This is a genomic window from Roseiconus nitratireducens (assembly GCF_008629675.1).
Taxonomy (GTDB): domain Bacteria; phylum Planctomycetota; class Planctomycetia; order Pirellulales; family Pirellulaceae; genus Stieleria; species Stieleria nitratireducens.
Genome location: NZ_VWOX01000028.1, coordinates 1 through 51521, shown reverse-complemented (window position 1 = coordinate 51521; position 51521 = coordinate 1). Strand labels below are relative to the sequence as shown.

Annotated in this window: 41 protein-coding genes and 29 tRNA genes; 30 read left to right on the top strand and 40 right to left on the bottom strand. The window is 55.0% G+C overall.

The genetic code is table 11. The annotated features are described in order from the left end of the window. Nucleotides 1-518: 518 nt before the first annotated feature. Nucleotides 519-1589 carry an ADP-ribosylglycohydrolase family protein gene (locus FYK55_RS27195; RefSeq protein WP_150079764.1) on the bottom strand — a complete coding sequence of 357 codons (1071 nt, stop codon included), beginning with the start codon at nucleotides 1587-1589 and terminating at the stop codon, nucleotides 519-521. A gap of 229 nt (nucleotides 1590-1818) precedes the next feature. Here FYK55_RS27195 and FYK55_RS27190 point away from each other — a divergent pair, with 229 nt between their 5' ends. After that, nucleotides 1819-2439 carry a YdeI/OmpD-associated family protein gene (locus FYK55_RS27190; protein ID WP_150079763.1) on the top strand — a complete coding sequence of 207 codons (621 nt, stop codon included), beginning with the start codon at nucleotides 1819-1821 and terminating at the stop codon, nucleotides 2437-2439. A 144-nt stretch (nucleotides 2440-2583) separates the two neighbouring features. Here the strand turns inward: FYK55_RS27190 and glgX are convergent, their stop codons facing one another. Beyond that, on the bottom strand, nucleotides 2584-5034 hold the full coding sequence (gene glgX / locus FYK55_RS27180; RefSeq protein WP_150079762.1) for a glycogen debranching protein GlgX: 2451 nt from the start codon (nucleotides 5032-5034) through the stop codon (nucleotides 2584-2586). 145 nt (nucleotides 5035-5179) lie between these two features. On the opposite strand from glgX, the gene FYK55_RS27175 reads away from it, so the two are divergent. Next, nucleotides 5180-6397, top strand: coding sequence for a cation:proton antiporter (locus FYK55_RS27175; RefSeq protein WP_150079761.1), 1218 nt, complete (start codon nucleotides 5180-5182; stop codon nucleotides 6395-6397). A gap of 223 nt (nucleotides 6398-6620) precedes the next feature. Here the strand turns inward: FYK55_RS27175 and FYK55_RS27170 are convergent, their stop codons facing one another. Next, nucleotides 6621-7781, bottom strand: coding sequence for a hypothetical protein (locus FYK55_RS27170; RefSeq protein ID WP_161604784.1), 1161 nt, complete (start codon nucleotides 7779-7781; stop codon nucleotides 6621-6623). Between the two features lie 585 nt (nucleotides 7782-8366). Here FYK55_RS27170 and FYK55_RS27165 point away from each other — a divergent pair. Then, nucleotides 8367-8924: a hypothetical protein gene (locus FYK55_RS27165; RefSeq protein ID WP_150079759.1), complete on the top strand. Its 558-nt coding sequence runs from the start codon at nucleotides 8367-8369 to the stop codon at nucleotides 8922-8924. A 123-nt stretch (nucleotides 8925-9047) separates the two neighbouring features. Then, nucleotides 9048-9563 carry a hypothetical protein gene (locus FYK55_RS27160; RefSeq protein WP_150079758.1) on the top strand — a complete coding sequence of 172 codons (516 nt, stop codon included), beginning with the start codon at nucleotides 9048-9050 and terminating at the stop codon, nucleotides 9561-9563. Nucleotides 9564-9900: 337 nt separating this feature from the next. On the opposite strand, the gene FYK55_RS27155 is transcribed toward FYK55_RS27160, so the two are convergent. Both FYK55_RS27155 and FYK55_RS27150 read right to left on the bottom strand, forming a co-directional pair. Further along, a complete protein-coding gene (locus FYK55_RS27155) occupies nucleotides 9901-13413 on the bottom strand; it encodes a M56 family metallopeptidase (RefSeq protein ID WP_150079757.1) in 3513 nt (1170 codons plus the stop codon). Further along, nucleotides 13410-13796, bottom strand: coding sequence for a BlaI/MecI/CopY family transcriptional regulator (locus tag FYK55_RS27150; RefSeq protein WP_150079756.1), 387 nt, complete (start codon nucleotides 13794-13796; stop codon nucleotides 13410-13412). Before FYK55_RS27150 ends, FYK55_RS27155 begins: the two co-directional genes overlap by 4 nt. Nucleotides 13797-14084: 288 nt before the next feature. Here FYK55_RS27150 and FYK55_RS27145 point away from each other — a divergent pair, with 288 nt between their 5' ends. After that, nucleotides 14085-14573, top strand: a complete 489-nt coding sequence (locus FYK55_RS27145) for a DinB family protein (RefSeq protein ID WP_150079755.1) — start codon at nucleotides 14085-14087, stop codon at nucleotides 14571-14573. 120 nt (nucleotides 14574-14693) lie between these two features. Here FYK55_RS27145 and FYK55_RS27140 read toward each other — a convergent pair whose 3' ends face one another. Beyond that, nucleotides 14694-15995, bottom strand: a complete 1302-nt coding sequence (locus tag FYK55_RS27140; RefSeq protein WP_161604783.1) for an ankyrin repeat domain-containing protein — start codon at nucleotides 15993-15995, stop codon at nucleotides 14694-14696. Nucleotides 15996-16482: 487 nt separating this feature from the next. On the opposite strand from FYK55_RS27140, the gene FYK55_RS27135 reads away from it, so the two are divergent. The 10 genes from FYK55_RS27135 to FYK55_RS27090 all read left to right on the top strand — a co-directional run bounded on the left by FYK55_RS27135 (nucleotide 16483) and on the right by FYK55_RS27090 (nucleotide 29682). Continuing rightward, nucleotides 16483-17298: an ankyrin repeat domain-containing protein gene (locus tag FYK55_RS27135; RefSeq protein ID WP_150079753.1), complete on the top strand. Its 816-nt coding sequence runs from the start codon at nucleotides 16483-16485 to the stop codon at nucleotides 17296-17298. Nucleotides 17299-17535: 237 nt separating this feature from the next. Then, nucleotides 17536-18903: a hypothetical protein gene (locus FYK55_RS27130; RefSeq protein ID WP_150079752.1), complete on the top strand. Its 1368-nt coding sequence runs from the start codon at nucleotides 17536-17538 to the stop codon at nucleotides 18901-18903. Nucleotides 18904-19741: 838 nt separating this feature from the next. Continuing rightward, the gene (locus FYK55_RS27125) at nucleotides 19742-20284 is read left to right on the top strand and encodes a DUF3592 domain-containing protein (RefSeq protein WP_150079751.1); all 543 of its coding nucleotides are present in this window, start codon (nucleotides 19742-19744) and stop codon (nucleotides 20282-20284) included. Between the two features lie 98 nt (nucleotides 20285-20382). Further along, nucleotides 20383-21249 carry a hypothetical protein gene (locus FYK55_RS27120; RefSeq protein ID WP_150079750.1) on the top strand — a complete coding sequence of 289 codons (867 nt, stop codon included), beginning with the start codon at nucleotides 20383-20385 and terminating at the stop codon, nucleotides 21247-21249. 254 nt (nucleotides 21250-21503) lie between these two features. Next, nucleotides 21504-22406: a DMT family transporter gene (locus tag FYK55_RS27115; protein WP_150079749.1), complete on the top strand. Its 903-nt coding sequence runs from the start codon at nucleotides 21504-21506 to the stop codon at nucleotides 22404-22406. Between the two features lie 397 nt (nucleotides 22407-22803). After that, nucleotides 22804-26277 (top strand): endo-1,4-beta-xylanase, encoded by a 3474-nt coding sequence (locus FYK55_RS27110; RefSeq protein ID WP_150079748.1) that lies wholly within the window; start codon nucleotides 22804-22806, stop codon nucleotides 26275-26277. A gap of 300 nt (nucleotides 26278-26577) precedes the next feature. Further along, nucleotides 26578-27588, top strand: a complete 1011-nt coding sequence (locus FYK55_RS27105) for a hypothetical protein (RefSeq protein ID WP_150079747.1) — start codon at nucleotides 26578-26580, stop codon at nucleotides 27586-27588. A 287-nt stretch (nucleotides 27589-27875) separates the two neighbouring features. Then, nucleotides 27876-28229: a helix-turn-helix domain-containing protein gene (locus FYK55_RS27100; protein WP_150079746.1), complete on the top strand. Its 354-nt coding sequence runs from the start codon at nucleotides 27876-27878 to the stop codon at nucleotides 28227-28229. Nucleotides 28230-28480: 251 nt separating this feature from the next. Next, complete coding sequence (locus tag FYK55_RS27095; protein ID WP_201743823.1) at nucleotides 28481-29305, top strand: hypothetical protein; 825 nt, start codon at nucleotides 28481-28483, stop codon at nucleotides 29303-29305. A 17-nt stretch (nucleotides 29306-29322) separates the two neighbouring features. Further along, nucleotides 29323-29682 (top strand): four helix bundle protein, encoded by a 360-nt coding sequence (locus FYK55_RS27090; RefSeq protein WP_150079744.1) that lies wholly within the window; start codon nucleotides 29323-29325, stop codon nucleotides 29680-29682. 183 nt (nucleotides 29683-29865) lie between these two features. Here FYK55_RS27090 and FYK55_RS27085 read toward each other — a convergent pair whose 3' ends face one another. From FYK55_RS27085 to FYK55_RS26920, 34 genes are all read right to left on the bottom strand, one after another. Next, nucleotides 29866-30714, bottom strand: coding sequence for a slipin family protein (locus FYK55_RS27085; RefSeq protein WP_201743822.1), 849 nt, complete (start codon nucleotides 30712-30714; stop codon nucleotides 29866-29868). A 176-nt stretch (nucleotides 30715-30890) separates the two neighbouring features. Then, nucleotides 30891-30962, bottom strand: a tRNA-Arg gene (locus tag FYK55_RS27080). Nucleotides 30963-30976: 14 nt separating this feature from the next. Then, nucleotides 30977-31050, bottom strand: a tRNA-Thr gene (locus FYK55_RS27075). Between the two features lie 81 nt (nucleotides 31051-31131). After that, nucleotides 31132-31208: transfer RNA gene (locus FYK55_RS27070), tRNA-His, on the bottom strand. A gap of 38 nt (nucleotides 31209-31246) precedes the next feature. After that, nucleotides 31247-32053: a hypothetical protein gene (locus FYK55_RS27065; RefSeq protein ID WP_150079743.1), complete on the bottom strand. Its 807-nt coding sequence runs from the start codon at nucleotides 32051-32053 to the stop codon at nucleotides 31247-31249. Between the two features lie 70 nt (nucleotides 32054-32123). Next, a tRNA-Arg gene (locus FYK55_RS27060) sits at nucleotides 32124-32195 on the bottom strand. Between the two features lie 95 nt (nucleotides 32196-32290). Next, nucleotides 32291-32377: transfer RNA gene (locus tag FYK55_RS27055), tRNA-Ser, on the bottom strand. After that, nucleotides 32369-32614, bottom strand: a complete 246-nt coding sequence (locus tag FYK55_RS27050) for a hypothetical protein (RefSeq protein ID WP_150079742.1) — start codon at nucleotides 32612-32614, stop codon at nucleotides 32369-32371. Before FYK55_RS27050 ends, FYK55_RS27055 begins: the two co-directional genes overlap by 9 nt. A 194-nt stretch (nucleotides 32615-32808) precedes the next feature. Continuing rightward, a tRNA-Val gene (locus FYK55_RS27045) sits at nucleotides 32809-32881 on the bottom strand. A gap of 12 nt (nucleotides 32882-32893) precedes the next feature. Next, nucleotides 32894-32969, bottom strand: a tRNA-Leu gene (locus FYK55_RS27040). A 182-nt stretch (nucleotides 32970-33151) separates the two neighbouring features. Beyond that, a tRNA-Leu gene (locus FYK55_RS27035) sits at nucleotides 33152-33235 on the bottom strand. 19 nt (nucleotides 33236-33254) lie between these two features. Further along, nucleotides 33255-33332 (bottom strand) — tRNA-Leu (locus FYK55_RS27030). A gap of 15 nt (nucleotides 33333-33347) precedes the next feature. After that, nucleotides 33348-33420, bottom strand: a tRNA-Asp gene (locus tag FYK55_RS27025). A gap of 17 nt (nucleotides 33421-33437) precedes the next feature. Continuing rightward, nucleotides 33438-33511 (bottom strand) — tRNA-Gly (locus tag FYK55_RS27020). Nucleotides 33512-33523: 12 nt separating this feature from the next. Further along, nucleotides 33524-33597, bottom strand: a tRNA-Leu gene (locus FYK55_RS27015). Between the two features lie 14 nt (nucleotides 33598-33611). Then, nucleotides 33612-33682: transfer RNA gene (locus FYK55_RS27010), tRNA-Ala, on the bottom strand. A 66-nt stretch (nucleotides 33683-33748) separates the two neighbouring features. Next, a tRNA-Leu gene (locus FYK55_RS27005) sits at nucleotides 33749-33822 on the bottom strand. 57 nt (nucleotides 33823-33879) lie between these two features. Beyond that, entirely contained in the window at nucleotides 33880-34146 is a 267-nt protein-coding gene (locus FYK55_RS27000) for a hypothetical protein (protein ID WP_235909016.1), read from the bottom strand. A 48-nt stretch (nucleotides 34147-34194) separates the two neighbouring features. Continuing rightward, nucleotides 34195-34266: transfer RNA gene (locus tag FYK55_RS26995), tRNA-Val, on the bottom strand. A gap of 23 nt (nucleotides 34267-34289) precedes the next feature. Then, nucleotides 34290-34360: transfer RNA gene (locus FYK55_RS26990), tRNA-Trp, on the bottom strand. Nucleotides 34361-34466: 106 nt separating this feature from the next. Then, nucleotides 34467-34549, bottom strand: a tRNA-Ser gene (locus FYK55_RS26985). A gap of 21 nt (nucleotides 34550-34570) precedes the next feature. Then, a tRNA-Glu gene (locus FYK55_RS26980) sits at nucleotides 34571-34645 on the bottom strand. Nucleotides 34646-34759: 114 nt separating this feature from the next. Continuing rightward, nucleotides 34760-34832 (bottom strand) — tRNA-Asp (locus FYK55_RS26975). Between the two features lie 12 nt (nucleotides 34833-34844). Continuing rightward, nucleotides 34845-34920 (bottom strand) — tRNA-His (locus FYK55_RS26970). Nucleotides 34921-35106: 186 nt separating this feature from the next. Next, nucleotides 35107-35179 (bottom strand) — tRNA-Asn (locus tag FYK55_RS26965). Between the two features lie 16 nt (nucleotides 35180-35195). Beyond that, a tRNA-Pro gene (locus FYK55_RS26960) sits at nucleotides 35196-35269 on the bottom strand. Nucleotides 35270-35277: 8 nt separating this feature from the next. Beyond that, nucleotides 35278-35348 (bottom strand) — tRNA-Gly (locus tag FYK55_RS26955). A 54-nt stretch (nucleotides 35349-35402) separates the two neighbouring features. Beyond that, nucleotides 35403-35473 (bottom strand) — tRNA-Thr (locus FYK55_RS26950). Nucleotides 35474-35480: 7 nt separating this feature from the next. After that, nucleotides 35481-35553, bottom strand: a tRNA-Lys gene (locus FYK55_RS26945). A gap of 31 nt (nucleotides 35554-35584) precedes the next feature. Continuing rightward, nucleotides 35585-35657 (bottom strand) — tRNA-Ile (locus tag FYK55_RS26940). 12 nt (nucleotides 35658-35669) lie between these two features. After that, nucleotides 35670-35742: transfer RNA gene (locus FYK55_RS26935), tRNA-Lys, on the bottom strand. 160 nt (nucleotides 35743-35902) lie between these two features. After that, nucleotides 35903-35975: transfer RNA gene (locus tag FYK55_RS26930), tRNA-Pro, on the bottom strand. A 687-nt stretch (nucleotides 35976-36662) separates the two neighbouring features. Then, nucleotides 36663-36734, bottom strand: a tRNA-Phe gene (locus tag FYK55_RS26925). 507 nt (nucleotides 36735-37241) lie between these two features. Beyond that, nucleotides 37242-37709 (bottom strand): DUF1569 domain-containing protein, encoded by a 468-nt coding sequence (locus FYK55_RS26920; protein WP_150079741.1) that lies wholly within the window; start codon nucleotides 37707-37709, stop codon nucleotides 37242-37244. Between the two features lie 87 nt (nucleotides 37710-37796). Between FYK55_RS26920 and FYK55_RS26915 the strand changes: the two genes are divergently transcribed. From FYK55_RS26915 to FYK55_RS26845, 15 genes are all read left to right on the top strand, one after another. After that, nucleotides 37797-38075 (top strand): hypothetical protein, encoded by a 279-nt coding sequence (locus FYK55_RS26915; RefSeq protein WP_161604782.1) that lies wholly within the window; start codon nucleotides 37797-37799, stop codon nucleotides 38073-38075. Between the two features lie 216 nt (nucleotides 38076-38291). Further along, on the top strand, nucleotides 38292-38681 hold the full coding sequence (locus FYK55_RS26910) for a hypothetical protein (protein WP_150079739.1): 390 nt from the start codon (nucleotides 38292-38294) through the stop codon (nucleotides 38679-38681). Continuing rightward, nucleotides 38678-39634, top strand: coding sequence for an H-X9-DG-CTERM domain-containing protein (locus tag FYK55_RS26905; RefSeq protein WP_150079738.1), 957 nt, complete (start codon nucleotides 38678-38680; stop codon nucleotides 39632-39634). The genes FYK55_RS26910 and FYK55_RS26905 overlap by 4 nt, the downstream gene beginning before the upstream one ends. A gap of 283 nt (nucleotides 39635-39917) precedes the next feature. Next, on the top strand, nucleotides 39918-41399 hold the full coding sequence (locus FYK55_RS26900) for a hypothetical protein (protein ID WP_150079737.1): 1482 nt from the start codon (nucleotides 39918-39920) through the stop codon (nucleotides 41397-41399). Nucleotides 41400-42162: 763 nt separating this feature from the next. Next, nucleotides 42163-42690 (top strand): hypothetical protein, encoded by a 528-nt coding sequence (locus tag FYK55_RS26895; protein WP_150079736.1) that lies wholly within the window; start codon nucleotides 42163-42165, stop codon nucleotides 42688-42690. A gap of 51 nt (nucleotides 42691-42741) precedes the next feature. Continuing rightward, complete coding sequence (locus FYK55_RS26890; protein ID WP_235909015.1) at nucleotides 42742-43218, top strand: hypothetical protein; 477 nt, start codon at nucleotides 42742-42744, stop codon at nucleotides 43216-43218. A gap of 350 nt (nucleotides 43219-43568) precedes the next feature. Beyond that, entirely contained in the window at nucleotides 43569-45248 is a 1680-nt protein-coding gene (locus tag FYK55_RS26885; protein WP_150079735.1) for a hypothetical protein, read from the top strand. A 156-nt stretch (nucleotides 45249-45404) separates the two neighbouring features. Next, the gene (locus tag FYK55_RS26880; RefSeq protein ID WP_150079734.1) at nucleotides 45405-45881 is read left to right on the top strand and encodes a hypothetical protein; all 477 of its coding nucleotides are present in this window, start codon (nucleotides 45405-45407) and stop codon (nucleotides 45879-45881) included. A gap of 124 nt (nucleotides 45882-46005) precedes the next feature. Then, nucleotides 46006-47004, top strand: coding sequence for a formylglycine-generating enzyme family protein (locus FYK55_RS26875; protein ID WP_150079733.1), 999 nt, complete (start codon nucleotides 46006-46008; stop codon nucleotides 47002-47004). Continuing rightward, the gene (locus tag FYK55_RS26870) at nucleotides 47001-47513 is read left to right on the top strand and encodes a hypothetical protein (RefSeq protein WP_150079732.1); all 513 of its coding nucleotides are present in this window, start codon (nucleotides 47001-47003) and stop codon (nucleotides 47511-47513) included. The genes FYK55_RS26875 and FYK55_RS26870 overlap by 4 nt, the downstream gene beginning before the upstream one ends. Then, nucleotides 47506-48030 carry a TIGR03067 domain-containing protein gene (locus tag FYK55_RS26865; protein ID WP_150079731.1) on the top strand — a complete coding sequence of 175 codons (525 nt, stop codon included), beginning with the start codon at nucleotides 47506-47508 and terminating at the stop codon, nucleotides 48028-48030. Before FYK55_RS26870 ends, FYK55_RS26865 begins: the two co-directional genes overlap by 8 nt. 1009 nt (nucleotides 48031-49039) lie before the next feature. Further along, nucleotides 49040-49471: a hypothetical protein gene (locus FYK55_RS26860; protein WP_150079730.1), complete on the top strand. Its 432-nt coding sequence runs from the start codon at nucleotides 49040-49042 to the stop codon at nucleotides 49469-49471. Between the two features lie 135 nt (nucleotides 49472-49606). Next, a complete protein-coding gene (locus tag FYK55_RS26855; protein ID WP_150079729.1) occupies nucleotides 49607-50071 on the top strand; it encodes a hypothetical protein in 465 nt (154 codons plus the stop codon). Nucleotides 50072-50150: 79 nt separating this feature from the next. After that, entirely contained in the window at nucleotides 50151-50651 is a 501-nt protein-coding gene (locus FYK55_RS26850; protein WP_150079728.1) for a hypothetical protein, read from the top strand. Between the two features lie 346 nt (nucleotides 50652-50997). Continuing rightward, nucleotides 50998-51521, top strand: a 524-nt coding sequence (locus FYK55_RS26845) for a class I SAM-dependent methyltransferase (protein WP_235909014.1), incomplete at its 3' end; no start/stop codon positions are given.

Genomic DNA, 51521 nt, shown 5'->3' with positions numbered 1-51521 from the left:
AAGCCTGCGATGCACGAAGATCGCGGCACCAATGATTGCATCGGTCAACTCATTTTCCGTCACTCGCCTATTGACCTATCACCTTCATACAAACCAAACCGCCCATTCTCCGCGATGCTCCGCACCTCCGCCACTCCGCGTTCAAACCTCCCAGCGAGCCGCTCGGCATATCGTCGATAGCAGCGCTGACGGTTTGTCTTCTCAGGACTTTCCCCGGCTCCAATAAACCCGGCCCGAGCCTGCAATGCACGAAAATCGCGGCACCAATGATTGCATTGGTCAACTCATTTTCCGTCACTCGCCTATCGACCTACCACCTTCATGCAAACCAAACCGCCCATTCTCCGCGATACTCCGCACCTCCGCCACTCCGCGTTTAAACCTCCCAGCGAGTCGCTCGGCAAATCGTCGAAACCTATCGGAGAGATCCTCTGGTTTCATCAGCCGTTCCCTAGGTCGCCGCACGCTCCAATTGCCCGTCAATGAAACCTTTAAGATGTTGATTTTGCAATTTGCAATCAAACGTAAGGTGGAGCAAGTCGGCGGAAGCCGTGAAAGAGGACGATGAATAGGAACAGCAGATTGCGGAGAAGCACCGCGATTGGATTGACGGTCGGCGATTTCATCGAACGATCGCCCTCGAGCGAATCGGCCAGAGCTTCACCGAGGCGCTGCATCCAGGGCACGCTACGTGGCCATTCCCAAATGCCGTCGAGCCATTCGTGTGGGATGCCTTCTGTCCCAACACCTGCACCCACAATGCCACCGACGATTGCGGCTGTCGTGTCTGCGTCGCCGCCGCTTTCGATGATGCTCGTGACGGCCTTGCGAAAATCGTTGGGGCTGGACAGCCATGTGTGGATGGCGACCGGGACGGTGTGGTAGGTGTAACCCGTCACGCCACGCTCCAGGCCAAGTGAGTTGGCAAAGGTCCGGGTTGTTTCGCCAGCGTCTACGCTGCGAATGGCTTGGCGGAGCAAATCGATCAATTCCGCTCCACCTTCTCCCACCGCATCGACAACCTCGTCAAGCCAAAGGTTCGCATCCACGGCTGCATGGTCGCGTGAGTGTTTGGCTGCCAGCGCGACGGCGAATGCACCGTAATCGGCTTTGGGATCACTGTGGGTCAGCCGAGAAGACGCCCGAACAAAGTTCAGTATTGACGGAACATCGTCTAAGGAGGCGCCGAAGATCGCTGCGCGCATGGCGGGACCATTTCCGGCTGAAAACACACCTGCCTTCTCGGGACTTGCCCCGAACCACAATTTGATTCCCGACCTCGCTGTCGCTTTGCCAACCCCCGCCGGTAAAGCCAGAATCCACCACCGCAAGCGCCTCGCAAACGCGCGTGTGAACTTTGGAACGTCGCCACCCGCGTCAATCAACGATTGAGCGACCATGCACGTGTGTTCGGTGTCGTCGGAGACCATGCCGCGACGAAAGAAAAATCGGTACCGATCCGGTGGACCAAGCAGCCTGGCAGATCGCTTCGGCGATAATCCTTCGTACGGCAGACCCAGCGCATCACCCACCGCTGTCCCCAGAATGCAACCAACAATCGCCTCGCGTCTGCTCTGTCTACGATCCATCAATTTCCCTTTTGCCATGTTCAATTTGCAATTTGCAGTTGCGGCACATCGCCAACTTTGATCTGAGGAATTGATCTATTTCTGCCTGATTCAATATTGCTGAAAGTGAACTCGATCGAAGAAGATCTTGGATCTGCTCACAACGGCTGTATTGTTCGTACCCGAAGACGTCTATCATACGCGACGGCTGAGTTTTGCTAGAATCGCCGCGCTTTCCAAGTTGATCTGAATGGCAAAAAAGAGCTCAAAACCAGCGAAGCCGGCGGCCGCCATTGCATCCCCGGACGGTAAGCCCGTCATCGCGTTTTCTACGACCGGCAAGCTTGAAAGATGGCTTATCAAGCATCATGCCGAGCATGGCGGTGTTTGGATCCAGTTCTTCAAAAAGGACAGTGGGCACAAGAGCATCACTTATGCGGAGGCACTCGACGTGGCTTTGTGTTACGGCTGGATCGATGGCCCCGTAAGAAAAGGTGATGAAGTCTCTTGGATTCACAAATTCACGCCGCGTGGCAAACGAAGCGTTTGGTCTCAAGTAAACAAGAAGCACATTGAGCGACTCATTCGTGATGATCGCATGAAGCCTGCAGGCCACGCGGCGGTTGAGTTGGCAAAGGCGGACGGACGTTGGGATGGCGCCTATGCATCAAGTTCGACTTTCAAAGAATCGGCCGAGTTTCTCGCCGCTTTGAAGAAGTCCAAGAAGGCAAGTGACTTCTACGCGACGCTTTCAAAATCCAAAAAGTACGCCTTCTATTATCGACTCCACAACGCAAAGAAGCCCGAAACGAAAGCGCGCAAACTGGTAGAATTCATTGCCATGCTCGAACGCGGAGAGACGTTCGGTTGAACACGGGGCCTTGGTCGCGGTTTCTTCATCAGGCGAAAGATGGGCGTGGTGGCGCGATCGTTTTTGCAGGCCAGCAGCTCGAATGCTATCGAGAAAGGCGACGCAGGTCATCGGTGAAGACCATCTCGCTACGGCCGCTGGAACCTACCGGGCAACGAGGATGACGACAGACCGGCCGGCGACTTGAATTTGATTCGGGTTGTCCAAGGCGCGCTCGTCTCCCGGTGAGCTGATGTCATCGGGAGCTCGCAGCCGGGTGTTCGCGAAGACCCGCCACTCCCCAGCATCCCCAACGCGAGGTAAATCGAAGTCCAGCGTTTCCCAATAGTTGTTGAAAGCGGCGTAGATCAAATCGTCCGATTCTTCACGTCGCAGGCGGGCATGAAAGGCGAGTACTCGACTGGCATCAGAGAGATCCGACTGCCAAGGCCGTGTACCGTGCCAGCAGATCTCAAGTCGGTTCGATTTCCCATGCTTCGTTTCGGAGTACCGCGGGTGCCGCAGGACCGGATGAGCTTTCCGAAATGCGATCATTGACTGGCAAAACCGGAACAGTTCCTGGTTCCGGTGCTTCAGACTCCAATCCAGCCAATTGAGCTCATTGTCCTGGCAGTAGGCGTTGTTATTGCCGTTCTGCGAGCGGCCCATTTCGTCACCCATCAACAACATCGGGATACCCTGGCTGAGAAAGAGCATCGCCAAAGCGTTTTTCATCAGCCGAGTTCGCAACGACAGAATCTCAGGATCCTCGGTCGGTCCCTCGACGCCGCAGTTCCAAGAGTGATTGTCGTTTGCACCGTCACGGTTCTGCTCTCCATTGGCTTCATTGTGCTTGTCGTTGTAGCTGACCACGTCCGCGAGCGTGAATCCATCGTGACAAGTGACAAAGTTGATCGATGCAGTCGGACCGCGATGAAAATACAGATCCGGCGACCCGGAGAGTCGTTGCGTCATTTCCCCGACTTGGCCCATGTCACCCTTAAGAAACTTTCGGACGCAATCTCGGTACTTTCCATTCCATTCGGCCCAGCGACCGTAGGCAGGGAAATGACCGACCTGGTACAGCCCTCCCGCATCCCACGCTTCGGCGATCAACTTGGTGCGGCCCAGTATCGGATCGAGGGCCAGCGATTCGAGTAGCGGAGGATTGGCTAGCGGTGTGCCATTCGGGGCTCGACCCAGGATGCTGGCCAGGTCGAAGCGAAAGCCATCGACGTGGTACTCCGCGACCCAGTGCCGCAAACAATTCAACACAAACTCGCGGACGACCGGGTGATTGCAGTTGAAGGTGTTGCCGCAGCCACTGAAATTGTAGTAGTAGCCTTCTGGCGTCAACATGTAGTAGGTCGCGTTGTCCAACCCTTTGAATGAAAGCGTCGGGCCGTTTTCATTGCCTTCGGCCGTGTGATTGAATACGACATCCAAAACCACTTCGATGCCGTGGCGATGCAGCTCTTTCACCAACGTCTTGAATTCATCCGCTTGCAGATGACATGAACCGCTCGCTGCGTAAGCGGCTTTCGGAGCACAGAAGGCCAGCGTGTTGTAGCCCCAGTAATTAAGCAACGGTTTGCCCGTTGCCGGGTCCACGCGATCCACCTCGGTCTCGTCAAACTCAAAAATCGGCAGCAGCTCGACACAGTTCACGCCGAGTTCAACGAGGTGAGGAATCTTCTCTCGCAAGCCCGCGTAGCTTCCCGGGAAACGCGTCTTGGACGTGGGGTGCCGCGTGAATCCTCGCACGTGCATCTCATAGATCACCAGATCTTCCAGCGGCAGACCAAGAGGGCGATCACCTTCCCAGTCGAAATCCTGCGAAATCAGACGCGCTCGTGGTGTCGTGATGCGCGTGTCCTTCTGGCCCCAACTCGGTCGCCAGGCAACGGCTTGCGCTGTCGGGTCGAGCAGCTCACGCTCGCCGTCAAAGCGATGACCCTCGCGTGGCGAGAAAGGCCCGTTCACGCGGAAAGCGTACTCGATGGCTTCGGGGTCGAGATCGAAAACCATCATCGCGCGAACGTCGCCGACGCGAAATTCGGGTGGAAACGGGATTTCAGCGAATGGCTTGGCGGCTCCATGCTCAAACAGCACGAGCGTGCACGTCGTCCCGTGCCGCGAATAAACCGCGAAATTGACCCCCTTGGAACGAGCGGTCGCACCGAGCGGCTGAGGGTTGCCGGAACGCAGTGCAAATTTTCCGTACGAGTGCGTCGGATAGAGGTCGATGCGTTCTCGCGGCTTCTGCCCGGTGTCCGGGATGGGAAGCGGAACCGACCGACGGAACAGATCGCCAAAACCCGACGCTTCCGCGATTGCACGCAGTTCTTCGGAAGCCCCGCGAACCGCGATCACGCCTCCCAAACCGCGAATGTGCCGGCTGACCAGAAGCAACCGCCGAAGGCCGGCCCCTGAAATGTTTGGAACCTCCGTGAAGTCCAAAGCAAGTTGAACCCCCGGCTGGATCGTTGCCTGAATCCGATCGCGATCGGCTGGGGCCAAAACGCCGCCGACATCGCCCGCCAAGGCGATCACCGTGGTCGGCCCTTCCGATCGGATCTTGATCTTCAGCTCTGGCTCTGGGGTTCTCGACGGCATCGGATCCTGTCTCCCTTTCCTTTGCGTGGTCCTCTTCGGAGCGGAGTTGTGGTGTCTGCATGATCTGCTACCGGAATCGCCTGTGACTCCCGTCGACGCAGCAGATGGAGTAGCATTTTGACAATCCATCTTTGCACGGCGAAACATGTCCGAGTACCAGATTCTAACCGTTTTTGCCGGCTTCGCTTTTGCGTACAGCTTGGCGGCGTCGCGTTTGGCCACCACGCCGGTCAATGGCGCATTGGTCTACGTCGCCGCGGGGATGCTATTCGGACCGGAACTGCTTGGCATTGTGGACTTACGGGTGGATGGGGAAACGATCCGCCAACTTGCCGAACTCGCGTTGGCGATTTGTCTGTTTACCGACTCGTCCAACGCCAATCTGAAAGTCCTCCGCAGCGTCGAGGACATCCCTGCGCGATTGCTGCTGATTGGCTTGCCCCTAACGATTGCATTCGGGCTTCTGATGGCGTGGTTGATCTTCCCGGAGCTTGGGTTCTTTGAAATTGCACTGATCGGCACGATGCTTGCGCCCACCGATGCGGCGTTGGGAAAGGCTGTGGTGACCAATCCGGTGGTCCCTGACAAGGTGCGCGAAAGCCTGAACGTGGAAAGCGGTCTGAACGATGGCATTTGCGTGCCTATCATCTTGTTTTTCATTGCGCTCGCCATCGGTGCCAGTGAAGCTCAGGAACCCATTTCTCTGGTGCTCGAACTCTTCTTAAAGGTCATTGGGATCGGATTTGTGACCGGTCTTGTTCTTGCCGTAGCGGGTGGATTCGCACTTCGGGCCGCTGCGGCAAATGGCTGGGTTGCCGGCACTTGGCTGCAATTGCCGATCACGACTCTCGCCCTGCTTTGTTTTGCGACGGCCCAATGGCTGGAGGGTAGCGGGTTCATCGCCGCATTCGTCGGGGGGCTTACCTTTGGCGCGTTAACCAAACAGCACAAGCATCAGTTTCTCGCTGCAGCCGAAGGCACCGCCGACGCGGTGGCTCTGGTGACCTGGTTCAGCTTCGGCACCGTCATGCTGCCGATCCTGGTGTCGAGGGTTAGCTGGCAGGTACTGTTGTATGCCGTTCTCAGCCTGACCGTCATTCGGATGTTGCCGGTATTTATTTGCTTGATCGGTAAAGGACTCAGGCGAGACACGCAGCTGTTCATCGGTTGGTTCGGTCCACGCGGCTTGGCCAGTGTCGTGTTCCTGGTGATGGTGATCGGTCACCGGTTGCCAGGGAACGAGACGATGGTTGCTGTCGTTTCATGGACCATCGTGATGAGCATCCTGCTCCACGGACTGTCGGCCAATCCGCTTGCGTCACTCTATGGTGGCCGAGTCCGACGACGCGCAGATGAGATTTAGGAGCCTGCGGCTTTCCCCATCGCGGTCCCAAATCGACAACGCTTCAGATTCCAATCTTGTTGGCGAACGTCATGACCGCTGGCGCTCCATCCGCTCGCGAGTCGCATCGGAAAGAGCTCGGGTCGCGATCGCTCCCGCTATCCCGACAAGGAGCATCTGCACGTGGCGGAAGACCAAAGCCGACTCCTTGTTCGGGTCACTGGTATCAATCTTCTATTGATTTTCAATCAAAGTGCCAAAGCAATGTTGACTCTGGAATCTTCTTTCCAGCGGACGTCACCAGATGCTTACCATCGTGAGAAACCGCGAGCACATGAACAAACCGTGCGGGCCCGGTGGCCAGTGTCCCGATGCGTTGACCCGATCGAGTATAGACGCTGACTCCTGTCAGGCTTGGGTTCGGCGAGTAATCCGCCCAACCGATAAAGAGTCGTTCACTGTCACCGCTCCATCGCGCACTCAACTTCCCTCCGTGTCGTTCTTTGAAATGGATCTGCTGAATCGGCTTTGGTGGCAAAATTTCCTGAAAAGGGACGCTAGAATTCCATTGTAAGCTTCCGATAGTTGAGACCAGCCAGCCAGAGTTCAAAGTCTGCAACCTTCCAGTCTGAGCCGTGTACTCTTTTAAGTCAGGTGAAATGGAGACGGGAGCATCTGGTAGGTGCCCTTCCGCTTTCACCGTCACGCTTCCGTATCCATGGTCATTCCAATGGATTTCCAGCCTCTCAATCTTGTTAGGATCTGGTTGCCACAATGGTCGACCCGGTTTGCCGATCAGCGACATTCGGACCGCAGAAACCGTTTCCTCATCCGGATCGATCGATAAAGCAGCTTGGCCTCCTAACTCAACAGGTGCCCCAATGAAGGCGTTAGCCTCTCGATCATAGAGCATTAGCTTTGTGCATTTACGTACTTGCGTACTGCCACGGGTGAAAACAAGTCGACCATCGGAAAGGTTTCCGTAAAAACTCGTGTCGAAGGTGGAACTGGGAAACGAAGTGCTGGCCGGGTCTCTTGGCACCTCGATGACCTCCCATTGATCGTCTGGCTGATCCGGACCCGCTTTAAGATTCAAGATGAGAAAGCAGCTGTCTGGGCGAACCAAAATTAGCTCGCGTTCATCAGCGGTCAGTCCAAACGTTCCCCAGCGATTAACTTTCTGAGTCGGCGTTTGATCCGCGCCGGGAACCACAAATTCACGCAAAACTTCTCCATCACTTGTGCGAATTTGCTGGATCCGATCAGCCAGCAATGCAAACAAGTGATCCCCCGCACGGTCGAATTGGGCTGCCAAGATTGACCTCTCTATTGAGATGCAGCGCTGGGCTGACCCAACGGAAGCACCGCTGAGAATCAGCAAGAATACCCACAGCCATCTCATCATCTCACCTCCGACTCGTTACGTTTATTTGCTCGTGCGTGAACGAGATTTGGATGTCGCGCGAAATCTCGAAAGTCGAACGCAGCCCCCAGAGTAAAGTCGCCCAAGTCTACCGCAACCGGTTGATTTGGATCAGGCATTTCGTCTTCCGGCCAATGGCTCTCGAGAATCGAGTTTCGATTTTGTCTGAGCACACGAGATGGCAGTTTGAGGCCACGTGGTGCATGTTCCCGGCAGGGGTGTGCGGCATGACGCCCAAAACTTGACCCGGTGCTTCCCACCAGCGAGAATGCCCGCGAAAGCAACCCGGCCTGCCGTGGAGGCCTCGCTGCCAGGGTGAAATCCGTGAGAGCGTGGCGCAAATGCCCCGACGCTTCCGAGATGAAAAAATTGCCCGACGGGTAAAGTGCCGGCTGAATCGATCCGCATGGGCGATGAGGGTATCGCCAAGCTCTTCCACGCAATCGAGGTGCCATACCTCCGTGCAGTGCCAGGCTTGATCGATGATCCTTGTCTTGAAGTTGGCCGCCAGCCGCAGCAATCGCCGTCCTGCGTGACCCGATTCGATTCTTTTTCGAGCAAACCAGAATGAACCGCATCCTGACATTTTCGTTTCTGGCGCTGTTCTCACCTCAATGGTTGCCGGCCGATGGTACCGACAAGCCGAAGAGTAACGACGCAACAGCGACCGTCTTGCCTGGCAAATGCGTGTTCACCTTTCCGGTTGACGAGATCGAGCGAGAATGGAAATGGGGCGTGAGTCCCGCCAACCACTGCGAGTATTCCTGGATGGTTACGGTCAAAGGCGGCGACTCAACGTATCAATTTGGTTTTTCGTACTTCAATCCGGTCGCGCGTCCGCAATCTGGAACTTTCGATGAACTGCTTGCGGCAGGTCAAGCCAATGTGTGGAAACTCAAAGCGGACGGTCGCGGTGCGTCCTACGTTGACGGTGTAGCGGTGACATGCGATTCCGAAGGTGATGCATTACGCATCACAATTGATAGCGATGACTGGGTGGAAAAGTTGTTTGGTCAGACGCCAAAGTCTGTGAAGTTTGAGACAAGCGGGACGCAGTTGAAAGCTGGCAAGATCGACGTCGATGTCAGGTACAAGAAAGAGACACAAGCCGCCAGCGGGGAATAACGCGATCGGGCGAGGGTGCCGTCTTCGACAGCGGGCGGCGACTGAGGGATCTCTTGAAACCGATCAAGCCAATCAAACGTTGCGGCGACCACGTGATTCGTATCGTGATCGATTTGCATGCCAATGAATCCATTCCGTCCTGCCGATCTTACGGCCGAAGACATGGCGATGCTTCCGCCTTCCAGGAGGCCGTTGAGCGTTGTGCTTCTCGCGATGGCTTCAATTGCTTTAGGCATCGTCGTGTTCGCAGCCCCATTCTCAAATGGCATTCAGACGTTCTTTCGCCCTCGGTTCGGAACGGAATTGCCATTCTTGTTGGCGCTTCCTGGCCTCTGCATGGCGTTATGGCTGTGCAAACCCACGATTCGACTGCTTGTACTTGCCGCCTTATTGTTTCTTTTGCTGGGCTCCATTTACTACTTTCGCACGTCAGCCCACATGACTCTTTGGGGTTCCGTTGATACCGTTCTGAATCCTGCCGGAGGCCGCCTGAGTTCGTCCTTGCTCTGGTGCGCGGCTCCGTTCTTTGTGTGTGGCGTGTTCTTGTTGTCAATGGCAGGTCGGCTGAAGCATTTGACCACGAAGTGGGCTGTTTCCAAAAAACAGAGAATTCGCCAATCAGAGTGGCCTGAAGAATGAAACTCCAGCGACTTCGTCGATTCTCAACGCGGACAATGATTGCAGGCGTTACGCTGTTCGGAATCGCTTTTGCCGTGTTTGGTTATCGACATCGTCTTCTTCGGAAACATCGTGCCGCCATCGTGGAGCTGGAACGGCTCGGGGCGCACTGGATATCAACCAATCTTCGGTGTTCGATCGGGTAGACGCAGTCCAACAAACACCTAGCTGGACAGTCCCACTTTGCGTGAGCCGCGTGGCGCTAGCCGCGGGTCTTCTCGCCTCGACCGGCGGCTAGCGACTTGCCGCTCATTGCACTGCATATCACGGTGTTTGTATTGAAATTGGCAGGCGGGTTCTAACGCCGCCGTTCTATCACGTTCGTCAGCGAACCAACGGCTTCAATGTTGCCTTCTTTGTCGATCAGGACGCAGCAGGGAAACATTGCCACCGGGTAGCCGGTGATTGTGTCGGGTTGGATGCCGGTTCCCGAGTTTCCATCGCCGCGCATGACGGGATAGTTGATGCCCTCCTCCTCGACTGCAGCGTCAATGGCTTCGAGGTCTGTTCCCGGAGCGTGAACCCCGATCACGTTCCAACCGTTTTTTGACATCCGATTCAGCAATGGAATGTCGTTCTTGCAGGGGCCGCACCAGACGGCCCAAAAATGCAGTAGCGTTGGTTTGTCAGGGTTCATTACGGGGAGTTCTTCGCCCGGCATTGGCTGCCCGGACAACTTTGGTGCCCGTTGTCCCCTCATATCGGTCAACGGCTTGAGCATCCGGTCGAGCATCTCCTGGTTTGCCACCCGCTTCTGCATCGCTTCATCAACCAACGCGTGGATGTCCGACTCAGGCATGTCCGGATCGAATTCGTAATTCACATGTGTCGAAAACCGCCAATCGTTGATCGTGTCGCCTTTCTTCGGCAACGACTCTGCCCGCAAACGTTCAAGATCGATGTCCGTCTTCGCTTCTTTGACTGTTGTGTGATGCACATGGTATTTCCATTTCGTGCCGTACTCATAAGGATCGCCCGCATGGAATGAAGAGGAATGCCACTCGGTCATTGGGATTCGGATACCGGGGATCACTTCTTGGTAATCTGAAAACTCGATCAGGTCATCGGGATGCTGGTTGTCTCGGTGGAGATAGGACCATTCAACGGTCAATTGAGCACGTTGTTCAGGTGAGGCGGTCCCGTTGAACCATCGCCGGAATTCTTCATCGGAATCGAAGGAACGCCCGGCCATCTCGCGAGTCGCCTCCATCTCGTGCATCCGCGTGAATCTTCCTTGGCTCAAAAAAGTCAGGCAACCACGCAAGTCCCCTGTCCGTTTGCTAACCCAGAGCTGCTCTTCGCGTGGAATCGAACGAATCACGCTGCACATTTCCCCCGCGAACATCTCGTCGGGCAGGCTCTGGTAGTTGGCTCGCTCCACGGGAATCGAAGAATTCACGAAGAACGATGGGTATTCCTCCCGGTCTGCCCAGGAGAAATGATGGTCGCCAAGATAGAGAAACTGACTTGGCCGGAAGTAATGGTGAAGGAAACTTCTTTCAAAGCTGATGTAACGCCCAAACCTCTGGTCCGAGTCACGAAACCAGCCCTGCGAACCGTTCCACGTCCGTGCCGTCGCTTGGTCATAGGGTTCGCCTTCGTAGATGTATTGATGACGCCGCGTCGAGACCACTTCATTGTCTTTCCACGCCCACGTTAGATCGGTCGTTGAAAGACTGCGATCGAAGTCGCGCTCGTTGAGGGCCAGCTTCAAGTTTTCGAGCGAGCGTTCGTTCTTCAATTCAATCACGCCCTCAGCTTCGCCGTAGTAGGAAGTGAAGGACTGCGTCTGCACTTGGAACGACGAAAGTCGGTCGATGGCAGTCAGCTTTTGATGAACGGCCTGGCCAAGTTGCTGGGCATCCACATCCGCCGGCGGCGCATGTGAAGATTGAAGAGTTTGTGCGTCGGTGGCGGGAATCGCCACGGGTTGAACACCGATCAGAACACGGGTCGTTCGATTGGGTTTCAACGCGACGTTCTTGAATGTCACCCAATGTCGAATCGGCTTGAGGCGGTATTCAATCTGGTCGATCTGGTCCATGGAAAGGTCAAACAGATCGGCGTCGCGTGCCACGTCTTGTTCGTCATCCCAAAGCGTGGATCCGTTGGGTTTGTGGCGTTTGCCCACTTGGTCAACCGCGACGACTTCGATGTGAGCCAAACGGTTGTCATGACGATCGTGTGCCCAACGCAGTAGTGACTCTGTGCCACGCGACTGGACGTCGACCGGCCAGATCGTCGCGTAGGATTCCCGGAAACGTGGCTCAATGACCTTCGGTTCGGTCGCGTTGCCGATGAGATCCAACTTCTTCCATGGGCCAAAGTCAGGATCGGAGATGCCAATCGTGAGAGATTCCTTCTCAGTGTCCTCATCTGGAACGACAATGATCGACGCGACTCCGTTTTCGTCCGGATGCCACATCGTTTTGACGCCCTTCATCTCATAGGTCGGCTGCTGAGAATCACTCAACCCACGGTATCGCAAGAACAAATCGATCCCCGAAAGTTCGCGAGTCGTCGAATTGCCGGGAGCTGGCGGCAGCTCTGGCGGCTCGGTGAACGCACTTCCATCCGGCCTCCATGCCTGCTCGGAAGTTCCGTTGTGGGGCATGACGGCGATCAGTTCCACTGACAGATCGCCGCTGACGGTCACCTGAAATTTTGGATCGCTTGCTTTCTCTTCATCAGCTTCATCCGCTCGCAACGAAGCAACGCCGATCAACAAACCCACTGCCAAAGAACCGACAACGCCAGCGGTAAGTGCTCCACCGGTTGCGACCGTATCATGCCGCGAAGGCTGCCCAATCAATCGACGAACGCGCGAAAGCAATGATCCGTCATTGATTCCCAGCGCTGGCGATAAACTGTTCCCGCGCAGCTCTTCCAACGCCAGCAACGCCTGGCTGTAGGCGATCGGGCTCGCGGACGTGGCGGCGGCCAAATCATCGCAGCAGTTTTCTCGTTCGATGCGAATGCGGTGTGAAATCCACCAAACGGCTGGATGGTAGAAAAAGAGGGTTTCGACAAACGATTGAAGCAGATTGACCAGATAGTCGTAGCGACGAACGTGAGCCAACTCGTGCGCCAGAATCGCTTCGATGTGGTTCGCCTGAACGTGACTCAGAAAGCTTGCCGGTACCAAAACGAAACTTTTCAACACGCCAACGACTACCGGCGAGTCGATTTCATCGCAAACCAGTAGGCTCACCGTTCGTTGAACGTTCAGCTTTCGTGCCGCCTTCTTCAATGGCTCCAACAGCCGTGGGTCGTTCAAAGGCCTGGCACCGCGCCGCACCGCTTCGATCCGCCACCATCCGAGCAGAAGACGCAGCGCGAGGAGACAAACGCCGATGCTCCAACCGATCGCGATTGGACTCAGCCACGGATCGACGGCTGTTTTGAATCGCTCGGCCACGGATCGGGTAGGCGCTGCCGACGACGGGACGAGTGCCGTCGTCGATGAGTTGCTCGCCGGCTGGTTCATCGAGGGCGTCGAATCGACGGGGGCAATCACCCGCGGAAATGGTGGCGATGCTGCTTTATCAGCAAGTGTGTCTTCACCGTCTGCGTCGATCCTCTGATCAGAAAGCGACGCGATTCCTTCTGATTGCGCGAAGAAACAGGCAGTCACGACCGGGCAAGCCACGAAGGCTGCCAACGCAAAACACAGCATGGCATACCGTGTCGACGCTCGGCCATGGCGGAAGCCGAGATCGGCGAGCAACCAGCCAAGCAAACCCACCAGCGTTCCTTGCCACAACGAGTGAACGACGAGCCATCCGATGATTTCGAGAATTGCGGTGTTCATTGCTTCTCTTCTATCGCTTCAAGCAAGGGTCGGATCTCGGCGATCTCTTGGGGAATCGCTTTCTTGGACGACAGTGCGCGTACCATCAACTGCGCCGCCGACCCGTCGTCGAAGTTTTCGATCAGGTTTCCCAGCATTTGCCGCTGAGTTCGCGGTTGCGGACCCGATGGATAATCGATCTGCGGGAGCACCGCGTCGTCCCGCCTAAAAAGTCCATTGTCCAGCATGACCGACAGCATCTTAACGGTCGTCGAATAGGTCGTTTCTTTAAATTCCTGCAGCGAGTCGTGAAGATGTCGAGCGATGCCCGGCCCGTCCTGCCAGAGAATCTTCAGCATTTGCAGTTCCACTTCGGTCGGCTGCGACGATGTTTGCCTGGCCATGCCTGCCCTCCGCAACAGTTTCCACCGTGTCTAAGTGGCGAACGAATTCGCCATGTGCGTCCACGTTAGCGAAAGAATTCGGCAATTGCAAGGATTTGGCGGGAAATAACGACCGCTTGTGTGAAGGACGTCGCGCGGCGGACTCGGCAGCTCGAATCATCGAGGCTGCTGCAAGCTGTGCCGAAAGGCTTCCACCGAGGCGTGCGAACCTTGTCAGTCAAGGTCCATCCGTACATCCATTCGCTAGAATGGTCAGAACACGACACGTCAAAGGACCAGGAGCGGCAAATGCTGATTTCTGAATTGATGAGCGACGAATTGCCGGGCGAATTCGCGATGACTCGCAAGCTGATGGAACGAATTCCTGACGACAAACTGAATTGGAAGCCTGGAGACTCGCTACACACGATCGGATGGAACGCGAATCACCTTGCCGAAATTGTGGGTTGGCTACCTGGAATTGTAGGCCAGCGCGAATGGGACATTGCGCCCGTCGGTGAGGAACCCTACGTTGCACCTGAAGTCACGCAGGTGAGCCAGATTTTGGACTCGTTTGATCAACACTGCAAAGCGGCAATTGAAACTCTTCAAGGTGTACCCGATTCTGTGATGGAAGATGATTGGTCCCTGAAGATGGGAGGCCAAACACTTTTCACGATGGAAAAAGGAGCTTGCATTCGGAAATGGGTTTTCACCCACTCCGCTCATCATCGCGGAATTTTATCGGTGTACCTGAGGATGGCCGGACTGGAGTTTCCGTCGATCTACGAAGAGTGAATGCGATTTTCTGATTTGCTCCGCAAAACGGATGGCTCAAATTGTCAGCGGGTCGTCGTTGTTGAAAATCAAAGGATCGAGGAATGATCTAGCACTGCTCGGCTGCTCGATGCAGTGTCTCTATGCAGTGTCGCGTAGGATCAAATCGAACTCTTCGACGCCACAGGGATAGAATCCGGTGGGTACCGAGATGTTCTCAGCCAGCAGCCTCGCTAGACAGGCCGGCTGATCTCGCTTTTCCCAGCGACAATGCACCACCGTGTGCAATGGTGTTTGAAAGTATGGACCGGCCGGTGCGAGGGAGGCACCTCGGCTGAGAAGAAAATCAACCATTTCGGCGTTCCCGAAACACAGCGCCCAAGTCAATGGGCGAGCTTCCATCCACCCGACGGCGTCAATAGGCCACTCCAGTTCGATCATCAGTCGAACACCGGACCAATTCTGCATCTGAGCCACATGTGCGACAAGGTTCCGATCGAACGCATCGAGCTGTCTCTTCAAGTCTGGATTGTCAGCAAGCATCGCGTGCGCAAGCTTCTGATCGCCGGCAGCAGCAGTCGCGATCCAGGCCTCCTTTGGTGGACGCGGCGAATCAATGCCGCCATTTGCCCGCAGAAGAGTCGCGGTTTCCGTGGAGCCAAGTCCCAACGCATAGTCGAGCGGCGTGTTGCCCTTCAGGCCGATGAATGCGGAGTGACCGGCTTGTGTCCGCGCGTTGGGATCGGCCCCCGCATCAAGGAGCCTCTGAATGACGGCAAGCGGAGCACCACGTTTGACCGCCCAATGCAAAGACGTTTCCTGAGCCGCTGGGTGGACCGCGTTGGGATCGGCACCCTGATCCAGGAACCAATGCACCGCCTCGGGCCATCGCATATCCAACGCATGTTTCAAACAGTACGAGACATCCTTTGCGTTGAGACCGTATTCCCCCAAGGCGACGAGCAGGTCCAGATTCCATTTCTCACACGCGTGATAGAGCGACTCGTTATCGTTGGGATCGGCACCCGCCTCCAGCAACAACCGTGCACCAGCGACCGAATTCGCTTCGACCGTGCCATACAAGGCCGACTCTGCCTGATCATATTGCGAATTGTGCCAACTCGAATTTGGGTCTGCTCCGTGATCCAACAACAGACGAATGACGTTCAGTAGGCCCTCGCTGCGAGTGGGCCAGAAGCATGACCAAGCGGCGTATAGCAGGGGAGGCCAGTTCTTGCGGCCGCCCTTTGCAACAACGCGCCCTGGATCCTGTTTTAGCAACTCGGCGACCAACCCGTCCTCGCCATAAGCAGCGGCGGCGTAAATCGAACTTCGAGCAATCGCGGGCTCCTCAGTCACCAGTGCCTCCGCGCGAGCTCGGTCACCCCAATGCCAAGCAGACTCCACAAACTGATCCGCCTTTTCCGCAAGTGTCTTGCTCATTGATTCGACTCCAACTTCAAAGAGCTCCCTCTTCGACGTCGCTGGTTGCGTCAAATTTTTCCAGCATGCAGCGAAACCAACCGCGCAGCTCACCATCGCGAGGCCATTTCGACTGCCATTTCGGGGCCGGCGAAATCTTCTTAGCGTTCATGCTGACTCTTCTCCGAGTCTTGGAAGCGAAGTCTTGTGACATTGATTGCGAACCGCACACAATCAAACTTAGGGACCTATTCGAGGTCATGGTAGTCGATTGCCGACCAATGAATCGCAACCCACGGATCCTTCGGGCACTCAATCGGTTGATCTGACATGGGATTTGGCAACTGCTAGAATCTCTTGTCGCGATAGGGCGTCACGATGGTTGGCAATAGAGACTTGTGTTTGAAATTGCGGACCGAAGCCTTCGTTTCTTCTCGTCGTACAAACGCAAATCGCCTTTCTTGCTTGACAAGATGAATTGAGACAATCCTTGCGAATCGGTAGATCAATGACAACTCTACATGCAGCTGCACAACAAGCGGATGTCGATACTCTTCGCCGGCTTCTTGATGAAGGGGCTGACGTCAACGGAAAAGACGACAATGGATTTACGCCTCTGCAACGTGCGGCAACCGCGGGAAGTGAGATCGAAGATCACCAACGAGTTGTCGATGCGATCGAGCTACTGATTGCCAGTGGTGCAAACCTTGATGACACGATACCCGGCGGTCGAACTGCATTGTATCTGGCAATTGAATTCTCGCAGACTGTTCATCCGGTCCAAGCACTGCTCGATGCCGGAGCTTCTCTGGAATTCGAAGGACGACTCGACGAGTATCTGATCGAGAACGCGAATTGCGATGAGACTCAACAGTTGTTGATGAAGTTGACAGGCCGGCCGGCACCAATCGTTTTACCTGATCCGCCTTCCGCGCGATTGCGGAAGAAGGACTGGGCAAAAGCTCAAGTGGTACTTGATCAACTATTCGAGCGGCTCAATACGTTGGGAATCGTTGCCGAACAAAAATGCGGAACGACCCAGGAAGATGCATGGAGCGACTGCGCGGAGATCTTTCAAGAGAGAAAAGATCGAGGAGAGCAACTGACGGGGATCTGCTTTTACACCGAACAGGATCAAAAACGAGCGGTACGGTATGCTCAGCTCAATCTCGGGATCTGGGGTGCAGATGAGGGAGGCTATCGAGAGACCGTCGCGGTCGGCAACCAAGTGAAGGAGGCCGCCGAGTCATTGGATCTTCCTGTGCATTGGAATGGTCAGTCAGAATATCGGCCAATGCTCTTGCTGAACCGTTTTCGCGAATAGCGTCACGCAAGCACCTGCGGGTAGGTTGGCCCAATGGGTCAAAGAGAGATCCGGCGATAACCCGGTTGGGCTTGTGATTCAGAGAGAGTGAGATGTTTTGGCGGTCTCTGCGGGGGTTCGAACGCGATCTTCGGTTTCAAGCTCGTCATCAGAGATGGCAGCCGACCTCGCGAAGTTGAGCCGGAAATTGTTGTTCTTCTTGGATGGAAATTGTATGCTGCTCGAATGAACCGCGTCATGCTACTCGTCTTCTTGTCAATCTTGTCGCACGTGCAAGCATGGGCGACGGAGTCCGCGCCCTCGCTTGATGATTTGCTGCGGCAGTTCGAAGAGTACTCTGGTGCTCGCATCGTCTTTCATCGCGATGATCTGCCCGAAGGCAAGTATCACGATGTCCTGCGTCCGCTCAGTGATGGTGCTCGAATCCGTTCCGTCCGGATTTGCTTGGATGAAGTCAAGCTTTATCCGCCGCGCTACTTTGGTGACATGGGGCTGACGACAATCGGTGTGTTCGACGCATGTGTTTCGAGAACCACCAGTGACGCCGGTCGAGAATACGATCACGAACTTGGCGGCTATCGTTACTTCGGTGTTTACAACGGGGCCGACGCAATCGCCGCGGCGCACTATTCCGATGGACAACTTGCGCTCACATTTCACCATGAAGTGTTTCATCACGTCGACTCGACGCACCTGGGCGAGACGGGCCTTTGGAATTTGGGTACCGACGACTTGTTTTACCGGATGGCGATCGCGGGTGAGCGACCGTACACGGCGGCGGCGATCACTCCCACAGACTTACGTCTGCTAAAAGATCGACGTATTGGCACTACGCTAGAGTCTTTTGTGAGCGCCTACGCGAAAAAGAACCCGCGAGAGGACCAAGCCGAATCAGCGCGACACTTCATGTCGATGATGGCGGCAAGTCTAATCCAGGCCGCCGAACAACCCGACCTGCCGGGCAGTCAGCGGATTCTGCATATCTTGCGTGAATACGAATATGCCGTTCCAAGCGGTCCGTCGATCGACTGGTTTGTCAACGTTGCATTGCAGCGAAGCGACGCTTCGATGCGTGAACAACAAACACTCGAAGTCACGTTGGAAAGACTGAGTGATTTAGCGTCGGCGGCAAGTACCCAGCCGCGTCAATTCTTCCGGGCAGCCGAAGAATCGCGGCGTCTTCTCGATAGGCTTGTGCGAATGGATTGGACCGAGGTCTCGACGGACCGACGCGTCGAGATTGCTCACGATGCAACCACGATTGCGGAAGCGATCATGGTGGCCCGCATTCACCCAGATCGGGCCGAAACACGGTTCGACATCTGGGGATACGAGGATTCGGATGGCGTCAATCGGACGCTTCGAAGCGATGTCTTTGGGTTCGGCAAGGACTGCGAGCGAATTGGTTGGATCGGAGGGTCGCTGGAACTTGACCCGGCGAAGCATGATGAAATTGTCGCGTCGACACAGCGCCGCATGACGAAGCGACTTCGCAACTACCTTCGTTTCATTGAAGCTCACTGGTCGGTCTCGAAACAGACGAGGCAAATCTTTGACGTCGTGGACCGTCGAATGACGGATTCAATTGCTACGCCGGTTCGCTGAAGATGACTCGACGGCGTAACCGACGCTGAAACTGGTTTGCGTGTTGCGTGCCGCAATCATGAGACAAATGAATCGCTTGACGTGATGTCACCAAGGGTTCATCTGAATCAGCTTAGCTTCACAACTCGTTCTGCAGACCGCTCCCTTTTTCATTGTCTGGACCTGGAATCTGGGGACAAGTTCAATCACCGCATCACACGCTGCCAGATTGCACGCCGTACTGATGGCACGGCGTAACAAAACGCCAAAGCAGGCAAAATTACCACGAAGCGTCTTGCGCAATAGTTACGCTACTACTTGCGTTTGCATACGTTCACCGTATCGCTTGCCGGTACGCCATCAACAATCCGATTTGTGTCCCGACCGTGCCACTCGTCATCCGATGGCCAAGTAAAGACACGATAGGATTCAGATCACGTCGATGCTCCCGATCATTGGGGTAAAGAATCTGAAGGCATGGTCGGGGCACACAGTCGCCACCGGGTGGGTGGATTGTCGCTCAGGCGTGGGCCTGTTTCAAGCGTTTCGCTGGCAGTTAGCCATGAGTTCAGCAGCCCGAGAAACGCACAGGTGTGGTCACGGTAGTGTGCCATGAGAGCACGCTTCTGGTCACGGTCGGTCTGTCGTTGCCGCACCTTGCATGGCAACTTGATCGGCTTTGCAAGACAGCCGATTTCGCTGATGACGATCTGCGCAGGGGCGCTGTGTCGGCTCATTTCTGTGCGAGCCTTGGTGAAGGTGTCGTCGCCGTAGGCGTTAAAATGACAGTCGAACGCCTAGGATTTTGCCTTCCTCATTTTTGGAATGGCTTCATGAAGTGACGGCTGGGTGCGATGCAATGAATCAATCACCACCACAGACGATGGAGCGAATCCGCCGGAGATTCATGCCGTGGTACATCGCACTCTTCGTGCTGCTGGCAGGCGGAATCAGTTTTATCCTGTTTCGTCCGCTGATAAGAACCTGGGCGTACGAACCAGTGACCGGGATCGTGGTGCAAAGCGAAATGGAGTATTGCGGGATGGAGGTGAGTGGCTACTCCGCAGAGATCCGCTTTGCCTACACCGTTGGGAATCAAGAATTTCGAGACGGTCGCTTGCGGCCCAACGTCGCTCAAACGTGCCGGCCCAAGGAAACGATTGCCGCAATTTTGCGAGAGTATCCGGTCGGAGCGAAGGTTCAGGGGTGGTACGACCCGGAGCGTCCCCAGTTCGCCGTGATTGATCGCTCGCCGGGTGAGACGCAATGGACTTTCATTGCGGTCGTCTGCGGTTTCTTGTTCATTTTCTTTTGCATTTGGGGAATGCAACGCAGCAATGCTCGTCGAGCAGCTGAGCTTGCCAGACGTCGCAAAGCCGAGGCCGCATCCGCGTCAGAGTGAAGTTCAGTCGAAACAAAATGGCACTAGTGAGTCGAATGAATTCCGAGAACGTCGAATCGACCCCAGTGTTGCTCTAACATTGGTCTTCCGGCGGAAGCATGTTCCGGGTTGCAACCAATAGCGGTGCCATTGAAGGGAACCGTGCACCACACAGAAAGATTGCACCGCCGAAGAATGAAATCGAAGCAAAGACGATGCCGATCACCTGCCCCAACAAAGGCTCCGGGACGAGCTGCGAAACGAGAGCAAGGCCAATGATTCATCACGGACATCAAAACCACGTTTCTTTGATCAGGGAAACTCCACAGAAAGATGGTTGCCACTTCCGTCGACCACGCCGCCGGTCGCAGAGATTCAGTCGAACACTTGCGTTTAGCTTTGTCGTCGTTGCGCTGGCTACGGGCTGTGTTCCCTCCCTGCACCCTTTCTACAACAAGGACGAGACTCAATTTGACGCAGAACTCGTCGGGAGCTGGGATGCCAAGACCGGACCCATTCGCGGACGTTGGAAATTCTCCCGCTACAGGAATGACGCGTCCTATCGCTTGGAGTTTACCACCGAGGATGACAAGACCGACGTGTTTAGCGCGCATCTGTTTGAAGTCGGCGATCGAAGGTATTTGGACCTGTGCTTGTCGGAGCACAACGAAGAGTTCGAACAACTCAGTGATTTGGCCAAGGTGCACCTGTTCTCCTTCCATACCGTCGCACAACTGGCCCTGAAAGAAGATGCGTTGACGATTGCTTTTCTCGATTCCCGGTGGGTTGGAAAATACTTAAGCGAAAATCCGACGGAGCTTCAGCACGCGCGCAGGACACGCGTGATTCTCACGGCATCCACCCAAGACTTGCAGGCCTTCATCAGAAAGCACGCCGACGACCCTGCTGCGTGGCATCGGAAAGTTTGGCTGAGACGTCTGTCACCGCCCGATGAAACTCCAAGCAAGGAACACGATTCTAAATAGTAGGGCGAAGAAACCCGTGGCTGGAGAGACGATGATTCCCGCCTCAACCGACGATCGGTACAACGACACTCGATTTCTTGAGCGAGTTGGACGCCGATTTCCCCGCTGACTTGCCAAAAGTGATGCGGTAACATGCATCCACTTATTTGGGTCGGTCTGTTCGGATGGGCCACAGAAGGAGTGTCAATCGGATTTTCCCTCGGATCGCCGAGGATGTGCAGATCCAACCAATCCCATCAACTCGAAAGAGACAAATGGCGAACGTGAGTACGGCAATGGTGGTGCTCGCGGCGCTATTCTGGGGACTGTCGGGTGGGATCGGCGGGATCCTCATGGCCGACGGCTGGGACCCGTTCGTGGTATCGTTCTACCGGGGAGCGATCGGGCTCCTGTTTGTTCTCGGATGGTTGGCGTTGCGCCCGCAAGGCAGCGGATTAGCAAATCGCCGGCTCTGGTTCTGGTCGGCGCTTGCCGGTCTGGGCGTGGCGGGTAACTTCGCATTCTATTTCGTCAGCATTTCCGAAGGCAGCGTCGCGGTTGCGGCAACCCTGATGTACTGCGCACCGGTATTCGTCTATCTGGTGTCGTTCGTACTGAAGCTTGAAACGCCCACTCCGCTCAAGTGGGCCGCGATCGCGATGGTGATGCTCGGCGTCGTGCTGCTGACACGGATCTACGAGATTGGAGCAGGCGCCGTCACACCGATCGGCGTTGCCGCCGGGCTGCTTTCGGCGCTGTCTTACGCGGTCTTTATTTTCGGCTTCAAGTATGCAGCGCCGTACGGCAGTCCGCAGGCGATTCTCGTCATCGCGTTCACGACACTGCTTGCAATCCTCGTCTGGCCGGGCGATTTCGACCAGGCCGTCGCCGTCCTCCGCACGCCCAGTTGGCCGCTGTTCGCAGCACTCGGAGTGTTTGGCGCGGGACTGTCATTCGTGCTCTACCTCATCGGGCTGAAGCATACCACGCCAGCGGTCGCATCAATCGTGGCAATGGTCGAGCCGGTCACCGCAGCGTTATTCGGCGTCGTGGTTTTAGAGGAACACCTGGTCGGGCTGCAGATCGTCGGCATGGCGCTGATATTGCTAACGGTGACGGCGATGAGCGTGCGTTCTAACGATGGAGAGGCAACTTCCGATTTACCGGTTGCTGAGTAGCAAATGGATTCAGGCTTTGTCTCGAAGCGACGGGCGTTCGCTGATGTCTTCGCCAGCAGGAAGATCAAAAATCTAAGGACTGCCATTTGATCACCGACTACCGATACGTTTGTGGAGCGTTTCGTCCCGTCGATCAAGCAGAAATGCCTTGATCCTTTCATCGTCTTTGGCGAGCTGCACATGCGGATAACGGATACAATCACGGGGAAGAATCACTGCTGCTTTTCCTGGATCCCGGACGCAAAATTTCCGTTTTCCATCGTCGCAACACACCTGTGTTTGCGTCGACAATGATGAATCCTTCGCGGAAGTTTAGGTTTCGTCCGACAGGTACGAAGGATTTGTAGCGTGACCCCGAAATTTTGGAAACGAAGTCGTTCCTGGAGATTCAATAAGCATGCTTAGATTCGCTCCACAGGCTGTGATCCTCTCAACGGTCACGGTCTTCGTTTTTGCCCAGGTCGATTGCCTCGCGCAGAACATCCCGCTTGTTTACGACGTCGAGCATACGGGCTCAGAGTTTTCAGATCCCACGTTGGCCGATTTCGACGAGTTGCCGATTGTCCGGCCCCTTCCTGATCCCTTTGCCTGGTCAGATGGCAGCGGACGTTCCACCGAATTCGAGGACTGGGCTCGTCGACGCTCGGAGATCAAAGCGGAGATCGAGAAGTATGGCATTGGCGAGAAGCCGCCGCGTCCGAAAGACATTGCGGCCAGCTTCAAAGACGGCACGCTCGAAGTAAAGATGACTGAGAAGGGCGAAACTCTGACCCTGACGGCGCGTGTTCAGCTTCCCGATGGCGACGGTCCATTCCCTGCCGTCATCGGGATCGGCTTCGGTGGCGGGACCGGAAGCTTGCCCCGAGATATCTTCACGAGTCGAAAGATCGCAACGATTGCATTTGATTTCAACCAAGTGATGGCTCACCAGCAGAAACGCGGAAACGAGCCTATCAACCGACTCTACCCGGAACGAACGCACATCGGCGCCTACAGCGCCTGGCCATGGGGAATCAGTCGAATCATCGATGGCCTTGAGCTTGTCGAGAAAGATCTTCCCATTGACCGTCACCACCTCGCGGTGACAGGTTGTTCTTTCGCGGGAAAGATGGCCCTGTTTGCCGGAGCCTTGGACGAACGCATCGCGCTGACCATCGCTCAAGAGTCTGGCGGAGGAGGAGCTGCTGCCTGGCGTGTTTCGGAGACGCTCGGCAACGTCGAGACTCTCGGCAAGACCAGCCGAGCCTGGTTCACAGAAGAGATGTTCCAGTTTTCCGCCGCTGTCGAGAAGCTTCCCTACGACCATCACGAACTGATGGCAATGGTAGCTCCGCGCGCTTTGTTGGTGCTGGGCAATCCTGACTACGAGTGGCTGGCCGACGAGTCAGGTTATGTTTCGTGCCGGGCCGCACACGAGGTCTGGAAGACCTTCGGCATTGGTGACCGGTTTGGCTTTTCCATCGTTGGCGGCCACCAACACTGTCAACTTCCGGAAAGTCAGCGTGGGGAGGTCGAATCCTTTGTGGACAAGTTCTTGCTGGACAAGAAGGATGCCGACACCAACGTCACCAAGCATCCGTTTGATCTGGTGGAGCACGAATTCTGGTACGACGGTTGGGCAAAAGGAAAGTCGACCTTCCCAACCTTGGGCAGCACGGACATCGAGACGTTCACCTTTGAAGCAGAATCAATGGATCCCGGATCCGACTGGGAGATCAAAGACGACCCGAAGGCATCGGGAGGAAAGTACATCACGGTCAAGCCCGGCATGGAAAGTCCGCAAGCTGTCCCAGAGGGCAGCAACGGTGCACTGACGGTTCCCTTCACAACGACCAAGAATGCGAAATATTATCTCCACGCACGAGTGAATTGTCCGACGGCAGACGACGATTCGTTTTGGCTGAAGATTGACGACGAAGACTTCGTGGCGGCCAACGGCCTGGGGACCAACGGCTGGCAGTGGGTCAAACTCACTGCGGCCAAGTTAGATCCCGGCAAGCACACTCTCGTCATCAAGTACCGAGAAAACGGAGCTTTGCTCGATAAAATTGGAATCACAACCTATCCGTTTGGTGCTGAAGGACTCGAGGCAGCGCACGTCGCACCGGCACTGAAAGACGCAGTGGGCAAACGATTCAAAATCGGCGTGGGAATCAGCCATCAGGTGATTGAAAACCCGGAAGACGTCGCGTTGATTCGTCAACACTTTCAGATACTGACCCCTGAGAACTGCATGAAGCCGCAGGGCATCCATCCCGGAGAAGAACAATGGGTCTATGAGCAGCCCGATGCACTGGCAGAGTTTGCCCGTGCGAACAAGTTGGAAATGGTCGGTCATTGTCTCGTTTGGGCAAAAGACGACCGCACGGATGCGTGGATGATGAAGGAAGGAGATCGTCCGGTCTCCCGAGAAAAACTGCTGCATCGAATCAAGACGCATGTGGAGACCGTTGTGCGACGCTACGCGGACGTCGTCACACAATGGGATGTCGTCAACGAAGCGATTGGCGACAGCGACGATGGCCTGCTGCGAGATTCGATTTATTCTCGAACAGCGGGCATCGATTTTATCGTCACGGCATTCAAGGCAGCTCGTGCCAACGACCCCGACGCACTGTTGATTTACAACGACTACAACGGACACAAACCAGACAAGCGAAAGAAGCTTATCGAACTGTTGAAGCAACTTAAGAATGCTGGAGCTCCGGTCGACGCATACGGAATGCAGGGACATTTTGAACGCGGCGACGACTCACTCACTGAGCTACGTGAGACCTTTGAAGAACTTCGCAAACTGAACATCAAGGTGGTTGTTTCCGAACTTGACATTGACGTGGTGACGCGGGGCCGCTGGTGGGCTGATGACGGCAAGTACCGCGACGAACTGGAGACGTTTGATCCGTACAAAGATGGCCTGCCACCTGATGTCGAACAACAGATGGTCAGTCAGTACGTCGAGCTATTCAGGTTGTTCGACGAATACAGTGACACGATCGCCAGAGTGTCGTTCTGGAACCTGCACGATGGGCAAAGTTGGCTCAACGAATTCCCGTGGAAACGAGTGAATCACCCGCTCCTGTTCGATCGCAACCGTCAGCCGAAGCCAGCCTTTGATGCGGTCTATGGTTTCCTGTCATCCCGAAAGCAGGAATCTCGCGACATCGCGCATGCGGCATTTCCGCGAAACGATGCGAATTCACGTGAAGCACACAAGCAGCTGCTGGAAAAAGCCAAGCAAGGGAAGATTGACGTCTACTTTCAGGGCGACTCGATCACGCGTCGATGGGGCGCGACCGACTACCCAAAACTGCTGGCTCACTGGAACCAGACCTTCCACGGTTGGAACGCAGCAAACTTTGCCTGGGGCGGCGACAGCACGCACCACATCCTGTGGCGGATGCGGAATGGTGAACTCGATGGAGTTACACCAAAAGTCGTTTGTCTTCAGGCCGGGGCCAACAACCTGCCTTGGCAAGGTCCCGCAGACAGTTCGCATGTCGCTGACGTTGTGGGAGGCATCCAGGCAATCATCGCGGAATTTCGCTCGCGGTTTCCAGACGTGCCGATCGTGCTGACCGCCATGTTTCCTCGCGATCAGAACGCAGCCTTGGCCGAAACGATTGAAGAGATCAACAAGCACCTGAAGGCGCTTAGCGAGGCGGATGAGCGAATTCATTGGATCAACATCAACCAGCAGCTGGTGGATTCTGATGGGCGACTGTTGCCAGCCGTTTCATCGGACGGCATCCATCTAGAAAAACCTGGATACCAACTATGGGGCGACGCGATACGTTCCGTGCTAACGCGAATCCTAGGTCCGCCGGCACAGGTGGATCATGCTCCACCGCCGACAGGGAACCCAGGACTCTGATTTCGATCATGACTAGCATGGAGAACTCGGCTGAATGCTCGCCCTCGAACCGTGCTCCTTTTAGGCTCGTGCCGTGAAAATTTTGGGTGCAATCACCGACCGCGATGCTTTCGGTGTGCAGGAAGCAAGCCGAGATTGTATTGGTAGTGATCACGGACGATTCGCTGCCTTGTCGCGTCATCGCCATCGGGGGCGTTGATGTCGGGCATCGACCGCCGAATGGGAGCATGCGGAGTGCTATTCATGTCCGTTTGGCCAGAATCCACCTAGAGATCTCCGCGGCCGATCAATAGGAATGAGATGACTTGGTTTGAAGACATTACCGGTATCGACGAAGAATCACCCGAGCAAGTTCGGCGTGAACTCTCGGTTGACCATGATTGTATTGTTTGCCCAAACGGGAGCAGGATTGCGTTCGGTCGTTTAGAGACACCAAATCTTGCTGAGCTTCGGTCAGCGGTAGCGTCTCTCGACGCCCCTCGAGGCCAAGCGAGAGTTCGCGAAGTCGTTGGTGATGTCCGGCATTTGCACTCGGATCCGGACAATGCGAATGCTCTATTTCAGGTCGCGTCCCAATTTAACTTGCTGGAAATGGCCGGCCCTTCAGTGACACCCGAACGCGGTGTTGGCATTTATGAGCACGATCACACTCAAGGCCCCACCTGCGCAATCGCTTGCGGAGCCGGCACGATCTACCGCAACTACTTTGCTCCTGTGGTCGATACCGACGGTCAATCTATTATTGGACAATCTGCACATCGGCAGATCGACTGCTCGGCCGATCTTGGTAAGTCGCTCGGCAATTCAAATGGCAAGCTCTGGTCGATGGAAAACGGTTATCTGTTCCCAACCGACCAAGGCCTTGAGCAGATCACGACTCGCCTACAGTTGGCCAGCGAGACTGAACTCGATGAACTGCGGAGTGAGCTAAGAATCGGCTTGCAATGGAACGCGGAAGTCACGCTGCCAAACGCCGGGCATCGCGTTTCTCAAGCGTACTGTTCCGGATTACCCGTGGCGTATGGGAGGCAGCCCTGCGAAGCCTGGACCGACTTCGCGAAATTGATTCTTGATTCAGCCTATGAGGCGACGATTTGCGCCGCGATCCTGAACGCATCCCGAACCGGTGTTAAGACCGTTTTCCTGACGCTGCTTGGCGGAGGCGTCTTCGGTAACCGTGACGAGTGGATCACCGCAGCCATCGAGCGGGCGGTCGTAAAATTCCGCGACCACGATCTCGATATTGGCATTGTGTCCTATGGGAGGTCCAAGCCTGAAGTTGCCGATTTGGTGACACGATGTTCCGGCTGAGATTCTTGGTTGTGTTAACCGGGATCGCCAATGAGCCAGAGACTCTGAGAGTTCTCGGTTGAGACCGTCGCAAGGGCGGAGCCAACTTCGCATTCTTTTCTGGGGGAGTTGGTCTCGGTCAGAGAAACGAGAGCGCGACTTGGGCGGGGTGCGACGGCGTGTTTGCGAACGCCGGGTCGGTCGGGCTCGGGTAGCCAACCGACATTGGGTAATCCCCCGACGATAGTTTCTGGCTTTTTCTACGCTCACACGATTGCAATGCGGGGTGTGTCGTATATGGTACACGCATGAGCGATTTCGGTGACTATTTGCGGAAGGTTCGCGAACAGCGCCGGGCTGGTGATGCCAAATTCTCAGTTCGGCAACTCGCGAAGCGTGTGGGCGTTGAGCCTTCGTATCTCAGCAAGGTCGAGCGGGGGCAGCAGGCGCCTCCGTCGGAAAAAACCATCGCCGCTTTGGCAAGTGAGTTGGGTGAAGATCCGGATGTCATGTTGGCGCTTGCTGGAAAAGTCTCCGGTGAATTGCAGGCCATTATCCGGCGTCGGCCGAAGTTGTTTGCCGACTTGATCCGGCAGCTAAAGGATCTGCCGGACCATGCGGTTCTGCGTCTCGTACGCGAGGTGCGCGACGGTGACTGGTAGTTCCATTCCTATGTAGAGCACGGGTGACACAAATGATCGAGTTAGAACGCGATGCACTGACATTTTCCTTCCCCGAAGTTCATCCACAGGCGACGCTTCGCATTGAGTTCCAGCGAACGCTTCGAATACCGGATGATGACAAGACGTACCCGCTACCGCCAGGGCTAGGTGCGTTCCCGATGCGACACGTCGATGACCAGGCTGCCAACGTACCGTCGCAATGGCTTCAGCGCGGTGGCGTGATGTTGCCGATGTACCAATCTGAAGCGATGTGGTTGAACTTCATTACGACGACCATCCAGGATCGCTGGCAGCCGTATCCTTTCGCGATCAAGGTTGCGACCGGAAAGCAATGCGCGGTCAGCGGTGAGGCGTGGACGGACGGCCTTAGGAGAAAACCGCAGAACTATCTGATTGCCCCAAAGCAACCGTGGTTGGATGGTTACGTCGTGGAGAAAGGATTGATCCGTCAGTTCGTTGCGATGCCGCTCGGCGCCGGCTACTCTGCCGAAGAGCAAATTACTGGGAAAGCAGAACATGGCGGGCTGCAACTGGCAGTCTATCCGATGAAGCGGGATGTTTTCGAGCGACGATTTCCCAAGTTGGGCCGGATGGAATTGTCACGTTCCGAGGCTTTCATGGAAACCGCGGACATGACGCTAAATTTCTGCATGGCCGCTCCTGATATGGGGCTCGCACCGGGCGGAAGAATGCGACAGGAGATCTTCGACGATCCGTATGATTTAGACGATTGGAACATGGACGTCGGTGGGCGGTGTTTTGTTCACCTGTGCAACTCGATGGTATGGCAAGCAATCACGGGAGCTATGCCACCGCATCCGGCGCCAACCGCCAAATCCTATACCGATGCGGGCCTCCCGTGGTTTGATTACTACGATGATTCAGCGACGGCCGTTGAGGGTGCGCCCGTCCTTTCCAAGCTTAAGAGCGTCAATCAAATGAGCAGCGACAAAGGTGATGTCGCTTTACCGGAAAACGAAACGGTCACGCCCGACAATTTGGTCGTCTTCCGCAAGGGTCTCAAGCGAGGCCAAGTAAGAGAAGGCGTGTTCTAAGGCGAAGGGGCAAAAAAATGCGAGATCACCGGAAACTTCGTGCGTTCGAACTGGCCGATGACTTGGTTCTGGCAGTCTACTCGGCGACCAAGGGATTCCCCCAGGATGAAATGTTCGGGTTGACGTCCCAGCTCCGCCGGGCGTCGGTATCAATCGCGTCGAATATCGTCGAGGGCAGCGCTCGTAGCTCGGAAGCTGATTTTCTGCGATTCCTCGACATGGCGTTTGGGTCAATTCGCGAGGTTGAGTATCAGCTGACAATTGCCAGTCGCCTCGGCTACACCGACTCCAATGTAGGCAAAAAGCTTGCAATGCAAGCTGACGAAACCGCGCGAGTCCTCGCCGGGCTCATCAAATCGTTGCGGCAAAAGGTCTGACACTTCCGTCTCAAGACTCATCACTCGAGACTCACAACTCCAAAGTGTCCCCGCCAGGAATCGAACCTGGTCTACGACCTCCGCAAAGTCGCGTGCGATCCAGCACACTCCAAGGACGGGAAAGAAGTTTGAAGAGTGAAGAGTGAAGAGTGAAATTGGTCCGTGCGTCACCGCTTTCACACTTCAAACTTCTTCCTTCAAACTTCCATTGAGGTACAGTCGCGCGTTGGCGTTCTTGGCCAGTTCACGCAGCGTTTCGAGTTCGGCCAGTCGCAGCAGTGCCGGGTGGCCTTCCAGCGCCTCCGCAGCCTTGACTCGTTCCTCGTAAGCTTGCGTTTCGGCCACCGCCTTCGCTCGCGTCGCTTCCGCTTCGGCCTGCTCTCGCAGACGTCGTGCCTGGGCTTCCGCTTCGGCATCGCGACGCGTGGTTTCCGCACGTGACTGAGCTTCGATCTGTTCGACTTCCGCTCGCGTTCGCGCTTCGACCAGTTGTGCCTGGCTGTGTCGCTCCGCGGCCAACACTCGGTTCATGATCTCCTGCAGGTTTCCCGGGAAGATCAAGTCCTTCACGTCGGCTCGGCGAATCGCCACACCGTAACCGTTGGCCGATTCGGTGACGTCTGACAGGATGTCCTCACTCAGCCGGTTTCGGTTGGTAAGAATTTCCTCCAGCGTCATCGACGCCAGCGATCGACGTGCGGCCAACTGAACATCGCTGTACAGTCGGTCTTCGAAGTTGTCGACCGTGTGGATCGCCGCCTTCGGGTCGGTCACGCGGAACTGAACCAGGATGCTGACGCGAATCGCGACCTTGTCGGCCGTCAGGATTTCCTGGCCCTTAATCGTCAGCTCTCGCTCACGAACGTCGACCAGCATGCACTCGACGGTCGGTCGTCGTCGTAGCCATCGGTGTCGTCGCGGGATCTTGTAACGACCGGCTTCGATCACCTTGGTCAGCTTACCGTCTTCGTAGTACAACCCTCGGTGGGTGTCCTTGATGATGAACTCTCGTCCTGCACCGCTAATCATCATGATGCACCTCCTCTGGGTTTGCGTGAACGATGATTCTTCTGAAACGTTTGTAAGGAGCCTCGGAGCGGAGCCGATGTGAAGTACAAGCTTGTCAGATGTGGAAAATCTGAGCGGTCATTTCGAATGGTGAACGCAGGATCCATTTGTTCGCTCGCTCCTGACGCCGCCGAGGCAAGTAACCCGTCCAGGAATCGAACCTGGTCCGACAGTTTCGAAGACTGTCATGCTGTCCAGCACACTCACGGGCCATATTTGAGTTCAGAGCCGACGACTGGATTCGCACCAGCATGGTCTGCTTTACAAGAGCAGCGCCTTTCTAGATCGAGCCACGTCGGCATGGTGAGTCTTGAGACTTGAGTCTTGAGCTGTGAGCAAATGCTCAGGACTCATCGCTCGAGACTCACAGCTCTCAAAAAGGGGTGACCGAAGGGATTTGAACCCTTACCTCTTGCTTCACAGGCAAGTGTGCACAAACCGAGTACACCACGGACACCGTGTTAAAGCGGCTCCGCGAGTGAAGCAGAGCCGCGGCTTAATCGATGAATGCGACGTGTCGCATCGCCAACGATTCGTTTTCCGTGTTCATCATGACTTGGTGCCATCCGTTCAAGATGATCGTCTTGTGATCGGGATGACGCACACGTCCACGGACAAACACGCTCGGGTTGCGTCGCTGAGCTACCCAGTGCAGATGACGAAGTTCCGGCTTACGGCTGATCAATCGCCGTCGCTGACCTTCGGTCAATCCGTTTGGATGCTGGCTGCTGACGTAAACCAGCTGACCTCCCTGGCGAACCAGTTCCTCACAAATGTGAGGCTTTCCGCCACCGCGGGCGATCGGCTCGTTTCGCAGAACCCAACGCTCATCAACCAATCCCGGGTTTTCAACGGGAACGAAGAACCATTCACCCTGTCGTACGAAAGCTTCGTTGCGTCGACGGTTTCGCTTGCGTGGCTTCACCCCGAGTCGATTCTCGAGGCTTCGCACGGCGGGAGGCTTCAGTGCCTCGAACGCAGTCTTTACCGTTGACACGGCAGCTCGCTCAGGAACCGCTGCAACAAACCAATGACGCTCATCGTGACCGCACAGGAACTTGTGCTTTCCGTCGTCTTGATCCGACATCAGCAGCAAGTGCCGCAGCGATGGCTGAACATCGAGGACGCGGGTTTCGGCAAGCACGGGTCGTTCTACGGAAATATCGAAGAACTCGCCTTCGGCATCGTTACCGATGTCGATCGAAACGCCTTCAACCTTGGTCCATCGGTTCACAACCGGAGGATGGATCTTCGCTCGAGCGCCAATCCGCGTGAATTGACGCTCAATCTGATGCATGCCCATGACATACCCTTTCTAAAAGTGTCAAAACACGAGGAATGACGCCGGCGGCCAACGTGACCGATCTCGGCAGCAGCCCGACCAGGATTCGAACCCGGAACTTCCGGTTAGAAGCCGGAGATGATTTCCGTTTCACCATCGAGCCAGGATTAGGCTGGTTAGCATTTAGCTTGTTAGCAGTTAGCTGTTCTCATCTTTGCTAATCGCTAATTCGCTAATGGCTAAATCGCTATCTCTAAGCGGAAGGCATGGGATTTGAACCCACATGACTCAGGAAGTCGCACGGTTTAGCAAACCGGCCCGGCAAGCCGTATCCGGCTACCTTCCGTTCTGTTCGTTCAATTCTTCAAAGAAATCGCGGGGTACTTGATATGCCCAGGTTCCATCGGCGAACTTGATGTCAACACAGTGCTCATCAGCTTCTGAGATCCGGAGTTGCACTTCGGCAATATCACCTCCACCAAACTCAATAGCCGGAGGATTCATCTGATCCATGGGGCCGGTCTTGATGAAGTGACAAGCTTCTCCTGGTTCGCCAACAAAACGAATCCTGACTGAATTCAAGTTGCCTTTCCTTCTCTTCTAAATTGAGTGGACCGCAAGGGAATCGAACCCTTCTCACTGATCTTGCAAGGATCTGTCGCCCCCATGGAACATGCCAGCCCATTTCAGAGGTCCGTCCGGGAATTGAACCCGGTCTTCGTCCATACCACAGACGCGTGCTGCCGCAACACTTACAGACCTTATCGTTTCAAAAGTGACCGCGGATGGAATCGAACCATCGTTCTCCTGCATGTCACGCAGGCGTCTTCGCCGCTGGACCACGCGATCATTTATTGCCAGTGACCGAGGTGGGGGTTGAACCCACAAAATCGCCACGCCCTCAACGTGACCGCTTTGCCAGTTTGCGTACCCGGCCGAATGAAAGTAGCGGATCCGGGGGTCGCACCCGGCGGTCCTGGCTTATGAGGCCTGGCTGAGCACTGGCCCATCCGCGTCGTTGTTGCATCCAAAGTTGCAGGTCTCGGTATCGAGCCGAGCACACCGACCTTATGACGATCAGTTGGACATCTGTCGCACCTGCAATGTCGTTTTGAAAAGTAGCCAAGGCGAGAGTCGAACTCGCACGCCTCTGTGGGCACGACTGTCTGAGGGTCGCGCGTCTACCTGTTCCGCCACTTGGCTGTTTGTTGTTGGAAAAAAGTAGCGCGGGAGGGAGTCGAACCCACAAACAATCACGAAGGTTTGAGCTTCGCCGCTTTACCGGTTTGCGTACCACGCCGTTCGATTTGAAAAGCGTCCCCGATCGGATTTGAACCGACGACCTCTTGCGTGACAGGCAAGCGAGCACTCCGCTGCTCCACGAGGACGTTTGATCACGAAAAAGTACGGGCACTCGGATTCGAACCGAGACTAATTGGTTGGAAGCCAATCGTGCTGGCCGTTGGACACTACACCCGCATGATGTTTCAGTAGCTCAGGTGGGACTCGAACCCACAGCATCTCTGGTTCTAAGCCAAAGTGGTCTGCCAATTGCCTACCGAGCCGTAATCGAAATGAGTGGAGCACCGGGGAATCGAACCCCGATCTTCTGCTTGCAAAACAGACGTCTTCCCGTTGGACGAGCGCCCCATGTGTTTCGTGTTTGAAGAGGTCGACCAGTTGTTGCTGGTTCGCCTCTTCCGCGACTTTTTTCAGTACCCAGAGCAGGGATCGAACCTGCAAACACTCGGGTTTAAGCCGAGTCGCTCTGCCGATTGGCGTATCTGGGCGTCCGATGCTTACCGACCGATGGGATTTCACCACACCGACCGGCAAGCCTTGATTCGTCATTTCAATCGCGGTTGACTGTCGCCTGTCGACTTCCGATGGTTCCGAATCGCTTTCCGATAGTCGGGAGCATCCGCGGCATCGACGACCATATGGCCGACGCACTCAACCACCCATCCATCAACCCAGCGATCGAGTTCGTCTTTCAGCTTCAAAACACGACCCAGCGTCGCAAACTGCTGAGGAATGTATGACGTTGTCCGCACTGAGCCACCGGCGACCGCGCGTTTCATCGCACACTGCACGTATTTGACTTGTTTGGCCATCGTCATTCTCCAAGTTTGGCATGAAGCAGCGTCACCGCGACGCGTAAGTAGTCCTGGATGGAATCGAACCATCGTTTCCTGTTTGTAAGACAGGTGTCGTAGCCGTTGGACCACAGGACTTTTCAAATTGTCGATCCGGAGAGCACGTCCCCAAGGATTTGAACCCTGACTTACTGGTTTGGAATCAGCAGTGCTACCGTTACACCAAGGACGTGAATCAAGTGGGAACGCAAGGAATCGCACCTCTCGCCAGCTACCACACAATTAAAGGCAGAAGGGTTACAACCTCCCGTGTGGAAACGCTCCCAAGTTGTTTCAAGCGGAAGCCGTGGGACTCGAACCCACAACGGTTTTACCCGCAGCTGTTTTCAAGACAGTGTCCTCATCCGGCCGGGTGACTTCCGTAAATTGCGTTTAAACGCAGCGACGTGAGCGGGAATCGAACCCGCGGACTCCTGGATGAAAGCCAGACAATTCTGCCAACAGAATCTACCACGCCGTGATTTGCGGCCGACTTGTTCGTCAGCCAAGTACCGCATAGGAGTTTCGATCTCCTTCCTGCTGCCTGAGAAGCAGCCGACCTAGCCAGTAGTCGAATGCGGCTTGATGAAAGCGATGGCAACGGGAGTCGAACCCGCAACGACTTGATAGACAATCAAGTTCCCTTCCCAGAGGGACTTACCACCGAATTGGTTCAGGGTGACCAACCGGAATTGAACCGGCGACAAACTCATTCACAGTGAGTCTCTGGAAACCAGCACCAGATCTGGCCACAGCGCCGAGGACAGGAATCGAACCTGTGTTCTCCTGGTTCAGAGCCAGGTGCAACGACCAACAGTTGCCGCCTCGGTGTAAAACGTAAACTCAGCACTCCGTCCGGGAATCGCACCCGATCTGCGGACTTCAAAGGCCCACGTCGCGTCTACGCGCCGGAGAGAATCTTTCTTGCAATCATCAAAGCTCCGGCGGATGGACTCGAACCATCACTCGTCTCCTTAACAGGGAGCCGCCCTACCGATTGGGCCACACCGGATTGTTATTCACAAAAGTCAGGACGACTGGATTTGAACCAGCGATCTCGTGCACCCGAAGCACGCGGAATACCAAGCTTTCCCACATCCTGATAACAAGAGCGCCCAGTGGGAGTCGAACCCACACTTCCGCCATGGCAAGGCAGTAGGCTGCCGCTACATCATGGGCGCATTTGCATCACAACCAAATTGTCAAAAATCAATCAGCGCCGAAGCGCTGCAAAGAGCACCGAGCCGGAATCGAACCCGCATTGCCTCGTTACGACGGAGGCGTCTTTCCGTTAGACCATCAGTGCTATTCAGTGGGACCGGTGAGAATCGAACTCACATGATTCGGTTTAAGAGACCGATGCATTACCTTGTCTGCCACAATCCCAAATTGTTTCGTTGTCGTTGTTTCGATTCAGTCGGCGTGGCGGGAATTGAACCCGCGACCGTCGCCTTATAAGGACGCCGCTCTCACCCCTGAGCTACACGCCGATGCGTAGCAAGTGGGGCCGGAGAGATTCGAACTCTCGCCGAACGGATTAAAAGTCCGTCATGCTGCCAGTTACACCACAACCCCAAGATCGATTTGGGGTATGCGTTTCAATCGCAGCAGCATCGTGTTTCTCCTTCGTGTCATCTGTCGCAAGTGGTAGCCCCGAGGATCGAACTCGGCACAACCTCGTTATCAGCAAGGCCTGGACAACCAGCCCTCGACTACCATGTTGTTTCTTTCCAAGTCGGACACCTCGGAGTCGAACCGAGACCCTCCTGCTCCCAAAGCAGGCGTGCTTCCATCTGCACCTGTATCCGAAAAATTGAGTCGGCTTTAGCGCAAGCTCTATTCCGACTCGGTGATGGCCCTCGAATCAACGCCTTCCGGCTCCTCGAGGTCTGCACACGCGCGTGTTAAACGCTTCATCACCTTCACCCCTGTTGTTGATGTCTCCATCGCCCAACAGCAGGCAGTAGTGCAACGAGTCTTCTGGGTTAGGTTTGAGCATCCCGTCGGACACTCGCACCTCGCTCGACCAGCTTTCTACTCCGGGAAGTAGTCCACTGATCCCCTTTCGGGCAGCTCGATCACCTTTCGGCGACCGATGTAGGCACTTCAACTCTGTCACACGCGCGGCTTGTTGCCCTCTCCCGAAGGAGTCGGCAACTTCCCGGACACTTGGTGTCCCACGCTTACGAAGCGTGTTGGCACGTTCCACGATAGCCGTACTGAATCCGTGGTCTTTCAGGCAGCACTCCGCTGATGGGACAGCGACTCTTACCATCAGTTACTTGGTGGCGTCCCGTTCCCACACGGTTATCCACCGGCTTCATCGCTGGGGCTGGCGACGGATGAACGCCGCTTCCCAGACAGCCTTTCGTCTATCTCTCTTGCGAGAGCCGAACGCCCATACCGGGGCAGATCGGTTTAACGTCCGGGCGACATCACGGACGATTTGTTGTTCAAATTGCCAAAGATCGGTGTGCGCGTACTTTCAGCGCAAGTGGGCCGGGAGGCGCTCGAATCCTCGTCTGCGGTGCTTCAAACCGCCGCTAGACCATCTCAGCTACCAGCCCGCGATAGGGGTTTAGGCATTAGGTGTTTAGGCTGTAGGTTTCTAAACACCTACCGCCTCAACAGCTAAATATCTAATGAAAAAAGGCTCGATGCCTGCGTGACACCGAGCCTTCATAAGAAAGCGATTCGCTTGAAAAGCGAGTGTCACATGAGCAATCCCAGAGTCGATTGATACTGGGCCGGGGCATTACCGGGCTGATAACGTAAATCGCTATCGCCGAAGGTATTCCCTTCGTGTATCCGTTCGAGTCGACTTGATTGCTGTTTCGTAAACATCAGAAAGCTCTTGCTCGCTTCTCTGGGTTGTGACTTGTTAGGTTCTGGGGTAATAGACGCCAATTGTCTGGCATGGTTCGCGAAAAATTTCGCTTTCGCAAAGGTAGATGCGCCAGGATCGGAGATTGTTTCAGCTTCTCAGAAAAACTCCTCCATGTTTTCGCACAAGAGTCAAACGAATCCGGCGGTGCAACTGTACTCGCGCATTTCTCGTTTTCTTGGCTGGTAACTCAATCTGTTGCGTTTCCGCTGCATAGGAACCTCAGATGATGAGCGGCATGTGCCGTGTGAATTGCGAGAATCTTGTCACGAGGCATTCGGCCGAACGCGGGATGCGGAGCGAATTCGCCGGAGTGATTGATCAGACGCTCGACGCTGGCAGAGAACGCTTCCACCTCAGCTGCATCGTCCAAGCTGTCCGGCGGCACGAACATCGGAGCAGTCCGGATACCGCGAGGTGAGTCTGGCGCCAGCACTTTTGGCAACAGCCATCGCCGCATCAATGGACGCAGCGGAGCAAACAGCGACATCCAAATCGGATAGCCATCGATACTCGGATCCTGAACCAGAACCAAATGCCGACAGATCTGTCCAAGCGACCAGTTCCCATGACGGACGTAGCCAGCCACCAACAGCTGGCGAGCATCATCGACGGCCGAATCGAGAGTCTCGAATTGCAAACTGCGGAGTTCACTCATGAGTTCTGATTAAACGCGTAGAATTTGAATTCCCTGCACCACCGGAATATAGCGAAGCCTACTTGTTTCTGAACATGAGCAATGAACTTGAACGTCGTCCAAATACGAGTCTCAAGAGATCCTGGTCGCGACTCGATCCTTGCCGTTCATCGCAGTGCGTTTGGCGACGACGAGGGACCAGTGATTTCCGGCCTTGTTGACGAAACGCTCGATGACCCAACCGGGGAACCGATCCTCTCTCTCGTGGCCGAACTGGATAACGAGCTTGCAGGTCACGTTCTCTTTACATCCGTTGAGATCGAGCCAGGCAAACAACCCTCGGCCTTCATGGCTCTGCAGCACGGAATCGAGGGCGAGTGCCCCTGATGCCGGCGGAAGTTCGCGTGTGAATGAATTTCCGGTCGATGAAACCGGAGCCAGTTGGAAGGGGGCAGTTTCGTCGCTTCGGTAATTAGGCGGGTGTTACCTCGCGCCATCACTAGCTCGATCGTGCTACAATCTGTCGCGGCGATAAAGAACGTCCGGCGCAACTCTTTCTATCAGGTTCAACTTTTTGTTCTGCATGGGCGGGACTGATTGCAAATGCGATTAGCAAAGCAACTTCTCCTACTCTTTTCTTGTTGTGTTCTTGCTGCATCGCCCGCTCCTGCCGGGATGCCTGGGGCATTGCCGGAAGACATTGATACGCTCCTGCGGCTCTCCGGTCCGGCCGAAGCGAGATTGCGATCAATTTCGTTCTTCGTGGCGGGAATCTGTGCTGCGTCCGTGGCTGTGAAATTGCTTTGGAACGTTATTGCCAAGGACTCAGGTTGGCTGCCGCATCTTTCCTGGTCGAAGGCGGTCGCGGTTGTCTTGTTATGGGGAGCCTTGTTCGTCCTCGTGCTGACGATGGTCTCGGGAGCTCGCGAGTTGCTCACGCCGGGAGCATGGAAGAAAGATGGCATTACCTATACTCTGGAGAATGAGCAATGACTCGACGATTGAAAGGGGCATTGGTGGTTTGTGTCATTGTGCTGATCGGTTTTCTGTGTGTTCCCGCTCCGGTTTCCAGCACACTTCTAACAGGTTGGCTTTCTTTTGCCTTCAGCGAATTGCCGCAAGTCGAAGTGCAACCGGGAGGGGTTGCCGTTTTCGTCTGCAGCTTTGGTATTGCTGTTGGGTGTAGCTACTATCTACTTCGGTGGCTGGTGTTCGAGATCAATGCGAAGCGACCATCCGATGCACAGATTCGCTGGAGACTCCGATCAAGCGTTTCACTTGTCTTGTTGTGCATGATGCTATTCGTTGTTGGCATCGGGGTAGCTGGCGTTACACACCAAATTGGGTGGCTGATCACATCGCCCGAAGCAATGTTCGTCAGTAAGACCCAAGCAGTTCGAGACAGCGACTTGTCGACTTATCGTCCAAATACCGTGTCAGAGTCCCGCGACCAAAGTTGGCTGTTTTCAGTGGGATCTTACATGCTTTACCAACGGCCTGACATCGATGATTCTAAGCCGTGGAATTCCCCTGAAAACGCGGACAACTTCCGAACCGTCTTTTACGAAGCCATTTGTCCATCACAGGGAAATCCCATCTGGTCACCCGACGGATTCGGTCTGAGCCACAGGGCAGGGAACCCCGATGTATTTGGCAGCAATTCCATTTTCCGTTTCAATGACTTTGACAGTCTAGGCAACACGATCTTCGCAGGCGATGTAAATGCGGCATTTGCTCCTTGGGCAGATCCGGATGCACTGCGTTCACTGAAGCTTGGCGTCCGCGATGACTGGACGAGCTCGAAGCGCGGCGAAGTTGGATACGGAAGCATGCATCCGTCCGGGGCCTTGATGTTGATGGGCGACGGTTCAATCAGGTTTGTTGACTACGGAATTGACGGGAAGCTGTTTGAGCAACTAGGGCGACATCAGAAAGAAGGTTTGTAGGTCGTTTTGTGATCGCGTATTCTAAGGTCCGAGTCAGGTGCCAATCACACGTCATTACAGATTGTTCGAGACGTCGGTTGGGCAAGTTGGGGTCGGTCCTGGTATTGCCATTCGCTCATCGATGTCGGCACCCGCAGCACTTTTCTGCCATCTCTTGCGGTGTTCCGGTAGCCGACTCCGAAGCGTCAACTAGCACCAGGCTTCCGGTTCTCAAGTGGATGAAACCGGTGCGTGCACGACGATCGAACAATTTGAAGTTGGGGTCGGCCACCGGAGAGTTCTCGTGAATCATTCAAACCTCACGGAAACAATTAACAAGCTCAATGAGTTTCGACGTGCAAATTTGAAGTCGATGGGGGTGGCGATGAACGCGCAAATATTCACGGGGATTCCCCTGTGCCTTGCTATCTGCTTGACTGGCTCCGCGGCATACTCGGGCGGCAGCTCGATGTCCATCGATGGTGAAACTGGACTAGAAACACGGAGTCACTCGATTGACGATCACGAGACAGTGCCAGCTCCGTTTCCTGATCATCTCGAGAAGCAGGAGGTGAAGGTTCGCTGGTCTTCGATAAAGACTGATTCGCTTGGAAATAAACTGATCCTCGCTGGTAAGTTGATTCATGTCGACGCTACCGGCAAAGTAAGACCGCTCTGCAACCAACCGTTTGCGATTTACCTTGCGCGACAACACGAGAAGCGTCTCGACTGGTCAACGAAGGCGATTTACGACGAGACCATGATGGTCGACGGATTTAGCGACGAGCATGGTAAATTCGAGGGGTCGGCCGATATTTGGGAAACGAACCTACCTTTCGACAGCACCGGGAGCGTGCAAGTCGCCATCGCGTCTGCCCGCATTGGTATGAGTGGCCGAGAACGATGGGTTTTCCGCAGAAACGATCGGCCTGCCATTTCATCAAGCGTCGCAATGTTGGAACTTCCTCCGGCACCACAGGTGGCTCTGGCGACTCGCGAACTAAATCGATTGCGCCGTTGGCCCGAAGACGATCTCGATGGAACTCAGCTGCTTCGGACCGCACTATCCTTGCAACGAGCAGGCAGGGACACGGCGCTCGATGCCATCAATGCCTTCATTAAAGGCCGATTAGGCGATCGTGAACGGCAGGCCAGCGATTTAGACGACGAACGCGTGGTCGGAATGATCACGCACTTGGTATTCGAACCCAAAGCGGGAGGCCCTCATCCGCCAAGTTATATTTGCCTGTTTGAATTCGGACCGAGCGTAGATGGCGAAGCTCTTAAGACTCAATGGCCCAATGGATCCGTCATGTTCTCGTGCGGCATCCCGTTCGTATCGGGACGGCGCGGGTATGGTTTTTCGGGAATGCTTCCGCCGCTCGATCGTTTCTCCAAATGGATTGAGGAGCACGGGCGAATTCGCGATCAGTCATTTGAACCGCAAGTTGATCCATTGACCGCTGCCGAAAGACTCCTCGCCGCACCGTTCATCAAGGCTATCACCGACAAGACTGAAGGGCCATTCACTGGCCCGGTTCAAATCAACTACATCCGTCGGCAAGCCCTGGCGATGGTCGGCTTACCCGTAAACCCTGAACAACCCCACTACGCGGGACCGGAAATACCCGAAGATCTTTGGGCTCGCCTACTGAAGGAGACGCGGTCGAATCCAATCGTCTGGGACCCAGAGCTGCAAAGGTTCAATGCGAGGCAAAGCAGCCCGCGGTACCAAGAGCTCATCGATGAAGCAATGAACTCAATAAAGAATCCTTGCGACGAGTAGCAACAACAGATTCACCCGGGCGAGACCTCGGTGCAAACGCTGTAGCATGCGTTCTTAGGACTCAACAAACGAGACGTATCGCCAAGTTTGCGAATTCGGCACGGTCCGGTGGCCGACAGCAGGGAGGACCGCACGGACTTGGTCCGGTCGATGAAACGGCTATCGCAATTCGAAGCTATGGTCAACCACCTTTGGGACCACATTCATGAATGCCTCTCAATCTAGCGACGCGCGACCATCTCCTAAGAATTGGCGTCAGTTCAGCCTGCGAACGCTTCTCATTTCAGCTTTGCTACTCGGTGCAGCGGCAGGTTTGTTTGGACCTCCGGTCGCAGAGTTTGTGATCGAGGTTTTCACCACTAATCAGCAACCTGGGGCACCGCAGTATCGCACTCATGGAGGTGTGATTTAGATTGACGTTCAAGTTTCTTGAACACACATGAACGCCGCAACCTATTGATCGCTCAGATCGGCGAATTCCGGGCGGTTGGCAAACTCCGGTGGCGGAAACATTCGGTGCGTTGCTAGCTTCCGGACCCGATGTCGTGCATCGTTTCAGCAGGTAGGTGGACGGCAGGACCCCCAAAACTTGACCCGGTACATCCCACCGGCGAGAATGCCTCCATCGCAATTCGGCCTTTCGGTGAGAACAGGTCGCTCAATTACCGAGAACAGGTGGTGCCGCCCACGGTACCGAAGGTGAAACCCGGGAGAACAAGGCTTTCGCACGGGATCGTGTCGTTCGCCGATGAAAGACTGCAAAATGAGAATTGTGTTTCTAACGCTGTTCGTGATGCTGGCGGGCCCAATTCTAGCTTTTGGGCGCGGCGTTCCGGCTTTGTCTTACGCGCAACTGATGGAACAGTCCGACCTCGTCGTGATCGTTCATTCGCTTGGTACGCGAGATCCGGTCAGAAACGACGCAATCGTTCCGGTTGAGCCCGCGAGAGATTATCTCACTCCGATATTCACGAAGTTCCAAGTGCTTGCTGTTCTCAAGGGGCGGCACGAAGGCGAGACGCTGGAGCTTTGCCATTACAAATACAAACCAGATTCTCCCGGTGTCGGTAACGGACCGTTGCTCGTTCGGTTTCCAAAAGCTGAAGACAATGAGATTCGCCAGAGCGACAAGCACGGATCGTGGATGATGCGGGTGCCGAACGATTTCGTGCTTTTTCTAAAGACCGATAGTGAGGGGCGACTGACATTCGTAACTGGCCAGTTTGATGCTGAACCGTCTGTTCGGCAGATTCACGGACCGTTCCCCTCATCGATGCGTCCAGGTCCTTGAAATCGGCGCACCAAGCAAGGCACCCGAGTCGCGAGGTCGGGTGTTTTGCCAATGGACAATCTATCTTCCTCTCTTCGCATCCTCGGCGATGTCCAACGTTCGTCGACAGTATTGATGGGTCTAGGTAACTCGCAAGCTAAGTGCATCTTTGTAACCGCGGTGCTTGCCTTTGCGACGGCCGGATGCGGGCCGCTTCACCGGCAAAGCGTGGACGAGTGGTGGCAAAGCGTGATTGAAGTAGATGCAGACGATTTCACTGACATCCAACACTTCACGTTTCAGGGAATCGACTATTCACACCACTTTCGCTTTGCGTTCACTGATCGATCCGACGTCGATGCGATCATTCGCAGACATGTCCTGAAACCCGACCCAACGCCAAGCCGGCTTTCGTCGAGTTCAGTCCCTCATTGGTTTCATCCGACGGCTCAACTTGACGCTTTCTCCAACGGGGATACAGATCCATCAATCGTCGTCTGGATCGATGAAGACGTCAGTGTTGCGTACTTTGAACTTGTGAAATTCTAGCTTTCGCATTCGGCTATCATTCGACTGCGCGTGATTCAGCGGTTCATCTTGATTTAAAGTGGATGATTTACCGCGCCGACCTCATGATCCGCCTTGTTCTGCGAGATGATGAGTCGCTTGCTGACCCGATTTGCACTGCGTAACTTGTTGTTCTTTCCGGTCGCCTTTCTTTGCGCCATCGGGATGAACGCTCTCGTAAACTATCCGCGGACCGGGTGATCGGTAACGTTCGTCGATGAAGCGGCCGCAATCTGCGTAGTCGCCAGGTCCGAAGCTCTTAACGTCGCAACACACAAAAAGGCAATATGCACAACATGCGAAAGTCCGTCGTCGCTACAGCGATATTGCTGATGTCCATTCGCGCCCTATGCTGCGCTGAAGAGCCAGATCAACTCACTTCTGATATTGATGGCGAACCGCAAACCGTCTCTCAGGTGATCAAATCTTTCCCGATTCGGGTGCTCGATTCAGATCGCCAACCGATTAGCGGCGCGGAAGTCACGCCATGGGCGTTGCGTAGCGGCCAGGGCCACGGCAGTTGGTCGAACGGTGAGTACGATCGCACCGAAACTCAACCAAACTCAGCGTTCACCGACGCAAACGGAAATGCAACCGTTGAATATCCCTTTTTTCACTACTTGAAGGAACGTGTTCGTACGACCGGCGTTTCGATCATTGTTGATCATCGGGACTACGCGATCCCGGATACGATTCACATCGCTGTCCCGCTCGAAGATGACTCTGCTTATGAAGTCATCCTCGACAGGGGTGTTCCAGCTATTCTGCATCCGACGATCGACGGCAAGCCGACCGATACCGAAAGTCTTTTTGCGTTTTGGTCGGAAGGCCGCTCCTGGAGGCCAACCGATATGCTGGAGCGAAAGGGCTCCATCCTTCGGTTACCCCCGTTCAAACCCGGCAGGCACAGCGTGCTCGTCGCGAAAATGGAGGGCGATCGCATCACTCACTTCAGTGAAATCGTGGATTTTGAAGTCTCAGAAGGGAATGAATGCGTCTTGGAGGTACCGCTGACCAAGGTTGAACCTCTCCGAGGCGTCTTAAGTGACAATGTGCCTCGCCCAGTCAGCAATGGACGATTGGATCTGCTTACTTTGGCACCCAGCGGAGCGGGGCTAAATCGCGTCAGGTGGAGCACTTGGGTGCCTGTTGACTCGGACGGCACTTTTCGTATCGACGCGTGGCCGACGGGTGAGAAGATTCAAATGGTTGCGTTGTGCGATGGCTATATGGCCGAATCTGGAGAACCACCGACTGAATGTTGCGAATTGAGTGAACAGGAAGCTCGACGCTTTCTTCGGCCGCAAGTTTTCTCGCCCAGCGATCCTCAGCCTATCAAGGTCGCGATGACGCCACTGGCCACCTGCTTGGTGACTGCCGTTGACGATGAGAATAGCCCCGTCGCCGGTGTCACCATCGAAGCCTGGCCGAATGTCCATTGGTGGAATGATGGTTCGCAGATCTATTGCGATCCTCTCACGAGCGGTGAGCGACGAATGCGATATCGAAGCTACGAATCGTCGATCGATTATGCGTTTCCGAAACCCTTTCGCGCGACCACTGATCGATTTGGGGCTGTAACCCTGGAACTGCCCGCAGGTAGGCGAACGCTTGGTCTTTTTCCGGACGAAGAGTACGAACTGCCAATCACGCTTGGGCGTCGTTTTGTTAGAGCCGAATTAGAAGCAAACGAAACCAAGGAGATTACTTTTCAACTACAGCCCAAGGGCACGGAACGGCTGGGTGACTGGGACAAACTGGCCGGCGTGGTGTTTGGTTGTTCAACCGCCGAAGGACGACGCATCCGCGCGTTGCCCAACATCCGTGAGAAAATGGACCAATTTGGACTGCTGCTTCGCGAAGCGGGGGCTTACAAAGATCCTGAAAGGTTAGCCGAAGCGTATGCGATTGTCGCGAGCGCCTTCGCCGACATGGAAGATTACGGTGAAGCTTCAAAGTGGTACAAGAAGGCTTCGCTGCAACAGCAACAGATCGAACGAGCCAGCGACTGACGAAACGCTTTACGGGAACTACGGATGTTAACGGATTGGCCTCAACGTATCGACGAACCAGACGATGCACGTGAGTCGCCGCGTTAAGATTCCTGAAGTGGTTAGTCGTTCGCGGCGGCCACGTGATCATTACCGTTCCCCGACTAGATCGACACCATGAATTTTGTTCGGACTCTCGTGATTTTCTGCATTGCTGTCGCCTATCGCGGCGGTGATTGCACTGCTGATGATGGTCCGTGCAATTGCAATCATCGGTTCTTTGGCTCGCCCAAGGTTTCGGACGATCCACCACAGGATTGGAAAATGCCACCGCAGGCGTTGGCGGTTCTGAAAAAGGCTGTTCATTCGGACCTGCTCACCGACAAGCAGTACTTGTGGTGCCCGAACACTCAATCCGCACTGACGTATGCCGTAGGGACAGGGTATCGTTTTGTGGTATGTCCGTTTACCTGGAAACGATTCGCACCCCAACGTGTTTCTCACGGCGACATCAAGAAGCGGATTGCCACGTTTGACTTAATGGAACGCGTTCTCGATTCAACGGACGTGCTGATGGGCGGTGTCGTAATACGGATCACAGCCGCGGATCCTGCTACGATGATGGGGGGATCTGGAGCATCCAACGTGGAATAGTCACAGCAGCGGGTAACTATGGGGTGCAACGGAGGCCGCAAGTTGACTTTTTCGAAGTGGTGAGTCGTTCGCGGCGGCCACGTGATCATTGCCGTTCTGCTACGAAGAAAACCCCGGTGCAACAATGACTCGGCTAATCGCGTTACTCGCCGTGCTGATTGCGACAAGGTCGCACGCCGACGATCCCACTGAGACCGCCACCATCGAGCTTAAAATTGGTGCCGCCCAAAAGCTCGTTTTCCGGCGTGTCTCACCGCGATCGCACAAAATCGACTATCCCGATTTCTTCGTTCTTGAAACTGAGGTGACAAATGCGCAGTTCAAGGCGTATTTGGATGCAACGAACAAGATAAAGGATGACACCGAAATACTCCGAATTATCACGGAGCGAAGAAAGCTGGGTGTATTTTCCACCGGACAGATTCCGTACTCGATCGAAGACGCTTCAACAATCTGGCGAGACGGAAAGTTCCCGGCTGGGCTGGACGACCATCCCGTTGCTCTTGTCACGCTGCCAGACGCCACTGCGTTTGCCCACTGGACCGCCAAGTCACATCCCAGCGCGGGTCTGATCCGACTTCCAACGTGGAACGAATGGATGATTGCCGCATACGGTAAGACGCGACACTATCCCTGGGGCAACGAGTGGAAACCGGACCGTGCGCACACGTCGCACGGTATTGAATACGATTTCGCCGCTCAAATGCGAAATGAGCCTGACAAGCGTCCAAAGCGGACAGAGCCTGTCAAGGCGCGACCGAACGGCCGCTCACCGGAAGGCATCTTTGGGCTTATCGGCAATGTGTCTGAATACATACTCAACGATGATCCGACCAACAATGCGTATTTTAATCTGGGATCGCGTTCTATGGGAGGCGGTTTCACTGATGGCCGCGTTTTCCTAGATGATGCAAATGACCAACTCGCACCAAGGACGGACTATTGGGGCTACAGCCATCACGCAACGCCACGCGAAGATGATCTTGGTTTCAGGCTTGTGATTGACCCATCGAACAATGCTGGACTTCGCAAGCGTGCGCGACTCTTCAAGCAGAAAAACCGTGCATGGATGGTTGATAACGCTGATCTAGATTTGACCCCGCCTCCAAAAGCAGAGCAATGACATGCACGGAAGGACGCGAGCCGGGCAGTTTGGCAACGGTGAGTCTTTCAAGCGTCCTCGGTGATGTCCGACGTTATCCGAGAACGTTGAATGTGGTGAAGTCTCGCTCGATCGCTGTCTTGCTTTTTGTGGGTTCATTGGTTGTGGTGGCTCCCATCGTCATTGTTGGTTCGATGATTCACCGCTCCATAAGAGCACCCCGAGATCGAGTTTTACATGAACTGGATCATGCTGCGATTCGCGTTGCGGCGTTGGATTTACTGTCTAGCAACTCAAATGGCCTCGTTGACAAATCACGGTGGCCAGAACCAATTGTGACTGTAAAACCAAGCTCGGTGACAATGACTGACGGATCGATTGTGCTGGAATTTGGAGGCGGATTCGGTCACTATGGGTTGATAGTTGATCCAAAACGAAATCACCTGTTGAATCGTGGCGACGGAACTCGAGATGCATATATCAAAGTTGTCGATCTGGGGAATGATTTGACGTATTACGAATGTGAATGAAGTGGTAAGTCGTTCGCGGCTACCACGTGATCCGAATCGTTCGCCTACAGAGATTGTGATGGCAACTCGATCGTTCGCTTTATTTCTTGCCGCAGCCATGCTTGCGACCGTGGCACCAGTATTGGTCGCGAACGAGCCGCGATCAGATGCGATGGTGCTTCGGAAACTCCAAGGGCACTGGAAGGCAGAAAAGTGGGTCATCCACGGCAAGGAGACGTCAGAGGGCCGAGACAATCGATCCTACCGAATCGATCGCCGCAAGATAGTGTTCATCACTGATGGCAAAGACGTCGGAACTGCCACTTTTAAAATTGACGTTTCGGACAAGCCATTCGAAATCGATGTGACTTACATCGGTGGGCCACGTGACGGACAGACTCTACCCGGAATCTTTCGGCTTGAAGAAGGAAAGTTTTTCAACTGCTTCCCATTTCCCGGCGATCCTCGACCAACATCCTTTGAATCCACGGCTACAAACCGTTGCTTTCTCTCGGTCGATCGCAAGAAAACCGACTGACGCGAACCAGCCGATGCAACCGAGTGGCGAAGTTGGGCGTATTGGAGTGGAAGATCAACCGACGCCACCGGCTGATTTCAACCGTTACCCAAATGATGGACGCAGACTGGTTCACGTCACGTCTCGCGAGCGATGACGCGCGATCGCGTTGGTGGGCTGCAGTGCAACTCATGAACGTTGGCAGTAGAGGGATTGCACACCTTCCCCAGCTTCTTCATCTGTGCGAATCGCTTGATCCGGCAACAGCGTCGGGAACTTTTGGCCGCGGGTTTGTGCTTTACTCCGCCCGGTCAACTGGTCGGATTTTAAACGCTTTAGGTTACGACGATTCAGATCCACTGCATCTCCGTGGGGTGAAATGGATTCACTGCGTTGCGGATTGTCGGGAGATTTCGATTGCTGTAATGGGGCTCTTTGCGTTGGGCGATCTTGGGTGCCCACCGAGTTCCACAATCGACCGACTTGTCGAGGTTGTTGAGAACGATGAAAGATTGAGCCCATGTGGTGCACACACATTCCGTTCCGTCGCTTTCCGAATGCTTGCGAAAGTCGATCTTTCAGCTGCCCGCCGAATGTCCAGTACCTCCGCTTGTGCGGAATACGTAGCTGACATGAAACGCTGGATCTCGGCCGCAGATCAACCGACACCAGGACGCTACAATTACGGGCCCGAACTTCGCGCCGAGATTGCGTTGCTTCTGCCGGAATGGGATGGGTAGCCACGCGATGTACGGGAGCCGCCGAGCCGAGTGTTTCGATAGCTTCAGGTCCAATCCGGCGGCCCCGTGATCGCCACCGTTCGGCGACAGAATCATGCTGAATCGCGTTCGCAACATCTTCCAGCAAGCGTTTGGCAACGTGCCAATACCCCAATGCACGATTTGCACGGCTTCGCATCTTGATGCGGGACCGTTCGTCGAAGGGCCATTGAAGTGGTGAATCGCTCGCGCGGCCCCGCTGAACCCTGCCGTTCTGTCCACACTTGGCATGAGAAAGCAACATGGTTGCAATGAATCCTGATGATCCGGAATCAGTCGAGCGTGCCGCTTCGGTTATACGCCAATACCCCGACATGTTCGGATTCGTTCTCAGAACCGCGATTTTTTCCTCTTGGGTTGAATTAACGGACTTCGACGCTGTCGAATTAAAGTATCGAGCGTTCCTAGACTCAGCATTGCGAGACTTTCGTACAAACCCGGACGAATACCTGCTCAGCATTGATCCTGCATATCAATCTTTTAACGTGCAATTGAAAGACGATTCTGCCAGCATGGATTCGGGTGAACAGCAGATTCGAATCGCCATTTACATGTTTTGGATTGGCCTCGATCCGGTACGGCGACGCCACGACATACTTGAATCGGAATTTCGTAGGATCTTGGATGACTCGCTGCGAACGCTGCGCGATGATCCGACCGGTTTTGGATCAGAGTGTCGCTGAATCTCGCGGTTAGTTGCAGCAGACAAGAAAGACCGAACCAAGGCATGAACCGAAAACGCGGAGCCCGGCTTCTTGGAAGTGAATGATCGTTCTCCGTGTCTCGGCTGTGCCTACCGTTCGCCGACTGAAGCAATTGTGAATCCCTACAACGCACCAACTCCGCGCGCGAGCAACGTCCGAATTGATGAACCGAAGAATCCCGCGAAACCGTTGCTGATACTCGTCGGAGGCTTGTACGCGGCAACTTCACCCGTCGCGATTCTTTCCGGACTTCAGGCGGGACTACATTTGGTGGCGGCTGGTATCGCAATGCTTGTTCTTGGTGGTGCAACAATCTTGCTCGCCCTTCGCAACTTCAACGCTCTATTCCGCAACGCAACAATCGTTTGGGGATGCTGCCTTGTCGCATTTTTTGCGTGGGCATCATTTTCTGCGTACGACGCAGGCGAGGTTGTGGGTGCTGTTTTCTTTGGAATCGTGTTGCTTGTAGTCACGCCAATACCGATACTCGCAATCCGGCAACCAGCCTGTCGGCACGCCAATTCATCGCGTGCAATAACTAACGGCGAACCATCGGATGCACGTGAGTCGCTGAATTGAGTTTATTGAAGTGGATGATCGTTCGCCTCGGCTCGGTCATCGCAGTCGTTCGCCTCAGTAATTGAAGGAGCACTGACCTATGATCATGCGTTGTATTCGCCTGCTGTTTGCCTGTCTATTCGCGTCCATCTCGCTCGCAGGTGAGCCTGAGGGCAAGCAGGGGTATCCCCTTCCAAACTGGATTCCGGGTGATAGCCCGATGCTCCCGTACATCTCAAAAGACAGACTGGTTGTCAGTGCGTATAGCGCGGAAACGTCGGGGTGGGCACAGGTGAAACTCAACGCTCCCCTACCCGAGGAATACTGGATTGACAACAAAATTCATCTGACAAATCAGAGCGGATTTGTTGTGTTCCAAACGGCGGATGCTATTTACGCAATAAACGCCCACGCAGGCCAGTGGGCTCACCTGAGCTTCGTCGGAAAGCACAGTGAAAAGTTCGAAATGAATCATGACTTTGTCGTCGTGTCTGATGAACGCGGCATGTTCGTCTTCGGGAGAAAAGCGACCGAGTGGCAGGGCATTGACAGGAAGACTGGCGAACTGGTGAATCTCGAAAGCACCGTGGTGAACCAGTAGACTGGCGGATACGCTCGAAAGGCCCAGAGCCTGGAAACCCCCGGTAGGCGGCGAACAATGCGGTGCACCTGAGCCGCCGAGTTGCGTTTGTTCGGGATTGAAAATCAACCGCGGCGGCCAGGTGACCGCCAATGTTCGTCGGAAATGTATCATCTGATCTCATGAGACAAATCGACTACAACAGTATCGCCGAACTTTATGATGCCTACGTGTCCGCAGATTTTGATTTCGCCTTCTTCAAACAAGAACTTGCTTGTACCTCTGGTCCCGTTCTTGAACTCACGTCTGGGACAGGCCGCTTATCGAAGCTGGCGCGGTCATGACATGCGTGGATAATTCCGCTGAAATGCTGTCCGTACTTTCACGCAAACTCACGGAACGTAACCTCAGCGCCGACGTCTTGTGCCAAGACGTTTGCGAGCTATCTGTGCCGTGTCTCTTCGACCTCGCGATTCTGCCGTTTCAGTCTTTTATGGAGATTGTCGGAGAGAAACGCCAGCGCGATGCTCTGGCCGCCGTATTTGCTGCATTGAATCCAAACGGTCGGTTTATTTGCACTATGCACAATCCTGCTGTCAGACGTTCCAGCGTTGACGGGACTCTGCGCGTTGTAGGGGATGTTCCTCTGGGCGAAGGAACACTCGTGGTTTCCGGTTTTGAGCGGGGTGGCGACCCTATTGTTAGACGTCTGCAGTTCTTCGAATACTACTCAGCCGGCGGTGCGCTGATATGGAAGCGCATTCTCCCGATGCAGTTCCAGTTCATTGAAGCAGAATCGTTTCAGCGAATGGCAGAAGGTGCTGGGTTCACTGTCGATGATTTGCTAGGTGATTACCGTGGGACGCCGTTCGACGCCGATCTCAGCCCTGT

Excerpts from the sequence above, each read along its gene's own strand:
- FYK55_RS27195 (WP_150079764.1), bottom strand. The coding sequence starts at position 1,589 with ATGGATCGTAGACAGAGCAGACGCGAGGCGATTGTTGGTTGCATTCTG.
- FYK55_RS27190 (WP_150079763.1), top strand. The coding sequence starts at position 1,819 with ATGGCAAAAAAGAGCTCAAAACCAGCGAAGCCGGCGGCCGCCATTGCA.
- glgX (WP_150079762.1), bottom strand. The coding sequence starts at position 5,034 with ATGCCGTCGAGAACCCCAGAGCCAGAGCTGAAGATCAAGATCCGATCG.
- FYK55_RS27175 (WP_150079761.1), top strand. The coding sequence starts at position 5,180 with ATGTCCGAGTACCAGATTCTAACCGTTTTTGCCGGCTTCGCTTTTGCG.
- FYK55_RS27170 (WP_161604784.1), bottom strand. The coding sequence starts at position 7,781 with ATGATGAGATGGCTGTGGGTATTCTTGCTGATTCTCAGCGGTGCTTCC.
- FYK55_RS27165 (WP_150079759.1), top strand. The coding sequence starts at position 8,367 with ATGAACCGCATCCTGACATTTTCGTTTCTGGCGCTGTTCTCACCTCAA.
- FYK55_RS27160 (WP_150079758.1), top strand. The coding sequence starts at position 9,048 with ATGAATCCATTCCGTCCTGCCGATCTTACGGCCGAAGACATGGCGATG.
- FYK55_RS27155 (WP_150079757.1), bottom strand. The coding sequence starts at position 13,413 with ATGAACACCGCAATTCTCGAAATCATCGGATGGCTCGTCGTTCACTCG.
- FYK55_RS27150 (WP_150079756.1), bottom strand. The coding sequence starts at position 13,796 with ATGGCCAGGCAAACATCGTCGCAGCCGACCGAAGTGGAACTGCAAATG.
- FYK55_RS27145 (WP_150079755.1), top strand. The coding sequence starts at position 14,085 with ATGCTGATTTCTGAATTGATGAGCGACGAATTGCCGGGCGAATTCGCG.
- FYK55_RS27140 (WP_161604783.1), bottom strand. The coding sequence starts at position 15,995 with ATGAGCAAGACACTTGCGGAAAAGGCGGATCAGTTTGTGGAGTCTGCT.
- FYK55_RS27135 (WP_150079753.1), top strand. The coding sequence starts at position 16,483 with ATGACAACTCTACATGCAGCTGCACAACAAGCGGATGTCGATACTCTT.
- FYK55_RS27130 (WP_150079752.1), top strand. The coding sequence starts at position 17,536 with ATGCTACTCGTCTTCTTGTCAATCTTGTCGCACGTGCAAGCATGGGCG.
- FYK55_RS27125 (WP_150079751.1), top strand. The coding sequence starts at position 19,742 with ATGAATCAATCACCACCACAGACGATGGAGCGAATCCGCCGGAGATTC.
- FYK55_RS27120 (WP_150079750.1), top strand. The coding sequence starts at position 20,383 with ATGTTCCGGGTTGCAACCAATAGCGGTGCCATTGAAGGGAACCGTGCA.
- FYK55_RS27115 (WP_150079749.1), top strand. The coding sequence starts at position 21,504 with ATGGCGAACGTGAGTACGGCAATGGTGGTGCTCGCGGCGCTATTCTGG.
- FYK55_RS27110 (WP_150079748.1), top strand. The coding sequence starts at position 22,804 with ATGCTTAGATTCGCTCCACAGGCTGTGATCCTCTCAACGGTCACGGTC.
- FYK55_RS27105 (WP_150079747.1), top strand. The coding sequence starts at position 26,578 with ATGACTTGGTTTGAAGACATTACCGGTATCGACGAAGAATCACCCGAG.
- FYK55_RS27100 (WP_150079746.1), top strand. The coding sequence starts at position 27,876 with ATGAGCGATTTCGGTGACTATTTGCGGAAGGTTCGCGAACAGCGCCGG.
- FYK55_RS27095 (WP_201743823.1), top strand. The coding sequence starts at position 28,481 with ATGTACCAATCTGAAGCGATGTGGTTGAACTTCATTACGACGACCATC.
- FYK55_RS27090 (WP_150079744.1), top strand. The coding sequence starts at position 29,323 with ATGCGAGATCACCGGAAACTTCGTGCGTTCGAACTGGCCGATGACTTG.
- FYK55_RS27085 (WP_201743822.1), bottom strand. The coding sequence starts at position 30,714 with ATGATGATTAGCGGTGCAGGACGAGAGTTCATCATCAAGGACACCCAC.
- FYK55_RS27065 (WP_150079743.1), bottom strand. The coding sequence starts at position 32,053 with ATGGGCATGCATCAGATTGAGCGTCAATTCACGCGGATTGGCGCTCGA.
- FYK55_RS27000 (WP_235909016.1), bottom strand. The coding sequence starts at position 34,146 with ATGGCCAAACAAGTCAAATACGTGCAGTGTGCGATGAAACGCGCGGTC.
- FYK55_RS26920 (WP_150079741.1), bottom strand. The coding sequence starts at position 37,709 with ATGAGTGAACTCCGCAGTTTGCAATTCGAGACTCTCGATTCGGCCGTC.
- FYK55_RS26910 (WP_150079739.1), top strand. The coding sequence starts at position 38,292 with ATGCGATTAGCAAAGCAACTTCTCCTACTCTTTTCTTGTTGTGTTCTT.
- FYK55_RS26905 (WP_150079738.1), top strand. The coding sequence starts at position 38,678 with ATGACTCGACGATTGAAAGGGGCATTGGTGGTTTGTGTCATTGTGCTG.
- FYK55_RS26895 (WP_150079736.1), top strand. The coding sequence starts at position 42,163 with ATGAGAATTGTGTTTCTAACGCTGTTCGTGATGCTGGCGGGCCCAATT.
- FYK55_RS26890 (WP_235909015.1), top strand. The coding sequence starts at position 42,742 with ATGGACAATCTATCTTCCTCTCTTCGCATCCTCGGCGATGTCCAACGT.
- FYK55_RS26885 (WP_150079735.1), top strand. The coding sequence starts at position 43,569 with ATGTCCATTCGCGCCCTATGCTGCGCTGAAGAGCCAGATCAACTCACT.
- FYK55_RS26880 (WP_150079734.1), top strand. The coding sequence starts at position 45,405 with ATGAATTTTGTTCGGACTCTCGTGATTTTCTGCATTGCTGTCGCCTAT.
- FYK55_RS26875 (WP_150079733.1), top strand. The coding sequence starts at position 46,006 with ATGACTCGGCTAATCGCGTTACTCGCCGTGCTGATTGCGACAAGGTCG.
- FYK55_RS26870 (WP_150079732.1), top strand. The coding sequence starts at position 47,001 with ATGACATGCACGGAAGGACGCGAGCCGGGCAGTTTGGCAACGGTGAGT.
- FYK55_RS26860 (WP_150079730.1), top strand. The coding sequence starts at position 49,040 with ATGAATCCTGATGATCCGGAATCAGTCGAGCGTGCCGCTTCGGTTATA.
- FYK55_RS26850 (WP_150079728.1), top strand. The coding sequence starts at position 50,151 with ATGATCATGCGTTGTATTCGCCTGCTGTTTGCCTGTCTATTCGCGTCC.